The organism is Pseudomonas sp. Eth.TT006 (assembly GCF_054456575.1).
Genome location: NZ_JBTJEN010000023.1, coordinates 1 through 57,671 on the forward strand (window position 1 = coordinate 1; position 57,671 = coordinate 57,671).

The window sequence follows — 57,671 nt, forward strand, 5'->3', positions numbered from 1 at the left end:
GGATTACCGAAAGGAGTGATTCATGACTTCTGCTCAACAGTGCTTTGCCCCACCAGCGGTTTTTCTCAAGGACGCAGGCGCGGATACTTCGGCTCATTCTCACTGCAACCCTGGAGTCCTCCATGTCTGTTCCCGCTTTTGGTCTGGGTACGTTTCGCCTGCAAGGTCAGGTGGTCATCGATTCGGTAAGCACCGCGCTGGAACTCGGATACCGGGCCATCGACACCGCGCAGATCTACGAAAACGAAGCCGAGGTCGGTCAAGCCATCGCCGCCAGCGGCATCGCTCGCGACGAGCTGTTCATCACCAGCAAGATCTGGATCGCCAACTTCGCCGGTGAGCGCTTGATCGAAAGCCTCAAGGAAAGCCTGCGCAAGCTGCAAACCGATTATCTGGACCTGACGCTGATCCACTGGCCGTCACCGGACGATCAGGTGCCGGTCGCCGAATTCATGGGCGCGCTACTCGAAGCCAAACGTCTGGGCCTGACCCGGCAGATCGGTGTGTCCAACTTCACCATCGAGCTGATGCAGCAAGCAATCGCGGCGGTCGGTGCCGAGAATATCGCCACCAATCAGATCGAGCTGCACCCGTACCTGCAAAACCGCAAAGTGGTGGAGTTCGCCCAAAGCCAGGGCATTCAGATCACCTCGTACATGACCCTCGCCTACGGCGAAGTGCTCAAGGATCCGCTGATCCAGCAAATCGCCGCACGCCTGCAGGCGACCCCGGCGCAGGTCACCCTGGCCTGGGCCATGCAACTGGGCTACGCGGTGATTCCCTCGTCGACCCGACGCGCCAACCTGCAAAGCAACCTCGGCGCCACCGCGCTGACCCTGAGCGACGCCGACATGGCGCTGATTGCCACCTTGGAGCGCGGCCAGCGTCTGACCAGCCCGAAAGGCATCGCCCCGCAGTGGGATTGAGTGCTCAGGTTCGAAGGTGCTGCGCGAGGCTGAGCATGGCCGCGCGCAGTGCTTCGGCCGCGCATTCAACCGCTTGGGGCTCGGCGTCTCGACAGGCCTGTTCGAGTTCCACACAGGCCGCCACCACGCGCGCGGCGCCGACCATCTGCGCGCCGCCCTTGATGTGATGCGCCAGCGTGCGCAATTCGCTCAGCTTCGGCGGCTGGCGCACCGCGTCCAGTCGTTGCAGATCGTCCTGCAGACTGCGCAACAGCTGATCGCGCAAGCGTTGCATCACCGCGTGATCGGCACCGGCCATCTGTTCCAGCGCGCTCAGGTCGAGCTCGGGCAGTGGCAGCGGCTGGCCTGGCTCGTCTTCTTTTTCGCACGCACTGGCGCCCTGCAACGCCAACGCCAGATCCGCCAGGCGGATCGGCTTGAACAGGCAATCATCCATGCCGGCCGCCTGGCAGCGGGCCTTTTCCTCGACTTGCGCATTGGCGGTGAAGCCGACGATCAGGCTGCGCGCCCGAGCGGACAGGGCCTCTTCTGCACGGATCACGCGGGTCAGTTCATAGCCGTCGAGCCGGGGCATGTTGCAGTCGGTGATCAGCACATCGAATGCTCGCCCGCGCCACTGCTCCAGCGCTTGTCTGCCATTCTTGGCTTCAACGGTGCGGTGCCCGAGTACCCCCAGTTGCCAGCTCAGCAACAGACGGTTCACCGGATGATCGTCGGCCACCAACACGCGCAGTGAACACGTGGCTGCAGGCGCTGCTGCAGGTTCATCCGCGGTCTGCGCAAGGGGCGCGAGCAGCGGCAATTCGAGGCGGACATCGACCCGCGTACCCCGGCCCGGCGCGCTGTGCAGCTGCAACGTCCCGCCCATCATTTCGCACAGGTTGCGGCTGATCACCAGGCCCAGGCCGGAGCCGCTGCGCGGCGAATGCGGATGATTGCCGGCCTGCACGAACGGGCTGAACAAACGCTGCTGGTCTGCCGCGCTGATACCGATACCGCTGTCCTCGATCGACAGGTTCACCGCCAGCCGCTCGCTGGTCACCACACTGACCCGCAGGCGCAGAGTGACTGCGCCGGTCTCGGTGAACTTGATCGCGTTGCTCAGCAGGTTCGACAAAACCTGCTTGAAACGTGTCGGGTCGATCAGCACGTCGATCGCCGCATGGGGGTCGAGATCGATCTGCCACAGCAACGGCTTCTGCCGCGCCAGACCTTCGAACACGCGGCACACCGCGAGCACCAGATCGCGCAGATTGGCACGCTCCGGCGCCAGTGACAGATGCCCCGATTCGATCCGCGCAATGTCGAGAATATCGCCGATCAGCGCCAGCAACTGCTGCCCGGCGTCGGATGCCACCTGAATCGCCAGACGCTCGGTCACGCCTTCGTCGGCGCCCTTGAGGGCCAGTTCGAGCATGCCGATCAAGGCATTCATTGGCGTGCGGATCTCATGGCTCATGGTCGCCAGAAAGGTGGTTTTCGCCCGATTGGCAGCATCAGCCGCGTCCTTGGCTTGCTGCAATTGATGCAACCATTGTTGTCGCTGACGCAACTGCCAGCGCTGCAAACCGATCCAGACCAAGGCCAGCACCAGCAATCCCGCGGCGGCGGCGAAGCCCAGGAGAATCTCGCGGCGGTGGCGCAGCCAGTAACTCTGCTCCACCACCACATCATGACTCCAGCGCTCGACCAGTTCGTCCATCTGCTGCGGGGCAATACTCAGCAGCGCCTTGTTCAGGATCGAGTGCAATGGCGTGGCTTGTGGCGCAGTAGCCAGCGCGATGCGTGCCGGCTGATCGCCGATGGTGTTGGTGATGCGCAAGCGCTCGCGGTACTGACGGGCGATCAGAAAGCGCGCCACCAGCAGCGAACTGACCGTCGCATCGGCCTGGCCCTTGACGATCAGTTCCATGCCCTCGGCGGGGCTGCTGACGTCCACCAGTCGCACCTGCGGTACGCGTTGTTCAATGACGTTGCGCAATGGATGACCGCGATAAAGCGCCAGCCGTTTACCCGCCAGATCGTCGAGGCGGCGCGGGCTGCCGGGCGATGAGGCACTGACCAGCACAAACGGATTGCTCAGGTAGGCCCGGGTAAATTGCAGCTCGGCCTCGCGCTCGCTGCTGGGCGTCACCACCGGCAAGACGTCGAGTTCGCCGGCCTTGAGCTGTTCAATCTGGCGATCCAGCGAGTGTCCACGGATCACTTCGAACCCCAGCCCGGTGCGCTGCGCGATCAGGTTGAGCAATTGTGCCGAGAGCCCACTGAAACGCCCTTCGGCATCAAAAAAACTCAGTGGCGCAAAATCCTCGATCACCCCCACCCGCATCACCGGGTGCTGCGCCAGCCAGTCCTGTTCGCTGGCACTGAGGCGTATCCGCGACGACTGCGCGGCCATTTGTGCGCGGCCCGCGCTCCAGCGTTGCTCGATCAGTTGGCGACGCTCCATCGGTATCGCCGCCAGCGCCCTGTCGATCATGCGTTTAAGGCGAACCTCGCGGCGCAACAGGGCAAAACCGAAAGGGTTGGCGTCCAGCCCCGACGGACCGGCCAGTTGCAGGTCGTTGCGATAGTTGGTGTTGATCAGGTAACTGGCGCTGATCAGGTCCCCCAGGTACACCTCATCGAGACCAAATGCCACAGCACCCAGCGCATCCAGCGCCGAAGGATATTGCTGCACGTCGGCCAGAGGATAGAACGCCTGCACACTGGCCAGCGGCAAATAGTCTTCGACCATGGCAACGCGTCTGCCCGCCAGGTCCGCCGGCAGCGTCGTGTCGAGCCGGGTCACCAGCATGGGCTGATCGTCGGCATAGGGACGCGACAGGACAAAGTCCGCATCGGCCAGCTCAAAACTGTTGGAGGTGCCCAGCAGCTCGAGTTCACCGCGCTTGAGCGCGGCCATCACCTCGTCGCGACTGGCGTAGCGTTGCACCTCGATGCGCACCCCGAGCAGTTGCGCCAGCAAGTCGGCGTAATCGGCGGTGAGCCCTTCCAGCTCTTGCTGATTGCGGGTGATTTCGAACGGTGGGTAATCCGCACCGGAAATGCCCATGCGCAATACCGGGTGTAAACGCAGCCACTGGCGGTCACGTTTATCGAGCACGATGTGGACATTGTCCAGCCCTGCCTGGGCCAGCAGTTCGAGGCGTTGCGGCGGCTCACCCGCCCAGCAGGAGGCGGTGATAATCAACCACAACACCGATGACCAGCCACGCAGGTTCATCAATTCACTCAGAGCAGATGATTGCGCGTGGCGAACTCGCGCAAGTGCACTGTCGAGTTCATACCGAGCTTTTTCATCAGACGGGTTTTGTAAGTGCTGACGGTTTTATGGCTCAGGTGCATGTCTTGGGCGATCAATTTGTTGGGTTTGCCCTGCGCCAACTGCTCGAGGATGCTCAGCTCGCGATTGGATAGATCATCGATCAACTGTTTTTCGCTGCGGTGCAATGGCGTCGACAGATAATCCTTGTCAGACAAAGCGGCAAAATAGGAGTAGCTCGACATCACCGCATGGATCGCCTTTTGCAATTGCTCCAGCCGGTTGGTCTTGGCCACGCAACCCATGGCGCCGGCCCACAGACAGCGCCCCTGATAATAGTGCAGGTCCTGTGAGGTGAAGATCAGCACCTTGCACCCGGGGTCGCTGGCCTTGAGGCGTTCCAGTAGCTCCAGGCCACTGATCCCCGGCAACTTGAGGTCGAGCACCACCAGTGCCGGTTTGTGCTCGCGGTACAGTGCCCAGGCTTCGCTGGCGCTCGCAGCCTCGTAAATCTTCTTGAAGCGCTCGGCTTCGAGTATGAGCATCACCGCGGCGCGCACCACCGGATGATCGTCGACGACCAGCGCTGTCCTCATAACGACCCCCGCTCAACAACATGAAAAATGCGCCACTGGCGCGTGCTGCGCAGTGACTGTTACACGGGAGTCACCCGGGATCACCTGTCAGGTCTGACAGTTGTGCAAAAGGTTGATCCGTGCTTAAGCGCGACGCTGCTGCGCCGCATCCGCCATCCTGAGAGTCGCGGGGCGCTCCGCGGGCACATCCACGCGCGCCATCAGGTGTTCGATCGCTGCCAGATTGGGCAACGCGGCGTGGCTGATCTGCAGGTTTTCCTGCGCGAAGCCCGCCGGGGTCAGCACCGGAGCCGATGGCTCGTTATAAATCAGCGCATGCCGCACCTGCGGATGGCTCAGAAAAAAACCCGGCAGATGCAGAGAACCGGCCGCCAGTTCGGCATTGATGACCACCGCGTCGAACGGTTCACAGCCGTATTCCAACAGCGTCAGCAATTCCGCCAGGCTCTGCACCGGGGCCACGCGGAAGTATTCGAGGTGGTTGAACAGACGCTCGATTTTCATCCGGTGAAAGTGCTGCGAGTCGGCGATCAGGATGCGCAAGGTTTTATCGATCATTGTCGGTCTTCCGAAAGTAGCGGTTACGGAGTGCGGCTAGCCTACGCAAGACCACGGGCGCGCTCTGTAGGAACTTTCTTAAAAAACCGGTCATTCATCTGGATGCATCGCGCGGCGCAGATTTGACGAGCGCCCGGGATCAGACTGCCGGACCACTGGGTGCTATGGCTTTACTCGGTGGTACTCGGACTCCAGAACGCCTGCACCACCAGCGCCGAAGTAGAGATCCGCGCCACCAGTGCGTCGAGCTCGTCGCCGTCCACCGAGGTGGTCGCCAGCGTCGCTTCGATCTCGATTTCGTCGGCGCCAAAGGCATGCACGTCGACGTCGCTGGCCGGGTAGTTGCTGCGCTCCAGCTCGGCCTCGAGTAAAGCGAACACGGCGGTTTGCTGCGAGCGCCGGGCGATCACATAGACGATGTTGGTGACTTCCGCCGACACCACGTCCAGTGGCTGGCGGTTGATGTTGTTGACGATCGGCCGCAGCAAGGTGTTGGCGGCGAGAATGAACAGCGTGCCGAGCACCGCTTCGGCCAGCAGGTCGGCCCCGGCGCAGGCGCCGACCGCGGCTGAGGTCCACAGGGTGGCGGCGGTGTTGAGACCGCGCACATTGCCCTCTTCACGCATGATCACCCCGGCGCCGAGAAAGCCGATGCCGGAGACCACGTAGGCGACCACCCGCACCGCGCCATCGGCGCCGCCGAGGCGGTTGGCCATGTCGACAAAGATCGCCGCGCCGACCGCCACCAGCACGTTGGTACGCAGGCCGGCGGTGCGCTGGCGGTATTGCCGCTCGAAACCGATCAGGCCGCCGAGGATGAACGCCGCGCTGAGGCTGACCAGGGTGTCGAGCAGCGAGGTGAGGTTGAGGTTGTTGATGGCTTGCATGATCAAGCTCCTTGAAAAATCCACACTTCCCTTGTGGGAGCGGGCTTGCTCGCGAAGGCGGTGTGTCAGCCACTACAACTGTGACTGAACAACCGCATTCGCGAGCAAGCCCGCTCCCACAGGGGGAAACAGTGTGGTTGAACCTTTATTGCCAGCCAAACCGGCGGATGTAGAAGCCCTTCACCGCCTGGGTCAGCGCCATGTACGCCAGCAGGATCACCGGCAGGAACACGAAGTACATGGACGGCAGCGCCTGCAGTTTGAAGTAGTGCGCCAGCGGCCCCATCGGCAGGAAGATCCCGACTGCCATGATGATCCCGGTCATGACCAGCAGCGGCATGGCGGCGCGACTTTGCAGGAACGGAATTTTCGGCGTGCGGATCATGTGCACAATCAATGTCTGGGTCAGCAGCCCGACCACGAACCAGCCGGACTGGAACAGGGTCTGGTGGTCCGGGGTGTTGGCATCAAACACGTACCACATCAAGGCGAACGTCAGAATGTCGAAGATCGAACTGATCGGGCCGAAGAACAGCATGAAGCGCCCGACATCCGCCGGCTGCCAGCGTTGTGGTTTGTTCAGCATCTCCTTGTCGACGTTGTCGAACGGAATCGCGATCTGCGAAATGTCGTAGAGCAGGTTCTGCACCAGCAGGTGCATCGGCAGCATCGGCAGGAACGGAATGAACGCACTGGCCACCAGCACCGAGAACACGTTGCCGAAGTTCGAGCTGGCCGTCATCTTGATGTACTTGAGCATGTTGGCGAAGGTCCGGCGCCCTTCGAGCACGCCCTCCTCCAGCACCATCAGGCTCTTTTCCAGGAGGATGATGTCGGCGGCTTCCTTGGCGATGTCCACCGCGCTGTCCACCGAAATCCCGATGTCGGCAGTGCGCAGCGCCGGCGCATCGTTGATCCCGTCGCCCATGAAGCCGACCACATGGCCGTTGCCCTTGAGGATGCGCACGATGCGCTCCTTGTGCGACGGCGTCAGCTTGGCGAAGACGTTGGTGTTCTCCACCGCCACCGCCAGCTCGGCATCGCTCATGCGCTCTACGTCATTGCCCAGCAGCAAGCCCTGTTGCGCAAGGCCGACTTCGCGGCAGATCTTCGCGGTCACCAGCTCGTTGTCGCCGGTCAGCACTTTGACCGCCACGCCATGCTCGGCCAGGGCCTTGAGCGCCGGGGCGGTGCTTTCCTTCGGTGGATCGAGAAACGCCACGTAACCGATCAGCGTCAGTTCCTGTTCATCGGCCAGGCTGTAGGTGTCGCGACCTGCCGCCATCGAACGGGCAGCCACCGCTACCACGCGCAAACCTTCAGCGTTGAATGCTGCGGTGACCTGACGAATCCGGGTCAGCAATTCATCGCTCAAGGCTTCCTCGACCTCACCGTGTTGCACCCGGCTGCACACCGCCAGCACTTCTTCCACTGCGCCTTTGCAGATCAGCAGATGCGGTTCGCCGCGCCCTTCGACCACCACCGACATGCGCCGCCGGTTGAAGTCGAACGGGATCTCGTCGACCTTGCGAAACGCCGTGCCGACTTTCAGTTCACGGTGCACCTCCACATGTTCCAGCACCGCCACGTCGAGCAGGTTTTTCAGGCCGGTCTGGTAGTAGCTGTTGAGGTAAGCCATTTCCAGCACGTCATCGGAATCGTCGCCCCAGACATCGACGTTGCGTGCGAGGAAGATCTTGTCCTGCGTCAGGGTGCCGGTCTTGTCGGTGCACAGCACGTCCATGGCGCCGAAATTCTGAATCGCATCCAGACGCTTGACGATGACCTTCTTGCGCGACAGGAACACCGCCCCTTTGGCCAGGGTCGAGGTGACGATCATCGGCAGCATTTCCGGGGTCAGGCCCACGGCAATCGACAGCGCGAACAGCAGCGCTTCGGTCCAGTCACCCTTGGTGAAGCCGTTGATGAACAGCACCAGCGGCGCCATGACGAACATGAAGCGGATCAGCAGCCAGCTGACTTTGTTCACGCCCATCTGGAACGAGGTCACCGCGCGATCAGTCGCGCCGACGCGCTGGGCCAGGGCACCGAAATAAGTGCTGTTGCCGGTGGTGAGAATCACCGCCACCGCCGTGCCGGACACCACGTTGGTGCCCATGAACAGGATGTTGTCCAGTTCCAGCGGGTTGCGCGTGTCACGGTCGGCCTGACGCGGGAATTTTTCCACCGGCATTGATTCACCGGTCATCGCCGCCTGACTGACGAACAGGTCCTTGGCGCTGAGCACCCGGCAGTCGGCGGGAATCATGTCGCCGGCGGACAGCACGATCAGATCACCCGGCACCAGTTGCTTGATCGGCAGTTCGATACGCGGTGCATCGCGGCGCATCACCGTGGCGGTGTTGCTGACCATCGCCTTGAGCGCATCGGCGGCCTGGTTGGATTTGCTCTCCTGCCAGAAGCGCAGCAGCGTCGACAGCACCACCATGGAGAAGATCACCGTGGCGGCCTTGAGGTCTTCGGTCAGCCAGGAGATCACCGCCAGCAGGGTCAGCAGCAGGTTGAACGGGTTTTTGTAGCAGTGCCACAGGTGGGTCCACCACGGCAGCGGCTGCTCGTGTTCGACTTCGTTGAAGCCGTACTGCGCGCGCAGTGCATCGACTTCGAAGTCGGTCAGGCCGTCGGTGTGCGTGCCCAGCGCCGCCAGCAATTCGCCGCTGTCGCGCTGCGCCGCATCGACCAGCGTGTTGGCCAGGGTGGGCGGCACTTCACGGCTGACCGTGGTGTCATTGATCGATTCCAGCAACGCCAGACGGCGGAAGTGCCGGGCGATGTGGCGAGTGCGCAGGAAGCCTGCGAAAAATTCCTTGAGCGTAAGTTTCATGGCTGTTGCCCCTATGGTCAGCCGGGAAACCGTCGAGCAGGTACCGCCGCGCCTCGTGCACCGGAAAAACCGGCACGGCAAGGCCTGGCGCGCCGGTCCGGGAAGACAGGCGTGTCGATGCAGTGGCGATCACGACGTGAGGTCGGAATCACACTTTTTCAGTGTCGATGAGAAGGACGTCGAGACATGGCCTGACTGACCATGATCGGGATGCCGCTGCTCGCTTTACGGCGAGACAACGGCAGAGAAAGGCTGCGCGTTATCTTGCCGAGAATCTGCCGGTTACCGAGACCGGCCGACAACTGTCACTCGAACAAGTACCCACTGTGGGTCTCCGCTATTGATGAAAACGCGCGAAGCTTACGCCCCGGTGATTGGAGAGTAAACCGCTGTAAGGAAGTGTGTCGGGGAATTGCAGCGCGCTTCAGGATTGGTTCAGGAAGGCGTTTTTGCGGCGTTCTGGAAGGCCCCTTCGCGAGCAAGCTCGCTCCCACATTTGGCCTGCGTACACAGAACCATTGTGGGAGCGAGCTTGCTCGCGAAAGCGGTATTACGAGCAGGCTCGCTCCTACATTTGTCCTGCGTACACAGAACCATTGTGGGAGCGGGCTTGCTCGCGAAAGGGGTATTACGGGCAACCCGGAATCAGCTGGCCGTCGCCAACAACAGATCCGCCACCGACCGATGCCCACGGTGTTTTCCATGCTCATACAGCGAGCCGGCAATCTCGTCGGCACGCACCGGCAGCACCGACAGCAGCGTGTCGCTCAGACCATGGCTGGCCTGGCAGAAGCCCTGCATGTAAATGCCGGCCTTGCAGCGTTCGTCGGTGATCAGTTTGTAGTTGCGATCGACCTCGAACTCACCCAGGTATTCCTGCAGCGGCGCCAGCAGTTTGCGGTGCATCTGCCGTTCGTAACCGGTGGCCAGCACCACCGCGTCATACAGACGCACAGTGACTTCGCCGGTGGCATTGTTGCGCACCGCCAGTTCGATGCCGCGCTCGGTGGCGGTGGCGCTTTCGACGGTGGTCAGGGTGCGGAACGCGTGACGGGCAATGCCCGAGACTTTCTGCCGGTAGAAGATGCCGTAGATGCGTTCGATCAGGTCGATGTCCACCACCGAATAGTTGGTGTTGTGGTACTCGTTGACCAGCCGCTCACGCTCGGCGCTGTTTTGCTGGAACACCAGATCGGTGAATTCCGGCGAGAACACTTCGTTGACGAACGGGCTGTCGTCCGCCGGCTTCAGGGCCGAGCCGCGCAGGATCATGTCGACCTGCACCGAGGGGAACGAATCGTTCAGATCGATAAAGGCTTCCGCCGCGCTCTGCCCGCCGCCGATGATCGCGATGCTCATCGGTTGATTGTTCACACACGGCTGCTTGGCCATTTGCGACAGGTATTGCGAGTGATGGAACACGCGGCTGTCGCCCTTGAGCGCCTTGAACGCTTCAGGAATACGCGGCGTGCCACCGGCACTGACCACCACCGAGCGCGCGGTGCGCACCAACTGCTGGCCCTGGCTGTCACGAGAGATTACGCGCAGCGCTTCGACCTGATGGTTGTGCAGCACCGGTTCGATGGTCAGCACTTCTTCGCCATAGCGGCTCTGCTCGGTGAACTGCCCGGCGACCCAGCGCAGGTAATCGTTGTATTCCATGCGGCACGGATAGAAGGTGCCGAGGTTGATGAAGTCGACCAGACGGCCGTGGGCTTTCAGGTAATTGACGAACGAGTACGGGCTGGTCGGGTTGCGCAGGGTCACCAGATCCTTGAGGAAGGAAATCTGCAATTCGCTCTGGGTCGACAGGGTGTTGCCGTGCCAGCTGTAATCGGCCTGCTTGTCGAGGAACAGCACATCCAGCTCGCCGTGGGTCGGGCCGCGCTCTTGCAGAGCGATGGCCAACGCCAGGTTCGAAGGGCCGAAACCGACGCCGATCAGGTCGTGAACGATGGGCGATGCAATTGCCTGAGTCATTTCCAGTGTCCTCTGGATGAACCCCTCAACAAGGGGCAAGGAGAGCCTAAGTGACCTGACCGGCCCTTGAGCAGGACAGCAGGTCGTCTGTTGAGTAGGAACGAGGACAGTGAAATAAAATTTACCGCAGGCGGCTCAATGGGCATCCCACTGCTTGATGCGCAGGCGGCAGTGCTTCATCGCGTTGACGATGTGTTTTTCCACCAGCGCCTTGGAAATGCCCAGCTGTTCGGCGATCTGCGGGTGCGACAGGCCTTCGATCTTGCGCAGCAGAAAACTGTCGCGGCACAGCGTCGGCAACTCGGCCAATGCGCGCTGAAGCATCTGCAGGCGCTGACCATGATCGAGGCTGCCGTGGGGCGACGGGCTGAAATAGCGCTCTTCGCTGTCGAGCACTTCCAGCGGCTCGACCTGGCGCAAGGCGTTGCGCCGATGATCGTCGATCACCAGATTCAACGCCGTGCGATAAAGAAAAGCCCGGGGTTGCTCGATGGGCGTGTCGCTGGAGCGCTCCAGCACCCGCACATAAGCGTCATGCACCACATCTTCGGCGACCTGACGGTTGCCCAGCTTGGCGTTCAGGAAACACACCAGCTCGCGATAGTAGTTTTCCAACATGACTCCCGGCCGCTTCGATGCGGATTCGATCCTTGAGCACACTGATCCACGGCCCCCGAAAACGGGGTAGCGAGATAGTGGCAACTTGAGGTGCGTAATTTATAGTAATTCTCATATAGATTTAAAGTGGCGTGTGCCGTTGCCGGTCAAATAGTGCCGTTCTATACCTGTAACATCCTGTGTCTTCGCTTAAATTCCCTTCCGGTTGCATCGTTTACAGGACAGCTCCCCGTGTCTGTCGCGCCTGCGACAGCGTTCAGCGCCTGCGCACGCTTCATTAAGTGCAGCCGGACCACGGGCCGATTTCCACTGGCCGGAACCCTGCATGAAACGTCCCCGCCCCGCCCGACGCGGCCTGCTCGTTGTCCTTTGTCTGCTGCCCGTTGTGGCCTACGCCGCCTGGCAAATCATTCCGCCGGGGCGCGAGCGCTTCGCCACCGTGCAAGTCACCCGTGGCGATATTGAAAGCAGCGTCACCGCGCTCGGCACCCTGCAACCGCGGCGCTATGTGGATGTCGGCGCACAAGCCTCCGGGCAGATCCAGAAGCTCCACGTCGAAGTCGGCGATGTGGTCAAGGAAGGTCAGTTGCTGGTGGAAATCGATCCGTCGACGCAAAAGGCCAAGCTCGACGCCGGACGCTTCTCCATCGAAAACCTCAAGGCGCAACTGCAGGAGCAGCGCGCCCAGCATGAGCTGGCGCAGCAGAAGTATCAGCGTCAGCAGCATCTGGCCGCCGGCGGCGCCACCCGGGAAGAAGACGTGCAGACCGCCCGCGCCGAACTGAAAGCCACGCAGGCGCGCATCGACATGTTCCAGGCACAGATCCGCCAGGCCGAAGCCAGTCTGCGTAGCGATCAGGCCGAACTCGGCTACACCCGGATCTACGCGCCGATGGCCGGCACCGTGGTCGCTCTCGACGCCCGCGAAGGCCAGACCCTCAACGCCCAGCAGCAGACGCCGCTGATCCTGCGCATCGCCAAACTGTCACCGATGACCGTATGGGCCGAGGTTTCCGAGGCCGACATTGGCCACGTCAAACCGGGCATGACCGCGTACTTCACCACGCTCAGTGGCGGGCAGCGGCGCTGGAGCAGCCGCGTGCGGCAGATTCTGCCGGTGCCGCCCAAGCCGCTGGATCAGACCAGCCAGGGCGGCGGCGGCCCGGCCAGCACCAGCAAAAGCGGGAGCGCGCGGGTGGTGCTGTACACCGTGCTGCTCGACGTCGATAACGCCGACAACGCCCTGATGGCCGAGATGACCACCCAGGTGTTTTTCGTCGCCGACCAAGCCAAAGGCGTGCTCACCGCACCGGTCGCCGCCTTGCAGGGCAGCAGCAGCGCCAACCTGCAGACCGCACAGGTGATCGCCGCCAACGGCGACATTCAGCAACGCGAGGTGCGCACCGGCATCAGCGACCGGCTCAAGGTGCAGATTGTCGACGGCCTCAACGAGGGCGAGCACCTGCTGATCGGCCCGGCTGATGGAAACGGGGGCTGAATGCAAACGCCTCTGATCGACCTGCAGGACATCCGCAAGTCCTACGGCGGCGGCGATGCGCCCGAGGTTCACGTGCTGCGCGGCATCGACCTGGCGATCCATGCCGGCGAATTCGTGGCGATTGTCGGCGCGTCCGGCTCCGGCAAATCGACGCTGATGAACATCCTCGGCTGCCTCGACCGGCCGACGTCCGGCGAGTACCGCTTCGCCGGGGAAAACGTCGCCGGCCTCGACAGCGACGAACTGGCGTGGCTGCGCCGCGAAGCCTTCGGTTTCGTGTTTCAGGGTTATCACCTGATCCCCTCCGGCTCGGCCCAGGAAAACGTCGAGATGCCGGCGATCTATGCCGGCACCCCCGCCGCCGAACGCCACGCCCGCGCTGCCGCCCTGCTGGAGCGGCTCGGTCTGGCCTCGCGCACCGGCAATCGCCCGCATCAGTTATCGGGTGGGCAGCAGCAACGGGTGTCCATCGCCCGGGCCTTGATGAACGGCGGGCATATCATCCTCGCCGACGAACCCACCGGCGCCCTCGACAGCCACAGCGGCCAGGAAGTCATGGCGCTGCTCGACGAACTGGCGAGCCAAGGCCATGTGGTGATCCTCATTACCCACGACCGTGAAGTTGCGGCGCGCGCCAAGCGCATCATCGAAATTCGCGACGGCCTGATCATCAGCGACAGCGCCCGTGACCATCCCGCTGCGCAAACCAGCGCCAACCCCGGCGCCTTGCAAGCGGTGGATCTGCGCCAGCGCCTGGCCGAGGGCGCCGAAGCGAGCGGCGCGTGGAAAGGTGAACTGGTCGACGCCCTGCACGCCGCGTGGCGGGTGATGTGGATCAACCGTTTTCGCACCGCGCTGACGCTGCTCGGGATCATCATCGGCGTGGCCTCGGTGGTGGTGATGCTGGCGGTCGGCGAAGGCAGCAAGCGCCAGGTGATGGCGCAGATGGGCGCGTTCGGCTCGAACATCATTTACCTCAGCGGTGCCTCGCCGCATCCCCGCGCACCGCACGGCATCGTCACCCTCGACGATCTGGCAGTGCTCGCGACCCTGCCGCTGATCAAACAGATCATGCCGGTCAACGGCGCCGAAGCGGTGGTGCGTTTCGGCAACCTCGATCACAACAGTTACGTCGGCGGCAACGACACCAACTTCCCGAAAATCTTCAACTGGCCGGTGGCCGAAGGCAGCTACTTCAGCGCCGCCGATGAGGCCGCCGGCGCCGCTGTCGCGGTGATCGGACACAAGGTGCGGACCAAGCTGCTCAAGGACGTCGCCGACCCCATCGGCCAGTACATCCTGATCGAGAACGTGCCGTTTCAGGTGGTCGGCGTGCTCGCGGAAAAAGGCGCCAGCTCCGGCGACTCCGACAGTGACGACCGCATCGCCGTGCCCTACTCCGCCGCCAGCACCCGACTGTTCGGCACCTACAACCCCGAGTACGTGGCGATTGCCGCTGCCGATGCGCGCAAGGTCAAGCAGACCGAGCAGGCCATCGAACGCATGATGCTGCGCCTGCACAACGGCAAGAAGGATTTCGAACTGACCAACAACGCCGCAATGATCCAGGCCGAGGCGCGCACGCAAAACACCCTGTCGCTGATGCTCGGCTCGATTGCCGCGATTTCGTTGCTGGTCGGCGGCATTGGCGTGATGAACATCATGCTCATGACTGTGCGCGAACGCACCCGCGAGATCGGCATCCGCATGGCCACCGGCGCCCGCCAGCGCGACATCCTGCGCCAGTTCCTCACCGAAGCGGTGATGCTCTCGGTGGTCGGCGGCATCGCCGGCATCGCCCTGGCGCTGATCGTCGGCGGCGTGCTGATCCTCAGCGACATCGCGGTGGCGTTCTCGCTGTTGGCGGTGCTCGGCGCGTTCGGCTGCGCGCTGGTCACCGGTGTTGTCTTCGGCTTCATGCCGGCCCGCAAAGCTGCCCGACTCGACCCGGTCACGGCCCTTACCAGTGAATGAACGATCTATGAAACCGCGCCTCAGCCTGTTGACCCTGTGCCTGCTGCTCAGCGCCTGCGGCAGTCCCGTCCAGCGTGCGGACAGCGACGTGCAAGCCCCCGCCGCGTGGCAATCGCCCCACACCGCAAGTGCCGCGCGTATCGATCCGCAGTGGTGGACGCAATTCGGAAGTCCTGAACTTGAGCGTTTGGTCGAGCAGGCGCGTAGGGGCAGTTTCGACCTCGCTGCTGCCGTTGCTCGCGTGCGTCAGGCACAGGCGAGTACGGTGATTGCCGGCGCTTCGCAACTGCCGGAGGTCAAGGCCGGGCTCAATGCCAATCGACAAAAATTGCTGCGCGGCAATGGCTACAGCCAGCTCGACGCGGACAGCAGCAATCAGGCGGTGGACTACTTCGACACCAGCCTCAGCGCCAGCTATGAAGTGGATTTCTGGGGCGGCCAGCGCGCCGCTCGCGACAGCGCGCAATTCAGCCTGCAGGCCAGCGAATTCGATCGCGCCACCGTCGAGCTGACATTGCTCAGCGCGGTCGCCAGCACCTATGCGCAAAGCTTGTCGCTGGGTGAACAGGCGCGGATTGCCGAGCTGAATCTGGGCAATGCGCAGCGTGTCTTGAACCTGGTGCAGACCCGCTTCGATTCCGGTTCAGCCACGGCGCTGGAACTGGCCCAGCAGAAGAGTCTGGTGGCGGCGCAGCAACGGCAACTGCCGCTGGTGCAGCAACAGGCGCAGGAAGCGCTGATCAGCCTCGCCGCTTTGCTCGGTCGACCGGTGCAGCAACTGGCGGTGGGTCGGGAATCCTTTGATCGACTGCAGTGGCCGCCGATTGCCAGTGGCGTGCCCAGCGACCTGCTCAGCCGCCGCCCGGACATCGCCCGTGCCGAAGCGCAACTGGCCGCGGCCGCGGCTGACGTCAAGGTCGCTCGGGCGGCGATGCTGCCGAGCCTGACCCTGACCGCACAACTCGGCTCGGGTGCGGATCAGTTCGATCAACTGATCCGCAGCCCGTTCTATAACCTCACGGCCGGGCTGGTCGCACCAATCTTCAACAACGGCCGCCTCGGCGCCGAACGCGACAAGGCCACGGCGCGCCAGCAGGAACTGCTGGAGAACTATCGCGGGACGATCATCAACGGTTTCGCCGACGTGGAAAAAGCCCTGAACAGCATTCGTGGCCTCGACGGGCAGCGGCAATGGCAAAGCGAAGAGCTGCAGCAAGCGCAGACCGCGTTCGACATCGCCCAGCGCCGCTACCAGGCCGGCGCCGTCGATCTGCTGACCGTGCTGGAAACCCAGCGCACCTTGTATGCAGCGCAGGACCTCAACGTGCAACTGCGGCTGTCGCGGTTGCAGGCGAGCATTGCGCTGTACAAGGCGCTGGGTGGTGGGTGGCAGTCGCCGGTAGCGCGCTGAGTGGCGGTGTTGGGTCAGGCGAATTGATTTTGAATGACCTGACGCTTTCGCGAGCAAGCCCGCTCCCACAGGTTTTGCGTACCTCCCCAATTTTTGTGGTTGGCACTGAACCTTGTGGGAGCTGGCTTGCCGGCGATGAGGCCGGGTCAGGCGAATCAGCTTTTAATGACCCACCGCCTTCGCGGGCAAGCCCGCTCCCACAGGTTTTGTGTGATGCCGCGGATTTGGGGAATACACAAATCAACTGTGGGAGCGGGCTTGCTCGCGAATGAACGATGACGCGGTCTCAGGCCGGTGTCTGTCTGGCCTTCAGGTGCCGCGCATACCATGGTCGTTTCGGCACTTTGCGGAACAGCTGCGAGAGTTTTTTCTCGTCGTCGCCGAAGGTGATGCGCAGCGCCAGTTTCATGGTTTCCGGGTCCATCTCCACCGACTTGCCCACCTGCAACCCCGGCACGGTGCTGCAGCCATGGGTGATCGGGCCGAGCCACGGGTCATTGACTTCGACCCAGCGCCCTGGGGCAAACCACGGCACGCGATTGACCTGCAGCCGCGTGACCTCGCCCGGGTGAAAGCGCTGGTGGGCGCGGAACCAGTCTTCCAGACGATCATCGATCCAGCCATGAAACGCCCAGAACACCGGGTTGACGTGCGACGAAAACGGATCGCCCAGGAAGTCGTTTTCCGCGGCGTACCAGCGCGCGGAAAAATCCGCCGGGTCGCGGGCAAACGGCACTGGCTGGCCGTTGGACGGATCGCGTGGCACCGAGGCCCAGCGCATGTGCAGCCAGTCGTGCAGCCCCAGTTCGACCTCCGAACCGAACTGGCCCAGCGTCAGCTTCGCCAGGTAGCGCGGGTCACGGTAACGCGATTCCCACACCAGGAAATTACTGTGATACGTCTCGGCGGTCTTGATGTCGCTGACCCATTGCGAGTATTCGTCATCGTCCTCGGCCAGCCAGGTCGGCGGTAGCGCGGTACCGTCGTGATTGTCGAAGTAGGCGGCGAAGCCCTGGCGATCACGGATCAGTTCCGGCTGCGGCAACGGGAAATGCTGCCACGACGGCAAGTCCTGCATCGACCGCGCGGTGCCCAGCATGTGTCGGTGCATGAAGAAGAAGTCGATGCCCGAGCCGTTACGATCCTTTTTCGCGCCGCGAGCATCGCGCTCCTTGTCACGCGGGCCGGGCTGCCAGCCGATGCCGCGCAAGGCATTGCGCTTTTCCTCGGACAAGGTGTGCCACTTGTCCCGCGAGGCGTGCCAGAGCTGGTGGAACAAGCGGTGCTCGGGCGAGATCAGCCACGCCAGCAGCGTCGAGTTGAGGCCAATCCGTTCGCGGGCTTCGGGGAACACCCGCTTGACCGCGACAAAACGATTGTCCTGCGCTGGCAACATCAGCGGCCGATCCAGGTCCAGCACGCGCCCGCTGAGCGTGCCGCTGCCGGCATTGCCGAAACCGGCCCAGACCTCGTCCAGCGCCATGCTGAACTCGTAGTCCGGCGCACCGTCGGCCGCCGATGTGCTGACCAGACGCCAACTCAACTGCGAGGCGCTGACATCGGCCAGATCGGCGAGCACCCGATAGCGCGGCGGCTCGGACGCGCGCAGGCATTCAGCGGTGTCGAGGAAACCGATCACCCCGCGACCTTTGTGAGCGATGTCGAGGAACACTTCCAGACCGTCCTGCGGCAGCCCGGCAATGCCCGCGTCACGCCCCTCGAAACGGATCTGCCAGACACCCCGCAGAGCATCGGCCAGCCGCTGACCAGCGACGTCCGCGACGTCGAACGAGGCTTCGCCGGGGGTGATCGTCGGATCCGGCTTCGTCCATTCACGATGCCCAAAATACGCTGCAGGCACGGCGGCGCCGGTCAGTGCCAGGCCCGCCATGAACCATCGTCGAGAAATCGTCATTGCCCTACCTGTGTCAGCCATGAAGCAGGCTTTATCCAAGCTAGAACGTTTATTGCGCCGGCAAATTTATGCGCGCCGGAAAAGATCGCAGCCCACAGGAACGCGATGGAGCAGGCGCCGGCGATCTTTTCCCGCGCGCCTAAATTCCCCGCCCGCCCAGTCGTTCCACCCAGATAGCGAAGGCCCTCGTGCCTGCACCTCGACGGCGAACCTGACTGAGATGGCAATGACTACACCACGTTCGAAAAAGGCTCTTTACATCGGCCTGCCGCTGGCCCTGGCGATCAGCGCCGCCGCAGGTTTTGCGGTCTGGGAGCACTGGTTCAAGGACAACCCCGGCTACCCGGCAACCGTGATGAAACAGGCCGATGAGTTGCAGGAGCGGCTGCTGTCCTTCGACAGCCACATCACCGTGCCGCTGGATTTCGGCACCGCCGGCAACGAGGCCGACAAGGACGGCAGCAGCCAGTTCGATCTGGTCAAGGCTGCACGTGGCCGCCTCTCCGGCGCCGCGCTGACGATCTTCGGCTGGCCGGAAATCTGGAACGGCGCCAACGCCCCGCACCGGCCCACCGCCGGGTTTGTCGAGGAAGCACTTTTCGAACAGGAAACCCGCTACAAGATCATCACTACGCTGGTGCGCGACTTCCCCAATCAGGTGGCCATCGCCTATACCCCGGACGATTTCCGCCGCCTGCACGGCGAAGGCAAGTTCGCGATTTTCCTGAGCATGCTCAACGCCTATCCGCTGGGCAACGATCTCAACGCGCTGGACAAGTGGGCCGCGCGCGGCATGCGCATGTTCGGCTTCAGTTACGTGGGCAACAACGCCTGGGCCGACTCGTCGCGGCCGTTGCCGTTTTTCAATGACACACGCGACGCCCTCGGTGGACTATCGGAGATCGGCAAGCAGGCGGTGCACCGGCTCAACGACCTCGGGGTGATCATCGATGTGTCGCAGATGTCGACCAAGGCCCTGGAGCAAGTCGCGCAACTGAGCCGCGCGCCGATCGTCGCCTCGCACTCGGCGCCACGGGCGCTGGTGGACATTCCGCGCAACCTCAGCGATCAGGAAATGCAGCTGATCAAGAACAGCGGCGGCGTGGTGCAGATCGTCGGTTTCCCGACCTACCTGCGCCCGCTGAGCCAGCACACTCAGGACAAGCTCAATGCCCTGCGCGCGAAATTCGATTTGCAGCCGCTGCAGGGTCTGGAAATGGCGCTGATGCCCGGCGATCCGGTGATCACCGTGTGGCCCGAGCAACGCTTCGGCGAGTACGCCAGTCAGCTTTACGCAATCGTCGACGAAGAACCGAAAGCCACCCTCAAGGACTTCGGTGACGCCATTGATTACGCGGTGAAGAAAATCGGCATCGACCACGTCGGCATCAGCTCCGATTTCAACGACGGCGGCGGCATCGACGGCTGGAAGGACGTCAGCGAGGCGCGCAACGTGACCGCCGAACTGCTCTCCCGTGGCTACAGCGAAGCCGACATCGGCAAATTGTGGGGCGGCAATTTCCTGCGGGTCTGGGCGCAGGTGCAGCAATCGTCGAAACCCGTGGCCAGCCACTGACGCTCATTTGAACAAGCGAACCGACTTCATGACCAACCGTCGTTCTTTCCTCAAGCAGGCCGGGATTCTGGCCGCCGGGCTGCCGTTGGGCGCTGCCGTGAACCTGCCGTCGCGGGCCGCCAATCCACAACCGCTGGCCGCCGACAAATGGGCGCAATTGCGTCAGTTGTTCGAGCAGGATCCGGACTATCTGCACTTCGCCAATTTCCTCGTGACCTCGCACCCGAAGCCGGTGCGCGACGCCATCGAGCGCCACCGCGCCATGCTCGATCGCAACCCCGGCCGGGCGATGGACTGGGACCTGGGCGAGACTGAAAAGCGCGAACAGATCGTCCGTGAAGCGGCCGCGCGTTACCTCAAGGCCAAACCGCAACAGATCGCCCTGACCGGCAGCACCACCGAAGGCCTGTCGCTGATTTACGGCGGCATTCATGTGCGCCCGGATCAGGAAATTCTCACCAGCGAACACGAACACTACTCGACCAATTACACCCTCGGCTACCGCCAGCAGCGCGACGGGGTCAAGGTGCGCAAGCTCAAGCTGTTCGAGAACAGCGCGAGGATTTCAGTCGACGAAGTGCTGAGCGGCATCGATCGCGGCATTCGCCCCGAGACCCGCGTGCTTGGCATGACCTGGGTGCAATCCGGCAGCGGCGTGAAACTGCCGATCGGCGAGATCGGCAAACTCGTCGAGCAACACAATCGCCAGCGTGACGACCAGGAACGCATCCTCTACGTGGTCGACGGCGTGCACGGCTTTGGCGTGGAAGACCTCGACTTCCCCGACATGCACTGCGATTTCTTTATTGCCGGCACGCATAAATGGCTGTTTGGCCCGCGCGGCACCGGGATCATCTGCGCGCGCTCCAGCGAGCTCAAGGACGTCACGCCGATCATCCCGACCTTCTCCGAAGCCACCACCTTCTCGACCACCATGACCCCGGGCGGCTACCACAGTTTCGAGCACCGCTGGGCGCTGGACGAAGCGTTCAAGCTGCATCTGCAACTGGGCAAGAACGAAGTGCAGTCGCGCATCCACGAGCTCAACACCTACGCGAAAAACCGCCTGCTGGAACAGCCGTCCATCGAGCTGGTGACCCCGCGCAGCGCGGCGCTGTCGTCCGGTTTCACCTTCTTCCGGATCAAGGGCCGCGACTGCGATCAGGTCGCCGCGCAACTGATGGCCGACCGCGTGGTGTGCGATGCGGTGGACCGCGATGCCGGTCCGGTGATCCGCATCGCGCCGGGCCTGCTCAACAGTGAAAACGACATCGAGCGCTTCATGGCCGTGCTGCACAAGCAGCTGTGAAACGCACCGCATTCCTTTAAGCGAGATGACCCATGAAAGCCAATCTGTTGTGCCCCGCCACTGGCGCCGCCCTCAAGGCGCTGGCCCTCACCGGCCTGCTCGGCAGCCTGCTGCCGGCGGCTGCCCTGGCCGCCACACCGCCCGTGCCGGGCAAGGTGTTCAAGGACTGCAAGGACTGCCCGGAGCTGGTCGTGCTGCCGGCCGGCACCTTCACCATGGGCACCCCGGACGATGAAGTCGGGCGCGAACCGGATGAAGGCCCGATGCATGAAGTGACCTTCGCCAGACCGTTCGCCATGAGCCGCTTCCAGATCACCGCCGCTGAATGGGACAGCTACGTGCGCGAAAGCGGCGTGACCATCGCCAATGGCGATACCCGCCCCGGTCGCGAATGCGTTGCCAGCAAGCCGCGCTATCCGCAGGGACCACGGCAACCGGCGGTGTGCATGAACTACTACGACGTGAAGAACTACGTCGCCTGGCTGTCGCAAAAAACCGGGCAGAAATACCACATGGGCAGCGAAGCCCAGCGCGAGTATGCCGCGCGCGGCGGCAGCAAAGGCCCGTTCCCCTTCCCGTTCGACGAGGGCAAGGAGTACAGCATCGCCAAACACGCCAACACCTACGGCCCGGCGGATGGTTTCAGCTACAGCTCGCCGGTGGGCAGCTACCCGCCCAATGCCTTCGGCATGTACGACATGCACGGCAACGTCTACGAATGGGTCGAAGACTGCGAACACCCCGACTACGTCGGCGCGCCCACCGATGGCAGCGCGTGGCTGGAGGCCAATTGCGAAGCGGTGCGCATTCGCGGCAACGACTGGGGCGAAGCGCCGGTGTTCTCCCGCTCCGGCAACCGCAACAGCCAGTACCCGAACGAACGTGGCGACTGGATGGGCTTTCGCGTCGTGCGTGAACTCTGATCCCTCCAACGCCACCATCCCCTGTGGGAGCGGGCTTGCTCGCGAAAGCTGACTGTCTGCCGCCAACAATGCTGACTGACATACCGTCTTCGCGGGCAAGCCCGCTCCCACAGGTTTTGTGTGGTGCCCCAATTTTGGGGCTGGCACTGGACCTTGTGGGAGCTGGCTTGCCAGCGATTGCGGAATGTCAGGCGACTACTTTTTGAATGACCCACCGCCATCGCGAGCAGGCTCACTCCTACAGGTTTTGTGTGGTGCCCCAATTTTTTGGCTGACGCTGGACCTTGTGGGAGCTGGCTTGCCAGCGATGAGGCCGGGTCAGGCGAATCACCTTTTAATGACCCCCCGCCATCGCGGGCAAGCCCGCTCCTACAGGTTTTGTGTGGTGCCCCAATTTTGGGGCTGGCACTGGACCTTGTGGGAGCTGGCTTGCCAGCGATTGTGGAATGTCAGGCAGCTACTTTTTGAATGACCCACCGCCTTCGCGGGCAAGCCCGCTCCCACAGGTTTTGTGTGGTGCCCCAATGTTGTGGCTGGCACTGGACCTTGTGGGAGCTGGCTTGCCAGCGATGAGGCCGGGTCAGGCGAATCACCTTTTAATGACCCACCGCCTTCGCGGGCAAGCCCGCTCCCACAGTTTTTTTGCCAGGGGGCCATGGGTTTTTACCGGGCCACCGCCAGTCGCCCCCCGGCTAAATTAACCCCATCACCAGACGTTCTACTGGGTATCTGCCTTTATACCCAAGGAACTGTCTTCCATGACCCAGCCTACCCGTGGCGCCATCGGCGAACTGTTCGCCCTGTTGAAACCGTTTCGGCTCATCGTCGCCGCGTCCATTGTGCTGGGCATGGTCGGCGGCCTGAGCGTCACGGTCTTGCTGGCGACCATCAACACCGCCCTGCACTCGGAAAGCGGCCTGAGCCAGGGCGTGGTGGCGCTGTTCGCCGGCCTGTGTCTGCTGGCGCTGGCCAGCTCGATCTGCTCGGACATCGGCACCAACTATGTCGGCCAGCACATCATCGCCCGCCTGCGCAAACAGCTGGGCGAGAAAGTGCTTTCGGCGCCGATCGAACAGATCGAGCGCTACCGCAGCCATCGGCTGATCCCGGTGCTGACCCACGACGTCGACACCATCAGCGACTTCGCCTTCGCCTTCGCACCGCTGGCGATTTCCGTCACCGTGACCCTCGGCTGCATGGGCTATCTGGCGCTGCTGTCGTGGCCGATGTTCCTGATCATGCTCGCGGCGATCCTGATCGGCACGGCGATCCAGGCCTACGCGCAGAGCAGGGGCGTGCAGGGTTTCATGGCCGCGCGGGACGCCGAAGACGCACTGCAGAAGCACTACAGCGCAATTGCCGAAGGCGCCAAGGAGCTGCGCATTCACCGCCCGCGCCGGCAGCGCATGTTCGTCTCGGGGATCAAGGCCACCGCCGAATTCATCTGCAACACTCAGGTGCGCTCGATCAACACCTTCGTCATCGCCAAGACCTTCGGTTCGATGCTGTTCTTCGTGGTCATCGGCCTGGCCCTGGCGCTGCAAACCTTCTGGCCGAGCGCTGACAAAAGCGTAATGAGCGGTTTCGTCCTGGTGCTGCTGTACATGAAAGGCCCGCTGGAACACCTGATCAGCACCCTGCCGATTGTCAGCCGCGCGCAGATTGCCTTCCGCCGCATCGCCGAACTCTCCGAGCAATTCTCCACTCCCGAAGCGCATCTGCTGCTCAGCGATCAGGGCCAGAGCAACAACACCGTGCACAGCCTGGAACTGAGCGACGTGCGCTACGCCTTCCCGGCTGTCGACGGTGCTGCGCCGTTTCAACTGGGGCCGGTCAACCTGACGATCAAACAGGGCGACATCACGTTTATCGTCGGCGAAAACGGCTGCGGCAAAACCACCCTGATCAAATTGCTGCTGGGCCTGTACACCCCGCAACAGGGCGAGATCCGCGTCAACGGCGTGGGCATCGATGCGCACAACCGCGATGACTACCGCCAGTTGTTCACGACGATTTTTGCCGATTACTACCTGTTCGACGACGTGGTTCAGGGCGACATGCAGATCCCGGCCGATGCCAACAAGTACCTGCAGCGGCTGGAGATCGCGCACAAGGTCAGCGTCAAGGACGGCAATTTCACCACCACCGATCTGTCCACCGGCCAGCGCAAGCGTCTGGCGCTGGTCAATGCCTGGCTGGAGGAACGCCCGGTGCTGGTGTTCGACGAGTGGGCTGCCGATCAGGACCCGACCTTCCGCCGCATCTTCTATACCGAGCTGCTGCCGGACCTCAAGCGTCTGGGCAAGACCATCATCGTCATCTCCCACGACGACCGCTATTTCGATGTCGCCGATCAACTGGTGCGCATGGAACGTGGCCGGGTGCTCAGCGAACTGACCCCGGCCTGATCCACCGGCCTCACGCCTGCGCGGCTTTTGCCGCCGGGCGTCCTCCCACGCTTTTTGCGCACAAAATCGGTCCGGCAAAGAATATTGGCGGGTTTGTTTCCGGTTTTTTCCCGCGCCTCCGTCTTAATAATAATTCCTATTAACAAAAACTCTGCACAACACGTTCAGGAGCACAGGCAAGTCATGCACCCTCTTCCACGCCGCACACCTCTCGCGCTGGCCGTCCAGCGCCCGACCTTGCATAAAAACCTGCTGAGCAGTGTCCTGCTGACCGCCACCTTGCTGGGGAGCTCGATGGCCAATGCGGCGCCGGTCAAGGTCAATATTGCGGTGCAACCGCTGTCCAGTGCGCTGACCGAACTGGGCCTGCAGACCAACCTGCAGATCCTCTACAGCCCCGATCAAGTTGCCGGAATCAAATCCCGCGCGGTGTCCGGTTCGCTCGAGCCGTCCGAAGCCCTCGCGGCGATGCTCAAGGACAGCGGGATTTCCTTCCAGATCAATGGCAGCAACGTGACCCTGGTATCCGGCGCGGCGGACTCGACCCTGCAGCTGGGCGCGACCACCATTTCCGGTCAGGCGCTGGGGCTGGTCACCGAGGACAGCGGTTCCTACACCACCGGCGCCACCACCACCGCGACCAAGCTGCCGCTGACCATTCGCGAAACGCCGCAATCGGTGACCGTGGTCACCCGCCAGCAGATGGACGACCGTGGCGAAAAGAACATCGGTGACGTGTTGCGTAACACCCCGGGCATTTCCGTGCAGCAATATGACAGCGACCGCACCGAGTATTCGACGCGCGGTTTTGCCATCACCAACTTCCAGTACGACGGCGTCAACAACGTCTACGACGGCGTGTACGACGAAGGCGCGACCCACGTCGACATGGCCACCTACGACCGCGTCGAAATCATCAAGGGTGCCACCGGCCTGATGACCGGTTCGGGAGATCCGTCGGCCACCGTCAACCTGGTGCGCAAGAAGCCGACCAAGGAATTCAAGGCCTCCGTCACCGGCACCGCCGGCTCGTGGGACAACTACCGCACCGAAGGCGACATCTCCGGCCCGCTGAATGACAGCGGTTCGGTGCGCGGGCGCTTCGTCGGCGCCTATCAGGACAAGAACTCGTACATCGATCACTACACGCAGAGAAAGGATGTGTTTTACGGCATCCTCGAAGCCGACCTCAGCGAAGACACGCTGCTGACCTTCGGCATCGACAAGCAAAGCGTGACCCCGCGCGGTTCGTCGTGGACCGGCAACCCGGTGTACTTCGCCGACGGTGGCCGCACCGACTTCCCGCGCAGCTTCAACCCGGGCGCCGACTGGAGCCGTCGCGATTTCGACTCGGTGACCTACTTCACCTCGCTGGAGCAGGCGCTGGCGAACGACTGGAAACTCAAGGTCAGCCTCAACGAGAAAGTCAGCGACCACGACACCCGACTGGCCTCGGCCAGCGGCGGCAACCCGGATCGCGCCACCGGCGAAGGCATGTTCCTTTACTGGGGCCGCTGGGAAGGTCACCGCGTGCAGGATTCGGCCGACGTCAACCTCTCTGGCCCGTTCACCCTCGGCGGTCGCGAGCATGAACTGGTGGCCGGTTTCATGGCTTCGCACTCGCGCCAGACCGGTGCCACGTTCGACACCAGCGCCTCCGGCCTGGTACCGGGCAGCATCTACGACTGGAACGGCGACCTGCCGAAACAGGACTTCCCGAAAAACGGCAAATACGAGCGCACCCAGAGCCAGAACGGCATCTACCTGGCCACGCGCCTGCGCCCGACCGACGACCTCTCGGTGATCCTCGGCAGCCGTCTGAGCACCTTCAAGTACAACGAGGACTATTCCTATAACGCCGGCACCGGCATGTCCGACACCCATGCCAGCTACAAGGAACACGGCGTGGTCACGCCGTATGCCGGGGTGGTCTACGACCTCAACGACACCTACTCGCTGTACGGCAGCTACACCAACATCTACCAGCCGCAGATCTACAAGGACGCCGACGGCAAGACCCTCGCCCCGGTCGAAGGCAATGCCTACGAAACCGGTCTGAAGGCCGCCTACCTCGACGGCCGCCTCAACGCCAGCCTGGCGTTCTTCCGCATCGAGCAGGACAACTTCGCCGAGTCGGTCGGCACCAACCCGGTGACCAACGAAGGCATCTACAAAGCCATCGACGGCGCCACCACCAACGGTGTCGAGCTGGAACTGGCCGGTGAACTGCAGGAAGGCTGGAACCTCTCGGCCGGCTACACCTACGCCCGCACCCGTGACCAGGACGAGCAGCGGATCTACGGTTACCCGCTGTCCACCACCAAACCCGAGCACGTGTTCCGCACCTTCACCACTTACCGCTTGCCGGGTGCGCTGAACAAGGTCACCGTCGGTGGCGGCGTGAGCTGGCAGAGCGCGTTCTACGGCAAGATCTACAGCGCACCGGCCGGCGATTACACGCGCATCAAGCAAGGCGGCTACTCGCTGGTGGACCTGATGACCAAGTACGAATACGACGAGCACCTGAGCTTCACCGTCAACGCCAACAACGTCTTCGACAAGAAGTACCTGACGGGCCTCGGCAACTTCGACACCACGTTCTACGGCGAACCGCGCAACCTGCAACTGACCGCCAAATACAACTTCTGATTCAGCGCGCAAACCCCGATGCCCGCCTCGCAAGAGGCGGGTATTTTTTTGCCTTGTGATAAGGCCTGCCAGCTTTCTGCGGGGAAAAAAACCGCCATTGCCGCAATGCTGTTCACTTAAGTTTTACAGAACCTTGTGGCGAGGGGATTTATCCCCGATCGGCTGCGAAGCAGTCGTCGCTTTTGACGGATTTAGGGCCGCTTCGCAGCCCATCGGGGCGGTGCGACGGTTCGCTAAATCCCCTCGCCACAGAGTTAAGTGAACAGCACTACGCCATTGCCGGTCGGCATGGCGGTTCTCAAAGCACATCAGATCACAGCTGTGAGCGTACCCACTGCGCCACCTCGGCATGGATCACTTCGACCTCACTGAGCAACCCGGCCATGCGCAGGAAGTCGTGGGTCATGCCCGGCTGTTCGAGCAGGGTCAATTGATTGCCCGCCGCGCGCAGGCGCTCGGCATAGGCGCGGCCTTCGTCATACAACGGGTCATGCCCGGCGAGGTACACCAGCGCCGGCGCCAGACCCGACAGATCCTCGGCCAGCAACGGCGAGCAGCGCCAGTCGGCGAGATCGCCCGGGGTGCGCGCGTAATGCGCGTAGAACCAGTCCAGCGTCGGGGTTTCCAGCAGATAGCCTTCGGCAAAATCGCGATGCGAAGCGCGATGAGTGCTGGCGTCCGTCACCGGGTACGCCAGCACCTGCGCCTTGGGCCGCAATTGCAGCTCCTCCGGTTGGCGCAGCGCAAGCGACGCCAACACCGTGGCCAGTGTCGCACCGACGCTGTCACCGGCCAGCACCGTACGCGTCGCGTCCAGACCGCGACTGGCACCTTCGCGCACCAGCCAGTTGCCGGCATCGCAGGCATCTTCGACCGGGGTCGGAAAACGCCACTCCGGCGCCAGGCGATAGTCCACTGTCAACAGCGCAAAACCACCCTGCGCCGCCAGCCGCCGACATAGCGCGTCGTGGGAATCGAGGCTGCCGACCACGTAGCCGCCACCGTGAAAGTACAACATCACCGGTTGCAAACCGTCAGGCGCTGGCCCGGCGCGGTACAGGCGCGCCGCCAGGCTGTGGCCATCGCGTGCGGCGATGGTGAAATCGTCGCAGGCCACGTGATCCAGCGGCACATCGAGAAAGCCCGACGCCGCTTCGAAATCGAGGCGTGCCTGTTGCGGGGTCTGCTCATGCATCGCGCGGCTTTTACCGGTCAGTCGGCCGAACTCGGCGAGTTCGAGAAATGCTTGCAGTTCTGGCAATACGGCCATCGTTCACATCCTTCCAAAAACAGGTCAATGACCGGGCAGCGACGGCTGCCCGGTGGTGATCAAGCCAGTGTGGTGCGCCGTTCGAGCAGCGCTTGCAACTGATCGAGCAACGCGTCGCTGCGCAGCAGTTCGTAATGCCCGCCGGCCAGCACGCGGTCGACGCCATGCCGGCCGACCTGAGCCGCGAACACCTCGCGCTCGGCCTCGCGCCCGGCCACCCACCAGCGGTGCGCCGCCAGCTGAATCTTCGGCAATTGCCGCTGGGCCAGCGCCAGTTGCTTGAGCGCCGAACCGGTGGCGAAGATCCGCGTGAACTCGTCGGCGCCCAGCGCCGCTTCACTGCTGGAACCGTGCAGCGCGGCTTCGATCACTGCCGCAGCGGCGCTCTGTTCATCAAGACCCACAGCTTTTTCCGCGATCAACGCCTGAGCCTCGGCAAGCGACAGACCGAGGACAAACCTGAGGAAATCCGCCAGATCTTCACGCCAGTCACCCGCCTCGGCCGTGCCGGCCACGTAGCTGTCGACCAGCCCGGCGAATGCCACGCTTTCGCCCTGGCTTTCCAGTTCGCGGGCCACCAGTTGCACCAGTGCCCCACCGAGCGACCAGCCGAGCAGGTAATACGGGCCTTCAGGTTGCTGCGAGCGAATGCGCTGGGCATAGGCCTGGGCCATCGCCAGCAGCGACGTGTCCTGCCAATGCGGGTCGAGCAGCATCCGGCATTGCACGCCGTAGACCGTGCGCCGTCCTTCCAGACGGCGGGCCAGCGGCTCGTAATCGAACACCGTGCCGAACCCGGCGTGCAGGCAGAACAGCGCCGGCACCTGGGCTACGCGGCTGTTGAGCGCGAGCAGCGGATCCGGCGTGGTGGCCGTGTCCTGCACCTGATAACCGCTGAGTTCAGCAATGCACGGCTTCTGCATCAGGTCGCGCAGCTTCAATTCGAAACCGAGCTGCGGTTGACTGCGCACCCGCGAAATCACCTTGAGCACCTGCAAGGAATCGCCACCCAGCTCAAAGAAGTTATCGTCGATGCCGATTTGCGGCACGCCGAGCACTTCCTGCCAAATCGTCGCCAGGGCCTGCTCCAGCGCATTGCGCGGGGCGCGATAACCACCCAGCGCCCATTCCGGTTGCGGCAGCGCGCGACGGTCAAGCTTGCCGTTGACCGACAGCGGGAAGCGTTCCAGCAGCATGATCCGCGCCGGCACCATGTAGTCCGGCAGTTGCGCCTGCAGCTCGGCCTTGATCCGCCGATCGACACCGGGCGCACCAACGGCGACCACATAGCCCACCAACTGCTTGCCGGTCGGCGTGTCGTGCACCACCACCGCGGCATCCTGCACCCCGGCGCATTCGCGCAGACGCGCTTCGATTTCGCCGAGTTCGATGCGGAACCCGCGAATCTTCACTTGCTGGTCGAGCCGCCCGAGGTAGTCGATCAGGCCGCATGCACGCTGGCGCACCAGGTCGCCGGTGCGATACATGCGCCCGCCCGCTTCGAACGGATCGGGAATAAAGCGCTCGGCGCTCATGCCCGGACGCTGGTGATAACCGCGCGCCAGGCATTCGCCGCCCAGGTACAACTCGCCACTGACCCCGGCCGGCAACGGATTGAGGTCGGCGTCAAGCACGTACAGACCGCGCCCGGCCACGCCACGGCCAATCGGCGCGTAAGCGGCTTCGCAACGTTCGCTGACTTCGGCACGCCACAGCAGCGGCGTGACCACGGTTTCGGTCGGGCCATAACCATTGACCAGACGCTGTGGGCGCAGCGCGCGTTTGACCTGTTCGAAACTGGCCTCCGGCACCGCATCGCCGCCAAAGCAATACACCTGCACCGCCGGCGCATGCCCCAGACGTTCCGCTACTTCGGCCATCTGTTGCAGGTAGGCCGGCGGGAAGCAGGCGACGCTGACCTGATGCCGTTCCAGCACTTGCAGGGTCTGTTCCGGCGTCCACAGATTGTCCTCGCGCACCACCAGACTGCCACCGGCCAGCAACACGCTCAGCCAACGCTCCTGAGCGCCGTCGAAGGCGAACGACATGAAGTGCAATTCGCAGCTGTCCGGGGCTAACTCGTACAGGTCAATAATGCCACGGCAATGCCGGGCAATCGGCCCGCGCGCCACCGCCACACCTTTCGGCTGGCCGGTGGAACCGGAGGTGTAGATCAGGTACGCAAGATGTCCGGCCAGCGACTGAATCAACGGGCATTGCGCATTGCCGTCGTGCGGCAGTTGATCGAGTAACAGCCGCGGCACGTTGTCGGCCAGGGTCAGGCGTTCATCCAGATCGCTGTCGCAAAGCAACAGGCTGGCCGCCGAATCGTCGAGCATGTAGGCCAGACGCTCCAGCGGATACGCCAGGTCCAGCGGCAGGTACGCCGCGCCAGCCTTGAGCACCGCGAGAAAGGCAATGATCGTGCGCTCCGAGCGCGGCAAGGCCACGGCGACCAGACTTTCCGCGCCGATACCACGCTCGATCAGTTGCCCGGCCAGATGGTTGGCCCGGGCTTCAAGCTCGGCATAACTGACTTCGCGATCTTCACAGAACAGCGCGATTTTCTGCGGCTGGTTGCGCACGTGCTCGTTGAAGCTGCGCAACAGGTCGCTGTCGTCCAGCGCGGCTTGTGGCAACTGCAGATGCGCGCCCGGCAAACCGAGATTGCCGATCAGGCAGTGCTCATCCTGTGGCAGCGCGCGCAGCAGACCTTCAAGTTGCGCGCGGATCTGCTCGACCTCGGCGTCACTGAAGCGCTCGCGCAGGTACAGGTATTCGACTTCCAGGCCGTCTTCGTTGGCGCTGACCATCAAGTCCATCGGCACGTTGGTGACCCCGGCGCTGCCGACTTCGGCAAAGCGCAACTCGCCCTCCTCGCCACCGCGCAAGGCACGGTCGACCGGATGGTTTTCGAAGACGATGATGCTGTCGAACAGGCCCTGGCCACCGAGGCCGGCCCAACGCTGGATGTCCGACAGTGGCGTGTGTTCATAGTCACGCACCGTCAGGTTGTAGTCCTGCAATTCACGCAACCATTCGCCCAACGGTTGTTGCGGGTCGAGGGTCTGGATCACCGGCAAGGTGTTGATGAACAGCCCGAGCATTTCCTGTGCTCCCGGCAGGCCAGTCGGCCGCCCCGCCACCGTGGCGCCGAAGGCCACGCTGCGCTGGCCGCTGTGACGCTGCAACAACAGCAGCCAGGCGCCCTGCACCAGGGTGTTGAGGGTCACGCGCTGACGCTTGGCAAATGCATGCAGTTTGCGCGTCGCCTCGGCGTCGAGATCGGTGTACATCACGCCATGCCCGGAACCGTCGGCACCGCTGGCCTTGGCCAGAATCGTCGGTGCTTCGAGCAACGCCAGACGCTCGCGCCAGAAGCCTTCGGCCTGAGCACTGTCCTGACGCTGCAGCCAGCCGATGTAATCGGCGTAACGGCCATTGAGCGGCGGCAGGCTGGCGTGGTGATACAGGCGCAGCATCTCGCCGAGCAGCCGCGACGCGCTCCAGCCGTCGAGCAGCAGGTGATGGTAGACCCAGATCATCTGATAGCGCTCGGCATCCAGACGCACCAGCACGAAACGCATCAGCGGCGGGCAGCTCAGGTCGAAACCCTTGGCCTGCTCGGCAGCGGCCAGGTCGCGCAGGGCCTGTTCGCTGTCGCTGCGTTCGCGCCAGTCGAGTTCTTCGATCGGCAACTCGACTTCGGCGAACACCGCCTGCAGCGGATCGGCCAGACCATCGCGCCAGCGGAACGCGGCGCGCAGCACCTCATGGCGTGCGATCAGGGTTTGCCACGCCGCGCGGAAACGCGGCACCTGCAAGCCCTCCACCGCCACGCTCAACTGGTTGACGTAGGGGTTCAGCTCCGGTGAATCGAGGCAGTGGAACAGCATGCCCTGCTGCATCGGCGACAGCGGATAGAGGTCCTGCAAACCGTCACGCGCGGCCACGTCGAGATGCGACATCAGGGCGAAGGCGGCGACGCTCGGCGCCTCGCTCAAATTCGCTTCGCGGCTGACGGCCACGGCGGCCAGGGCGCGGATGGTCTGCTGTTCGAACAGCTGCTTCGGACTGAACACCAACCCGCGCTGCCCGGCGCGGCTGACCGCTTGCAGGGAGATGATCGAATCGCCGCCCAGCTCGAAGAAGTTCTCGGTGACGCCCAGCGTGTCGAGGCCCAGCAGTTCCTGCCAGATCTCCACCAACAGCGCTTCGGCCGGGGTCGCGGGCGGCACCAGGTCCTGACTCTGGCGCGCCACGTCCGGCGCCGGCAGGCCCTTGCGGTCGAGCTTGCCATTGGGTGTCAGCGGCAACGCCGCCAGACACATCAGATGCGCCGGCAACAGGTGCGCCGGCAGGCGGCTGCGCAGGTGCGCGGTCAATGCAGCGTGCAGATCCTGCTCGTTGGCCAGCGGATCGCGCGGCACGATGTAGCCGACCAGTTGACGGCTGACCGGTCCGTCGCGATCGATCACCAGCGCTTCGCGCACACCTTCGTGCTCAAGCAGGCAGGCTTCGATTTCCCCCAGTTCGATGCGGAAACCGCGAATCTTCACCTGCTGGTCGATGCGGCCCAGATATTCCACCACGCCATCGGCGCGGAAGCGCGCCAGATCACCGCTGCGATACAGCCGCGCCCCCGGCACGAACGGATCCGGCACGAAACGCTCGGCGGTCAAATCCGGACGCTGGTGATAACCACGGGCGACGCCCTCGCCGCCCAGATACAACTCGCCAGCGACGCCCACCGGCAGCGGCTGCAGGCCACCGTCGAGAATGTACGCCGTGCGGTTGCCCACCGGACGGCCGATCGGCATGTAGGCCGAATCGAATTCAGTGTCCGGGTAGGCCAGCCAGATCAGCGGGGTGATCACTGTTTCAGTCGGGCCGTAACCGTTGATCAGGCGCTGCGGTTGCAACACCTGCTGCACTTCATCAAACGCGTGCTTGGGCATGCCCTCGGCGCACGGCGTGTAGGAGCGGATCGGCAATTCACGCCCGGCTTCACCCACGAAATCGGCGATCTGCAATAGATAGCTCGGGGTAAAGCAGGCGATGGTGATGCCGTGCTGCCGGATTTCCGCGCAGGTGCGCTCGACGCTCCACAACTCGTCGTCACGCGGCATCACCGCCGAACCGAACAGCAGCGGAGTCAGCCAGCGCTCATGGGCGCCGTCGAAGCTGATCGAGGCAAACTGCAGCTCGCGATCCTCCGGGGTCATGCCGTACAACTCGCCGATCGCCAGGCAATGCATCGCCAGCGGACCGTGGGCCACGCTGACGCCTTTCGGCCGCCCGGTGGAGCCCGAGGTGTAAATCAGGTAGGCGAGGTTTTCGCCGTAGGTCAGGTTGACCGGGTTGCTGTCGGCCATCGTCTCCAGCGGCTCGCGGTCGATCTCCAGCACCGGCAATTCGGCCGGCAGCGCCAGCGTGGCGCGCAGCCACGACTGGCTGAGCATCAGCACAATGCCGCTGTCCTGCATCAGGTATTGCAGACGCTCGGCCGGGTACGCCGGGTCCAGCGGCACGTAGGCACCGCCGGCCTTGAGGATCGCCAGCAGGCCGACGATCATTTCCGGCGAACGCTGCATCGCCAGACCGACCCGTACTTCCGGCCCCACGCCGAGGTTGCGCAAGCAATGGGCCAGGCGATTGGCGCGGCGGTTGAGTTCGGCATAGGTCAGCTGCACTTCGCCAAAAATCAGCGCGGTGGCCTGCGGGCGGATCTCGGCCTGGGCTTCGATCAGTTGATGCACGCACAGCGGATTTTCGGCTGCGGCGAACGCCGGGTTCCAGGTTTGCAACTGTTGCCTGCGCTCATCGGCGGTGAGCAGGTCCAGTTCGCTCAGCGCGCCCTCGGGGGCATCGACCATCGCGTTCAGCAACGCCGCCAAATGCTCGCTCATGCGGGCGATGGCTGCGGCGCTGAAGTGGCTGCACTGGTAGCTCCAGTTCAGGCTCAGGGTATTTTCCGCAGTCGCGGCCAAAGTCAGCGGGAAATTGGTGCGCTCATGGTTGTGCGGGATCGAGAAGCTCAGGCCGGCCGGCGCGCCTTGTTGCAAGGCCTCGGCCACCGGGAAGTTTTCGAACACCAGCAGGCTGTCGAACAACGGCTCGCCGGCACGTCCAGCCCAGCGCTGAATGTCGCCTAGCGCAGTGAACTCATGCTCACGCAACTCAAGGTTCTGCGCCTGCAAACGGCTCAGCCACTGGCTGACCGTTTCCACCGCGTCCGGGCAACTGATCACCGGCAAGGTGTTGATGAACAGACCCAACTGGCTCTCCGCGCCCGGCAGGTCCACCGGACGCCCGGCAACCGTCGCGCCGAACGCCACGCAGCGCTGGCCACTGTAGCGTTGCAGCAACAGCGCCCACGCGCCTTGCAGCAAGGTGTTGAGGGTGATTTTCTGCTGCCGGGCAAACTCGCTCAGACGGCGGGTCGCGGCGACGTCGAAGCGTTGCAGATGATCGGCAAACGCCTGACTGTGCGCCTGTTGCAGGTCGCCATGGGCCAGGCTCTGGGCCAACAGGGTCGGGTTGTCCAGCGGTGCCAGTTGCTCCAGCCAGAAGCGTTCGTCGGCCTGCGCATCCTGGCGTTGCAGCCAGCCGATGTAGTCGGCAAACCGTCCGCTCGGCGCCGCCACCGCCTGCCCGGCGTAACGCTGCAGCACTTCACTGAGCAGCAGCGAATTGCTCCAGCCATCGAGCAGCAAATGGTGGTGGGTGTAAATCAGTTGCTGCCGCTCGTCGTCCAGCCGCACCAGAGTCAAACGCATCAGCGGCGCCTGCGCCGGGTCGAGTTGCAGACGCTCGCTGTCGATCAGTCGCGCCAGTGCTTCGGCCTGATCGGTCCGGCCACGCCAGTCCAGGCAATCGAACGGCAGTTGCAACTGCCGGTGCACCAGTTGCACCGGCGCCTCGAAGCCCTGCGGGAAGTGGAAACTGCTGCGCAGAATCGGATGCGCATCGATCACCGCTTGCCAGGCCTGGCGCAGACGCTCGGCGTCCAGCCCCCGGGCCTCGACACTCAGTTGGTTGACGTAAGCGCCGGACGCCGACTCGAACAGGCTGTGAAACAGCAGGCCGGCCTGCATTGGCGACAGCGGGTACAGGTCCTCGATCTGCGTCGCCGCCACCGGCAAGCCGTCGAGTTGTGCCTGACTTAAAGCCGCCAGCGGGAAATCCGCCGGGGTCACGCCACCGGCCGCGTCGCTCAGGCAATGCTCGATCAGCGCCAGCAGTTCCTGGCGGTAGTCGGCGGCCAGTTGTTCGATGTCCGCGCGGTCGAAACAGTCGCGGCTGAAGGTCCAGTCCAGTTTCAGCTCACCGCCATACACCTGACCGTCCACCGACAGCCAGTTCGGCAACGGTGCATCGGCCGCTTGCGCGGCGCCGCTGGCTTCGCTGGCGGGAATGAACAGTGCGTCCTCGGCAAAGCTCTGGTCGAACTGACCGAGGTAGTTGAACGTCACCCGCGCCTGCGGCAAAGCCTTCAGCGCCGCCTGGCTCGCAGCATCGCCCATGTAACGCAGCAACCCGTAACCCAGGCCTTTGCCGGGGATTTCGCGCAACTGCTGTTTGATCGCCTTGATCGAACCGCCAAGCTCGGCGGTCGGCGTCAGGCACACCGGGAACAGACTGGAGAACCAGCCGACCGTGCGGGTCAGGTCGAGGTCGTCGAACAGGTCCTCGCGGCCATGGCCTTCGAGCTGGATCAGCGCCGAGGCGTGCCCGCTCCAGCTACTCAAGGTACGCGCCAGCGCAGTCAGCAGCAGGTCATTGACCTGGGTGCGATAGGCCGCCGGTGCCTGTTGCAACAGACGCCGGGTCTGCTCGCGGTCCAGCGCAATGCTCACACCCTGGCGCAAATGCCCGGCCTGACTGGCCTCGGCATTGGCCGCCGGCAAATGCTCGCTGGCCTGAGCCAGGTGCGCCTGCCACCACCCCAGCTCGGCGAGCGCGGTCTCGCTGCGCGCATAGTCTTGCAGCTTCAGCGCCCAGGCCTGGAATGCGCTGGTCTTGGCCGGCAACTCCTGCTCCTGATAAGCCGCCTGCAAGTCTTCCAGCAACACCCGCCACGACACCCCGTCCACCGCCAGATGGTGGATCACCAGCAACAGCCGCTGGCTGCCGTCGGCCTGGGCGATCAAGGCGCAGCGCAGCAACGGCCCGTCTTGCAGGCTCAGGCTGCGCTGGGCTTCTTCGCACACTGCTTCCAGCGACGCATCACTGGCGACCCGGGCCGTCCAGAGCATGTCGATGACGTCGGCACTGTCAGCGCCGACATAGCGCGCCGACCACTGGCCGTCGACCTGACTGAAGCGCAGGCGCAAGGCGTCGTGCTGCTTGAGCAGGCGTTGCAATGCTGCCTGCAGACGCGGTAATTCCAGCGGTTGCCGTGGCACCAGCAACACCGCCTGGTTCCAGTGCTGACGCTGCGGGATCGGTTCGTCGAAGAACCAGCGTTGAATCGGCGTCAGCACCTGCGCGCCGTCCACTGCGCCCTGCGGCGCCAGCGGTGCGGCTTGAACCTTGACCACCGCCGCCAGCGCCTGCAGCGTCTGCTGCTGGAACAGGTCACGCGGTTGCAGGCTCAGGCCGGCGCGACGGGCGCGGCTGACCACCTGAATCGAAATGATCGAGTCGCCGCCCAGCTCGAAGAAGTTGTCCTGACGCCCGACCTGCTCGACCCCGAGCACGTCCTGCCAGATCTGCGCCAGCGCCTGTTCATGCGCGGTGCGCGGCGCCTCGAAGGCGCGCTGGCTGACCTGCAGAGTCGGCGCCGGCAGGCGTTTGCGCTCAAGTTTGCCATTGGGGCTGAGCGGCATCTGCGCGATCAGCACGGTCTGCGCCGGCACCATGTAGTCCGGCAGGCTGCCGAGCAGGTGCGCTTTCAGGATTTCGCGGAAAGCGTTCTGGCGAGCGCCATCGGCCTCAGCCAACGAACGATCCTGCGGCACCACGTAGGCCACCAGTTGCTTGCCGCTCGGCCCGTCCAGCGCCAGCAGCACCGCCTCCTGCACCTCGGCATGCTCTTGCAGGCGCGCTTCGATTTCACCAAGTTCGATACGCAACCCGCGAATCTTCACCTGATGGTCGATACGCCCGCAGTACTCGATGGCGCCATCGGCGCGGTAACGCGCCAGGTCACCGGTGCGGTACAGGCGCTCGCCGCTGCCGAACGGATCAACGACAAACCGCTCGGCGGTCAACGCGCCGCGGCGGTGGTAACCACGGGCCAGACCGATGCCGCCCAGGTACAACTCGCCGACCGCGCCCAGCGGCAACGGTTGCAATTCGCTGTCGAGGATCAAGGTGCGCAGGTTGGCGATCGGCCGGCCGATCGGCACGCTGTCGCGGCCCTCCTCCACACAGGTCCAGTGGGTCACGTCGATGGCCGCTTCGGTCGGGCCATAGAGGTTATACAGATGGGCTTGCGGCAGGTTGCGCAAGGTCTGGCGCTGCAACTCCATCGGTAACGCTTCGCCGCTGCAGATGATCCGCGTCAGCGAGGTGCAGGCCAGCGCTTCGTCAGCGCTGATGAAGGCGGAGAGCATCGACGGCACGAAATGCAGGGTGGTGATCGACTGCTCGACGATCAGTGCAGCGAGGCGCTGCGGATCGCGATGTTCGCCGGGGGCGGCAATCACCAACGTCGCACCTTTGATCAGCGGCCAGAAAAACTCCCAGACCGACACGTCGAAACTGAACGGCGTCTTTTGCAGCACCCGGTCGTTCGGTTGCAGGTTGTAGGCCTGCTGCATCCACTCCAGGCGGTTGTGCAGCGCCACGTGGCGGTTGCCGGCACCCTTGGGTTTACCGGTGGAACCGGAGGTGTAAATCACATAGGCAAGGTTTTCCGCCAGCGCCACGTTGGGCAGGTCGCTGTCCGGGCAATCGCTGAGCCAGTCGGCATCCGCTTGCAGGCACAGGGTGCGCAGCGCATCCGGCGTCGGCAGTTGCGCCAGCAAATGCTCCTGAGTCAGCAGCAAGCCAATGCCGCTGTCGTCGATCATGTAGCTCAGGCGCTCCGGCGGGTATTCCGGGTCCAGCGGCACATAGGCACCACCGGCCTTGAGAATCGCCAGCAGGCCGACGACCATTTCCAGCGACCGCTCGCAGGCGATGCCGACCAGCACTTCGGCGCCGACGCCCTGCGCGCGTAAATGATGGGCCAGACGGTTGGCGCGGCGGTTGAGTTCGGCGTAACTGAGGCTCTGGCCCTGGAACACCAGCGCCGTCGCCTCAGGCTGCTGCGCGGCACGTGCTTCGAAGTGGCGCTGCACGCAGACTTCGCCGGGGTATGTCTGTGCAGTGTCATTCAGTTCATCGAGCAGATGCCGACGCTCGGCGGCGTCCAGCAGCGGCAGCTCGGCCAGCGGGCATTGCGGGTTGGCCAGCGCGCCGGCCAGCAGATTGCGCCAATGCCGCGCCAGATGCTCGATGCGCTCGGCATCGAACAGATCGGTGGCGTAGGTCAGGCTGGCGAACAATTGCTCGCCGATTTCCTGAGTATCCAGTTGCAGGTCGAACTGGGTGGTCGGCGTCGTCGCATTCAGCGCCTCGACGCGCAGCCCGGCGAGCATGCCATCGAGCGCCGCCGGTTTGCTTTGTTGATGGTTGAACATCACCTGGAACAACGGACTGTGACTGAGGCTGCGATCACCTTGCAACGCCTGCACCAGGCGCTCGAACGGCAGGTCCTGATAATCCTGCGCGTCCAGCGCCGCGCTGCGGGTCTGCGCCAGCAACTGGCTGAAACTCTGGCGCCCGTCGACTTCAACGCGCAGCACCTGCGTGTTGACGAAGAAGCCGATCAGGCCACGGGTTTCGGCGCGGTTGCGGTTGCCGATCGGCACGCCGATGCGCAGGTCCGACTGGCCGCTGTAGCGGTAGAGCAAGGCCTGGAAACTGGCCAACAGCAACATGAACGGGGTGACTGCGGACTGCTTCGCCAGCGCCATCAGGCCGGCGGCCAGTTCGGCCTCCAGGGCAAACTCCAGACGCGCACCGCGCTGGCTCGGCTGCGCCGGACGCGGGCGGTCGGTGGGCAGTTCCAGCAGCGGTTGCTCGCTGCCCAAGGTGTCGCGCCGCCAGTTCAACTGGCGCTCAAGCTCGCCCGCTTCCATCCAGCGCCGTTGCCAGGCCGCGTAGTCGGAATACTCGATCGGCAGCGGCTCCAGCTGCGCATCCTGGCCCTGACAGTGCGCTGCATACAGGCGCGAGAATTCCTCGACCAGCACGGCCATCGACCAACCGTCGGTGACGATGTGGTGCAGGGTCAGCACCAGCACGTGGTCTTCAGCGTCGAGCTGCAACAGGCTGACCCGCAACAGCGGACCGTGCTGCAAATCGAACGGCCGGGCAATTTCCGCCTGCACCTGGCGCATGGCCTCGGCCAGACGTTCGGCCTGCGGCTGCGCGCGCAGGTCATGCTGTTCGATGGGCAGCGTGGTCAGCGCCGCGAGGGTTTGCCGAACCTGACCGTCGTCCTCGACGAAACGACTGCGCAAACTCTGATGCCGCGCCAGCAGCACGTCGAAACTGTGTTGCAGCGCCGCGATATTCAACGGCCCGTGCAGACGCAGCACCGCAGGAATGTTGTAGGCCGCACTCTGCGGGTCGAGCTGCCAGAGAAACCACTGGCGTTGCTGGGCGTAGGACAGTTCAAAGCTGGTTTGCGGTTCGGCGGCGGGCGGGATCGGCAACTGGCCGAAACTCACGCCCTGCTCTTGCATGCGTTGCAGAAATTCGCGGCGCTTGTCGGCCGGCAACGCGGCAAAACGGTTCGCGATGCGCCAGGCGGTGGTGTGTTCCATCAGTTGATCTCCATCTCGTCGAGAAGCGACTCAAGCGCATCCAGACGTGCATCGTTGTCAGTCGGGGCGAGTTCCCCGGCCATGGCGGCATAAGCCTGCAGGTCGCTGGATTCGAACAGCGCACGCAGCGCCAGCTCGATGCCCAGTTCCAGCTCCACGCGGGCGCTGGCCTGGGCGGCGAGCAGCGAGTGCCCGCCCAGTTCAAAGAAGTTGTCGCGCCGCCCGACCCGCGCCACGCCCAGCACGTCGGCCCAGATCGCCGCCAGTTGCCGTTCGAGTTCGCCTTCGGGGGCTTCATAAGGGCGTTGCAATGCCTGCGCATCGGGCAGCGGCAAGGCCTTGCGGTCGAGCTTGCCGTTGCTGGTCAGCGGCAAGGCGTCGAGCAACAGCCAGTGACTCGGCACCATGTAATCCGGCAAATCGACCTTGAGCGCTGCGCGCAGCGTGTCGCGCCAGGCCAGCGGATCAGTCGGGGTTTGCTCGGCGACCACGTAGGCGCACAACTGCGGCCCGCCCTCGTCGGCGTGCACGCTCAATACCGCGTGGCGCACGCCGGGTTGCGCGAGCAGCGCCGCCTCGATTTCCCCCAGTTCGATGCGGAAGCCACGGATCTTCACTTGCTGGTCGATCCGTCCCAGATAATCGATGCTGCCGTCGTGGCGCTGGCGCGCCAGATCGCCGCTGCGATACAGGCGCTGGGAGGCATCGAACGGGCTCGGCACGAAACGCTCGGCGGTCAGCTCGAAGCGCCCGTGATAACCGCGCGCCAGCCCGGCGCCGGCGATGTACAACTCGCCCGCCACGCCGACCGGCACCGGTTGCAACTGGCTGTCGAGCAAGTACCAGCGCAGGTCGCGCAGCGGCAGGCCGATCGGACTCTGCGCCTGGCCGTCGAGGTCGGCGCGGCGGATCGCGCGGTAGGTCACGTGCACCGTGGTTTCGGTGATGCCGTACATGTTCACCAGCGTCGGCTGTTGATCGCCGAAGCGTTCGAACCATGGACGCAGGCTTGCCACTTCCAGCGCTTCGCCGCCGAAAATCACCTGGCGCAGCGCCAGCTGATGCGGGCTGGCGCAGGCAATCGGCAGCAACTGGCGGAACGCGGTCGGGGTCTGGTTCAACACGGTCACGCCTTCGTCGCACAGCAGGCGATGGAACTCCTGCGGCTCGCGGCTGATGTAATACGGCACGATCACCAGACGCCCGCCGGTGCACAGCGCGCCGAACAGCTCCCATACCGAGAAATCGAAAGCGTAGGAATGGAACAGGGTCCAGACATCGTCCGGGCCGAAGTTGAATTCGCTGGCAGTCGCGCTCAACAGACGCCCAACGTTGGCATGGCTGAGCAGCGCGCCTTTCGGCCGGCCGGTGGAGCCAGAGGTGTAGATCACGTACGCGAGATTGTCCGGGTTGCTCTGGCTCGGCAGGTCGTCCGCGCTGTAAGCGTCGAGTACCAGCGTGTCGAGGCACAGCACCTGCACCTCGGCGCGCGCCGGCAACCCTGCGAGCAGGTGTTGCTGAGTCAGCAGCAAGGCGATGCCGCTGTCTTCGATCATGTAGCTCAAACGTTCCGCCGGGTATTGCGGATCGAGCGGCACGTAGGCGCCGCCGGCCTTGAGAATCGCCAGCACACCGACCACCAGCGGCAATGCCCGCTCGGTGGCGATGCCCACGCGCACTTCCGGACCGACGCCCTGCTCGCGCAGCTTGCGCGCCAGACGGTTGGCCTGGGCATTCAGCGCGGCATAGCTCAGGCGCTCGCCCTCGTAGACCAGAGCAATCGCCTGCGGATCCCGCGCGACCTGGGCTTCAAACAATTGCGGCAAGGTCGGCGACGGCGGCTGTTGTTCGAACAGCGGGTTCCACTGCGTGATCAAGGCCTGACGCTCGGCGCTGGCCAGCAACGGCAGCTCGGCCACCCGCTGCTGCGGATCCGCCGCCACCGCGCGCAGCAGGTTCAGCCACTGCGCGGCGAAGCGCTGCATCGAGGCCGGGTCATACACATCGGTAGCGTAAGTCAGGCTGGCATCCAGCGTCTCGCCCTGCTCCTGGGTGTCGAGCACCAGATCGAATTGCGTGGTGGTCTGCTGCCAGTGCAGGCGCTCGACCTGTAGCTCGCCGACCCGGCGCTCGACACTCGCGCCCAGTTGCGGCTGATGGTTGAACAGCACCTGGAACAGCGGGCTGTGATTGAGGCTGCGCTGCGGCTGCAAGGCATCGACCAGTTGTTCGAACGGCAGGTCCTGATGGGCCTGCGCCTGCAACGCCACATGTTTGATCTGTTGCAGCAGGCTGCTGAAGGATTGCTGGCCATCGATCTCGGCGCGCAGCACCTGGGTGTTGATGAAGAAGCCGATCAGGCCTTCGGTTTCCACCGGCGAACGGCCCGCGCTCGGCACGCCGACATTGATCGAGGCCTGCCCGCTCTGACGGTGCAACAAGGTCTGCAGGCTCGCCAGCAACAGCATGAACAAGGTCACTTGCTGTGCCTGCGCGCAGTCACGCAGCGCCGCCAGCAATGGCGCGTCGACATTGAGCAACAGGCTCGCGCCTCGCTCGCTGCGACGTGCCGGGCGGCTCAGTTCACTCGGCAGTTCCAGCGGTGCCTGATTGCCGGCCAGGCGCTCGCGCCAGTGAGCCAGTTGACGTTCGCCCTCGCCCGCTTCCAGCCAGTCGCGCTGCCAGCGTGCGTAATCGCTGTAGCTCACCGGCAACGGCTCGAGTTCGGCGGCGCGCCCTTCGACCGCCGCCTGATACAACGCGCTGAACTCATCGACCATGATCTGCATTGACCAGCCATCGGCAGCAATGTGATGCACGGTCAGCACCAGTACATGCTCCTCGGCACCCAGTTGCAGCAGCAACAGGCGCCAGACAGGGCCGTTGCGCAGGTCGAACGGACGGGCGATCTGTGCGGCGATGGCAGCATCGAGGGACGCCGCATCGATCTGCCGCTGCTCGAACTGCAGCGGCAACTGCGCATGGACGCAGGGTCGTGCCTGCTGGCCGTCCTGGTCGAAGGTGGTGCGCAGGGTGGCGTGACGTGCTTGCAACTGTTCGAACGCCAGGCCCAGCGCCGCTTGATTCAGCGATCCCTTGAGGCGCAGCGCCGCGGGAATGTTGTACGCCGGGCTTTGCGGATCGAGCTGCCAGACAATCCACTGGCGCTGCTGGGCGTAGGACATCACGGCCGGCTGCTCGCTGGTCGCGGCCTGCAACGGTGGTTGCACGCTGCTGCTGGCCGACGCGGTGCGCTCGGCAAACTCAGCCAGCGTGGCCGCCGAAAACAGGCTGCTGACCGGCAACTCCAGACTCAACTGCTGACGCACCCGCGAGATCACTTGCAGCACCAGCAGCGAATGGCCGCCGAGGGCAAAGAAATTGTCCTCGCGCCCGACGCGCTCGACCTGCAGCACCTCCTGCCAGAGCTGCGCCAATTGCGTTTCCAACCCAGGAGCCGGAGCGACGAACTCGCGCTGAGCGGCGCCAGCGGCCACCCGTGGCAAGGCGCGGCGATCGAGTTTGCCGTTGTTGTTCAGCGGCAACGCGTCCAGCAGCAGCAGATGATTCGGCACCATGTAATCCGGCAACGCCTGACGCATGGCGGCGTCGAGGGCTTGGCGCAATTGCGCTTGGTCGGTTGGCGCGCCGTTGGCCACGACATACGCCACCAGCAGTGCGCCGTCCTGCGCGATCACTGCGGCCTCGCGTACTTCGGCATGCGCTTGCAGGCAGGCCTCGATCTCGCCCATTTCGATGCGCAGTCCGCGAATCTTCACTTGATGGTCGATGCGCCCGACGTACTCCAGCTCGGCGTTGGCGTTGTAGCGCGCGAGGTCGCCGCTGCGGTACAGACGCGCGCCCGGTTCAGCGGCAAACGGGTCCGGCAGGAAGCGTTCGGCGGTCAGCGCCGGACGCTCGAAATAGCTTTGTGCCAGGCAGGTCGCTGCACCGATGCACAGCTCGCCGATGCCACCGGGTGGCAATAACTGACCGGCGCTGTCCAGCACATACAGCGCGCGTCCGGGAATCGCGCGACCGATCGGCACGCCGTAGCTGTCGCTGGCATCGTCGAGTCGGCAATCGTGCACGCTGGAGACCACGCTGGCTTCGGTCGGGCCGTAGGTGTTGAGCAAGCGCACATGGCCCAAGCCAGCCTGATGCCAGAGGCGCAGGCCTTCGACGGACATCGCCTCACCACCGACATGCACCTGACGCAACGCGCCCAGCGTGTTGATCGCGCCGCTCGCGCATTCGCGGGCCAGCAGGAACCAGTAGGCGGCCGGCAAGTCAGCCACGGTCACGCCATGGCGCACGATGTGCTCGGCCAACTGCCCGGCGTCCCACAGCTCGTCGCCGCGCATGATCAGCGCCGCGCCAATGCACAACGCCGGGAAGCACTGCTCGACGAAACCATCGAAACTGAAGGTGGCGAATTGCAGCACACGGTCCGCCGCCGACAGTCGCGAATACTCGGTCGCGGTCTGGCAGAACTCGCGCAACGCGGCATGGGCAAGCGCCACGCCTTTCGGCTGACCGGTGGAGCCGGAGGTGTAAATCACATAGGCCAGATCCTGCGCGTCGGGCTGCGTGAGCGGGTCGTTCTCGGCAAACCCGGCGCTGTCATCCAGTTCGAGGCGCACCACCGCCGGCAAGGCCAGATCCGCGAGCAGATCAGCCTCGCACAGCAACACATCGAGACGGCTGTCGTCGATCATGTAGCGCAAACGCTCGGCCGGGTATTTCGGGTCCAGCGGCACATAGGCCGCGCCGCTCTTGAGCACCGCCAGCAGACTGACGATCAACTGCGGGCCACGCTGCAGCGCCAGGCCTACCCGCGTGCCGGGGCCGGCGCCGTGGGCGATCAAGCGATGCGCCAGACGATTGGCCTGGGTGTTGAGCTGGCGGTAGCTCAGGTTCTGACCGTCGACCAGCAGTGCCAGTGCATCAGGCGTTGCGGCTGCGCGAGCGGCGATCTGTTGGTGCGCCAGACGCGAATCTTGCAGCACCGCCGGGGTACGGCTGACCGCGAGCATTGGCGCCTGGCCTTCGGCGTCGAGCAGTTCCAGCGAACCCAACGCGGCATCGGCATTGGCCACCAGTTGCGTCAGCAGGTGCTGCAGGTTGGCCGACAACGTCGCCACTTGGTCGGCGCTGAAACGCGCGCAGTCGTAGCTGAAGTCCAGCGTCAGGCTGGCGCCGAGTTCCACGCCCAGGGTCAACGGGTAATGGGTGCGTTCATGGTTGTGCAGGTTGCTGAACGCCAGCCCCGCCGGTGCGCCCTGTTTCAGCGCTTCGGCCACCGGGAAGTTTTCGAACACCAGCAGGCTGTCGAACAGCGCGCCGCCCTGCTGCCCGGCCCAGCCTTGAATGTCATACAACGGCACATGCTCGAAATCGCGCATCGCCAGATTCTGTTCCTGCAAGGCGCCGAGCCATTGGCTGACGGTGTGTTGCGGGTTCGGCGCGCAAACCAGTGGCAGGGTGTTGATGAACAGTCCGAGCTGTTCTTCGATCCCCGCCAGCGGTGCCGAACGCCCGGCGACGGTGGCGCCGAACGCCACGCACTCCTGGCCGGTGTAGCGTTGCAGCAACAGGCCCCAGGCACCTTGCAGCACGGTGTTGAGGGTGACTTTCTGCTGGCGGGCAAATTCGCCAACGCGCTGGGTCGCGCGGTCGTCGAGGACCACCCGCAGCTCGGCACTGCCCTCGCCCGCCAGCGGTGGACGCAAGGCGTCGGCCAGCAGCGTCGGCGCTTGCAGCGGTGCCAGTGCGGCTTTCCAGAACTGCTCGCCGGCACTCGCCGATTGCGCCTGCAACCACGCCAGATAATCGCGGTACTGCCCGACCGGTGCCGGCAGTGGCTGGCCGGCGCTGTAGTGTTCGATCACTTCAGCGAGCAACTGCGCGTTGCTCCAGCCATCCATCAGAATGTGGTGGCTGGTGTAGATCAGGTGCCAGTCTTCGGCGCCGCTGCGCACCAGCTTCAGACGCAACAGCGGCGCGCAGTCCAGGACGAAACCCTGCGCCCGTTCGGCGTCGGCCAGGGCGTCGCAATCGGTCGACTCCAGCACTTCCAGTGGCAACGTTACGTCACGCAGGATCGCCTGATGCGCCGCGTCGAGACCGTGCCAGTGGAAGCTGCTGCGCAGGATCTGATGCCGCGCCAGCGCCGCCTGCCAGGACTGGGCAAAACGCTGCGGATCAAGGCCATGAATATCCAGGCGCAACTGGCTGATGTAGGCGCCGACTTGCGGCTCGTACAGGGTGTGAAACAGCATGCCCTGCTGCATCGGCGACAGCGGATAGAGGTCTTCGAGCTGCCCGGCCGCAACCGGCAATGCTTCGAGTTGTGCTTGCGTGACCCGTGCCAGCGGGAAGTCCGAAGGTGTCGCCTGCGGCGTGTCGATGGCACAGCAGTGTTCGATCAGCGCATTCAGTTCAACGGCGTATTCATCGGCCAGGCGCTGCACCGTGGCGCGGTCGAACATCTGGCTGCTGAAGCCCCAGCTCATCGACAGCGCGCCGCCATACACCTGACCTTCAACGGTCAGCCAGTTGGCCAGCGGCGCGGCCGGATCCTGAGCGACCCCGCCGCCTTCACTGGACGGCACGAACAGCGCGGCCTCGTCGAACTGGCGGTCGAACTGCCCGAGGTAGTTGAAGGTGATGCGCGGCTTGACCTGCGCGGCCAGCGTCGCCGCCGTCGACTCATCGCCCAGATAACGCAGCGCGCCGTAGCTCAGGCCCTTGTCCGGCACCGCGCGCAGTTGCTCCTTGATGCATTTGATCGAGGCGCCGAGGCTCGGCGCCGGCAGCAGATGCACCGGGAACAGACTGGTGAACCAGCCGACGCTGCGGGTCAGATCGATGTCGTCGAACAGGTCTTCGCGGCCATGGCCTTCCAGTTGAATCAGGCTGCCGGGCTGACCGCTCCAGCGGCAGATCACCCGCGCCAGTGCGGTCAGCAGCAGATCGTTGACCTGGGTGCGATAAGCCGCCGGCGCCTGTTGCAGCAGCTTGCGGGTCTGCTCGGCGCTGAAGGTCAGTTCAACTTTCTGCTCGTAACGGTTTTCCAGCGATCCCTGAGGGCGCTCGCACGGCAGATCATCCTGCGGCGCTTCACGCAATTGCGTCTGCCAGTAATCGAGGCTCTGCGCGAAGCTCGGCAGATGACCTTGCAGGCGCGCGACCCACTGTTGATAAGCGCTGGTCTTGCCCGGCAAGGCGATGGCGCTGCCGTTGAGCGCCTGCGCGTAGGCCTGCTGCAAATCTTCCAGCAGCACCCGCCACGAAACGCCGTCGATCACCAGATGGTGGGCGACCAGTAGCAAGCGCTGGCTGCCATCGGCGAGGTCGACCAACAAGGCGCGCATTAACGGACCGTTACTCAGATCGAGGCTGCGCTGGGCTTCATCGCACAGCGCCTTGAGGTCTGCGCTCGCGGCGGCGTTACGCTGCCACAACACTGACGTCTCGGACGGCGCGGCGTAGGTCTGCCGCCAACCGTCGGCATTCAGGGTGTAGCGCAGGCGCAGGCTGTCGTGATGATTGATCAAGTGCTTGAGCGCACCTTCCAGCGCCTCGGCCTGCAGCCGCTGTTGCGGCACCAGCAGCAGCGACTGGTTCCAGTGCTGACGCTCGCTGATGTCCTGCTCGAAGAACCAGCGCTGCACCGGTGCCAAGGCCACTGCGCCCGTAGCAGAGCCCTGATCGATCAGGGTCTGCGCACCTTGCCGCGCGACTTGCGCGAGGCTGCGCAAGGTCTGGTACTGAAACAGATCCTTGGGGCTGAGGACGATCCCGACCTGCCGCGCGCGGCTGACCACTTGCATCGAGACGATCGAATCGCCGCCCAGCTCGAAGAAGTTGTCTTCCACACCGACGTTGTCCAGCGCCAGCACCTCCTGCCAGATCGCCGCCAGCGCCTGTTCCATGCTGCTGCGCGGCGCCACGTGCTGGCGCTGCTGCTGACGCCCGTCAACCGCCGGCAAAGCCTTGCGGTCGAGCTTGCCGTTGGGGGTCAGCGGCAATTGCGCGAGGAACAGCAGGTACGCCGGCACCATGTAATCCGGCAGGTGCTGACGCAGTGCCGCTTTCAAGGTTTCGCGCAGGCGCGCTTGAGTATCGGCGTCGGCCGCCAGCACCGCAGCGTCGCTCGGTACGATGTAGGCGACCAGTTGCTGACCGCTGGCGCCTTCCTGCGCCAGTACCGCCAGTTCGCGCACCGCATCCTGCTGGAGCAGCCGCGCTTCGATTTCGCCCAGCTCGATGCGAAAACCGCGCACCTTGACCTGATGGTCGATACGCCCGACGTATTGCAGCGCGCCGTCGGCCTGGTAACGGGTCAGGTCACCCGTGCGGTACAGGCGCTCGCCGGTAGTGGAAAACGGATTGGGCACATACTTTTCCGCGGTCATCGCCGCGCGGCCCAGATAGCCGCGCGTGAGGCCGGCGCCGGCAAGATACAGTTCAGCGGCGACACCTTGCGGTACCACTTGCAGATCGGCATCCAGCAGGTAGCTGGTGGTGCCGCTCAACGGGCGACCGATGCTCGCGCTACCGCCCGCCTCGCGGCGCGTCCAGGTCGAGTAAGTGGTGTCTTCCGACGGCCCGTACAGATCGAACACCTGCTCCACCGCCGTCTGCTGGTACAGCGCCTCGACCAGACTCTGCTTCAACGGCTCGCCCGCGAGGTTGATGATGCGCACGCTTGCCGGGATCGCGCCGTCGCGCAGCAAGGCGTTGATCGCCGACGGCACCGTGTTGATCAGGCGCACGTCATCGCGCGCCGGCAGGTGCGCCAGCTCCAGGGCGTTGCGCGCGATGATCAGCGAGCCGCCGTTGGCCAGGGTGACAAACAGCTCCCACACCGACAGGTCGAAACACACTGACGTGGAGGCCAATACCCTTTGAATGTCGTCGTCGCGGTAGACGCTGCGCGACCAGTCGATCAGCGCCTGCACGTTGCGGTGCGCGATGGCCACGCCTTTCGGCTTGCCGGTGGAACCGGAGGTGTAGATCACATACGCCAGATTGTCCGGGGTCACCGCGGTGAGCGGCGCATGACTTGGGTAACCGGCCAGTTCGCCAGCGAGCTGATCGAGCAGCAACACCTGCGTCTCGGCGCCCACCGCGAGGGTCTGCGCGATGGCCTGCTCGGTCAGCAGTACCCGTGCGCGGCTGTCTTCGAGCATGTAGGCCACGCGGTCGGGCGGATAGTCCGGATCCAGCGGCACGTAGGCGCCGCCGGCCTTGAGCACCGCGAGCAAGGCCACCAGTAGCGTGTCGGAACGTTGCAGGGCGACACCCACCCGCACCTCCGGGCCGACGCCGCACGCGATCAGTTTGTGCGCCAGGCGATTGGCCCGTGCGTCGATCTCGGCGTAGCTGAAACTCTGCTCGCCGAAGGTCGCTGCCGGTGCCTGTGGCTGGCGACCGACCTGGCGCTCGATCAGTTGATGAATGCACGCAGCGTCAGTGGCGGACGCCTCGATGCGATTCCAGTCGTGGACGATGGTTTGATATTCGGCGGATTCCAGCAGCGGCAGATCGCTGATGCGCTGACGGCTGTCTGCGACCATGCCGCGCAACAGGTTCAGCCAGTGCTGCGCCATGCGCTTGATGGTCTGCGGCTCGAACAGATCGTTGGCGTAGGTCAGTGCGGCGTGCAGCTTGCCGGCCTTTTCCCAGGTGTCGAGGGTCAGGTCGAACTGGGTGGTGCGCCCCTGCCACTCGATCACGCCCAGTTCCAGCCCGGACGCTGTGCTGACGCTGCCGATGTCGGCGACCTGCGGCTGATGGTTGTACATCACCTGGAACAGCGGCGTGTGGCTGAGGCTGCGCTCCAGTTTCAGCGCTTCGACCAGACGCTCGAACGGCAGATCCTGATGAGCCTGAGCGCCGAGCGCGGTTTCCTTGATCGCACGCAGCAGATCATCAACGCGGGTCTGGCCGTCAAGCTCGCTGCGCAGTACCTGGGTGTTGACGAAGAAGCCGATCAGGCCTTCGATTTCACTGCGGTTACGGTTGGCAATCGGCACGCCGACGCGAATATCGCCCTGCCCGGTGTAGCGATGCAGCAGCACGTTGAACGCGCCAAGCAGCAACATGAACAACGTGATGCCGTGCTGCTGGGCAGCGCTGCGCAGTTGTTCGGCCAAGGCGCCATCGACAGCGAATTCGTAGCGGGTGCCGCGATAGCTCGGCATCGCCGGGCGCGGGTGATCCGTGGGCAATTCCAGCACCGGGTGCTCAGCCCCCAGTTGCGCCTGCCAATAGTCGAGTTGCCGCGCCTGCTCGCCGGCTTCCAGCCAGCGGCGCTGCCACAGGGCGTAATCGCTGTACTGAATCGGCAGCGCCGCCAGTTGCGGCGGCTGTCCGGCATCGAACGCGTCGTAGCAACGGATGAATTCGTCGATCAGCACGTTCATCGACCAGCCATCGGAGACGATGTGGTGCAGGGTCAGCAGCAGCACGTGCTCCTGCGTGTCGAGCTTGAGCAACTTGATCCGCAGCAACGGGCCTGTGCCGAGATCGAACGGCAGCAGCGACTGTTGCTGCGCGGCTTCGGCGACCGCGCGTTCACGTTCGGCCGGGGCCAGGCCAGTGAAATCCACCTGTTCGATCAGCAACGGCGCGGTCGCCGGCACCTGCAACAGGCTGTCATCGGCCTGACGCTGGAACAGCGTGCGCAGGGTCTCGTGACGCGCCACCACATGAGCAAAAGCCTGCTCCAGCGCGGCCAGATTCAACTGCCCGCTCAGACGCACTGCGCCCGGCAGGTTGTAGGCGCCGCTGTGCGGATCGAGTTGCCAGAGAAACCACATGCGTTGCTGCGCATAGGACAGCGCCTGGCGGTCATCGGCCTCGACGCCCTGCGGGATCGGAAACCGGGCGAAATCCACGCCCTCCTTGTGCAAGGCCGCGAGGAACATCTGGCGCTTTTCCAGGGGCAACCCGATAAACCGGCGAGCAAGTTTCAAGGAGTCTTCAGCATTCATTTCTCAGCATCCGGAACAGTAGGCAGGAAGCACAAAGGCACGTCGTCCCTATAAAACGAATGCAGACCGGAAAAATTAGCGAATGAGAACAACTATCAGGAGGGAGGTAAAACGGGGACTTCAGGCGCACTACAGATCAAATGTGGGAGCGGGCTTGCTCCGGGCGGCGATCCGACGAAAGCGGCGTGTCAGTCCTTAAGATGTCGACTGACACGCCGCTTTCGCGAGCAAGCCCGCTCCCACAAGGATTCGGCGATCAGGCGGTTGCAGCCATGGCATGCCGGCGATGATGCACATCCAGTTGATCCTTGATCAGCTTCAGCACCCGCGCTTCATGCTCATGCAGGAAAAAATGCCCGCCGGCGAACATGTCCACGGAGAAGCTGCCGAGGGTTTCCTGGCTCCAGCCGATCAGTTGTTCGGTGGTGGCGCGGTCGGTGGTGCCGCCCAGTACGTGGATCGGGCATTTGAGCAGCGCACGCTGAATCGGGCGGAACGTGCCGCACAACAGAAAATCGGCGCGCAGGATCGGCAAGGTCAGGCTCATCAGCTCGGCACTGGCCAGCACCTCTTCACTGGTGCCGTTGAGGGTGCGCAGCTGCTCGATCAGTTCGGCGTCGGTTTTCGGCTCGGCGAAACCGCGGTCGTAGTCGCTGCGCATGGTCGGCGCGGCAGTGCCCGAGGCGAACAGCGCCACCGGCTCCGGCAGGCCCAGCGCGCGCAAGGCATGCGCCAGTTCGCAGGCGAGCAAGGCGCCGAGGCTATGGCCGAAAATCGCGTACGGCGCGCGCAACGTCGGTTGCAGCTCGGCGGCCAGTTGCCGGGCCAGCGTGCGCATGTCGGTTTGCAGCGGTTCGCCAAAGCGCGCGCCGCGTCCCGGCAGCTCCAGCGGTTGCAGCGTCAGCCACTGCGGCAGTTTGCGCCGCCAGCGGCTGTAGACCATGGCGCTGGCGCCCGAATAAGGAAGGCACAGCAAGGTCAGCTGAGTCACCGGGGGTCACCTCGAAAAGTTGTCTGTCTAAATGAACGAAGACCCCCTCGCACAAATTAGCCCGGCAACCCGGCAACACTTATTTCAGATAGCGGAAACTCTGTACTGCCGAACCGAGCACCACCGCCCCGGCGACAATCGCCAGCCAGAAACCGCTGCGCGCGCCGAAGGCATCCACCAGTGCGCCGGAGCCCGCCGCCCCCAGCGCCACACCGATGCTCAGGCCGGTCACCAGCCAGGTCAGGCCTTCAGTGAGTTTCGCCGGCGGGACGATGCGCTCGACCAGCGCCATGGCCACGATCAGCGTCGGCGAGAAGAACAGCCCGGCGACGAACACCGCCAGCGACAGTCCGAAAATATTGCTCGCCAGCAACAGCGGCAGGGTGGTCACAGCGGTGGCGATGCCGCCGTACAGAAACAGCCGCGGCAACGGCAGTTTCGAGCGCATCGCACCGAAGGCGATCCCGGCCAGACAGGAACCGATGGCGTACACCGACAGCACGATGCTCGCCGCTGCCGGCTGGCCCTGTTGCTGGGCGAACGCGACGCTGACCACATCGACTACACCAACGATCACGCCCATGGCGAGCATCAACGCCAGCAACCATTGAACATCGGTCGAACCAATGATCGAACCCTGGTGCTGCGATTCCTGCGCATGCACCGGCGGCTCGGTGCTGCGCTGCGCGACAAACGCCGTCACGCCGAGCGCTAGCGCCAGCAGCGCCGCCAACGGCCCGGCCTCGGGAAACGCCACCACGCACAAGCCCACCGACAGCGGCGGACCGACGATGAAACAGACTTCATCGAGCACCGACTCCAGCGCGTACGCGGTCTGCAATTGCGGCTGACCACGATAGATTTCGGTCCAACGCGCCCGCACCATCGCCGACATGCTCGGCATGCAACCGGCCAGTGCGGCGAAGATGAACAGGGTCCAGGTCGGCGCCTGCAAGCGCGTGCACACCAGCAACAGCAACAACCCGCCGCCACCAAGCAACGCCGACAGCGGCAGCACCCTGCCCTGACCGAAACGATCGACCAGCCGCGACACCTGCGGCGCACAAAACGCCGTGGCCAGAGCGAACGTCGCCGCCACCGCACCGGCCAGCGCGTAACCGCCCTTGAGTTGCGAGAGCATGGTGATCAGGCCGATGCCGGTCATGGAAATCGGCATGCGCGCGAGCATCCCGGCGAGCACAAAATTTCGCGCACCGGGGGCGTTGAACAATTCGCGGTAGGGGTTTGCCATGGGTTGCCGCCTCATCAGGGGCCGCCAAGTTGCCATAGGGTCGGGTGGCGGGGAAGCGAGGAATTGTTGCAGGAATGTGAAAGCGTTGAGGATCAAAAGATCGCAGCCTGCGGCAGCTCCTACAGGTAATGCGATCTTTTGCTCTTCGCCACTGAACTCTCATATGGCACGACCAGTCAGCTGATCAGGCCCTCACTCAAGGCACGATTCGCATGCAGATTTCCCTCGCCAGACAAGTAGCCCTGATCACCGGCGCCAGCTCCGGCATCGGTTACGCCGCCGCCAAAGCGCTGGCCGCTGCCGGTGCGGCGGTGGTGATTCATTACAACCGCCAGGCCGAGCCTGCCGAAGCCCTGGCGCGACAGATCATCGCCGACGGTGGCCAGGCCATCGCGATTGGCGCCGATGTGTCGAAGGAGGATGAGGTCGAACGGCTGTTCGCCGAAGCCCTTGATGCCTTTGGTTCGCTGGACATTCTGGTGGCCAATTCCGGCCTGCAGAAGGATGCGCCGGCGGTGGACATGACGCTGGAGGACTGGAACACCGTGATCGGCGTCAACCTCACCGGCCAGTTCCTCTGCGCCCGCGCCGCATTGCGGATTTTCAATCGCCAGGGCGTGCGCGAAGGTGTCTCGCGCGCGGCCGGCAAGATCATTCACATGAGCTCGGTGCACCAGCGCATTCCGTGGGCCGGGCATGTCAATTACGCGGCGTCCAAGGGCGGAGTGGATCTGCTGATGCAGAGTCTGGCGCAGGAAGTCAGCGAGCAGAAAATCCGGATCAACAGCATTGCCCCGGGGGCGATTCGCACGCCAATCAACGCTGAGGCCACCGAGGGTGAAGCCGGGCAAAAGCTGCTGGAGTTGATCCCCTATGGGCGCATCGGCGATGTCGAGGACGTGGCCAACGCGGTGGTGTTCCTCGCCTCCGATCTGGCTGATTACATCGTCGGCACCACCCTGTTCATCGACGGCGGCATGAGTCTTTATCCGGAGTTCCGTGGCAATGGCTGAGCATCACGACGAACGACAAAGCCCGATCGGCGCCCACGGCATCATCGGCGATCTGCGCAGTGCGGCGCTGGTCAACGACAAGGGCAGCGTGGATTTTTTCTGCTGGCCGGAATTCGACAGTCCGTCGATCTTCTGTTCGCTGCTGGACAGCCCCGACGCCGGGATTTTCCAACTGGCCCCGGACCTGCCCGATGCCCGTCGCGAGCAGATCTACCTGCCGGACACCAACGTCCTGCAAACCCGCTGGCTTAGTGACAATGCCGTGGTGGAAATTACCGACCTGCTGCCGATCGGCGACAACGACGATGCCCTGCCGCTGCTGATGCGACGGGTGCGGGTGGTCAGCGGTCGGGCCTCGTTCCATATGCGCTGCGCGGTGCGTCACGATTACGCCCGTGCCAACACGCAGGCGCAGATGGATCAGCAGGAGGTGGTGTTCAGCGCCGACGGTCAGCCTGCGCTGCGCCTGGCGTCGGATCAGCCCTTGAGCGTGGAGGCGCAGGTCGCCGTCGCGCACTTCACGCTTGAACACAACGAAACCGCCGCCTTCATGCTCGGCGCCAGCGACGATCCGCGTTTTGCCAAAGGCGCCGGGGAGTTGTGCATGGAACGCACGCTGAAGTTCTGGCGCGACTGGATCCGCCAGTCCAACTATCGCGGACGCTGGCGCGAGATGGTCAATCGCTCGGCGCTGGCGCTGAAGCTGCTGACCTCGCGCAAACACGGCGCGATCCTCGCGGCCGCGACGTTCGGTCTGCCGGAAACGCCCGGCGGCGAGCGCAACTGGGATTACCGCTACACCTGGATCCGCGACGCTTCGTTCACCGTCTACGCGTTCATGCGCCTGGGCTTCGTCAGCGAGGCCAACGCCTACATGAGCTGGCTGCGCGGGCGGGTCAGCGATTGCTGCGGTCAGCCAACCAAACTCAACATTCTGTATGCCATCGATGGCCGTCAGGAATTGCCGGAAACCGAGCTTACCCACTTGGCCGGTCACGGCGGCGCGCAACCGGTGCGCATCGGCAACGGCGCCTATGACCAGATCCAGCTGGATATTTTCGGCGAGCTGATGGACGCGGTGTATCTGGTCAACAAATACGGCGACGCGATTTCCCACGAAGGCTGGAAACACGTGCGCGAAGTGGTCGATCAGGTATGTGAGACCTGGCAGACCAAGGATGTGGGAATCTGGGAAATGCGCGGCGAGCAGCACCACTTTCTGCACTCGCGACTGATGTGCTGGGTGGCGCTGGACCGGGCGATTCGCCTCGCCTCGAAACGTTCGCTGCCGGCGCCGTTCGCCCAGTGGGATCAGACCCGTCAGGCGATCTATGCGGACATCTGGGACAACTTCTGGGATGAGGAACGCGGGCATTTCGTCCAGTACAAGGGCGGCACCGCGCTCGACGGCTCGATGCTGCTGATGCCGCTGGTGCGTTTCGTCAGCGCCAAGGACCCGCGCTGGCTGTCGACCCTGGAAGCCATCGAAAAGACGCTGGTGCGCGACGGCATGGTCTATCGCTATCGCAACGAAGACAGCAACATCGATGGCCTGACCGGCACCGAAGGCGCGTTTGCCGCCTGCTCGTTCTGGTACGTCGAATGCCTGGCCCGCGCCGGTCAGGTGGAAAAGGCCCATCTGGAGTTCGAACAGCTGCTGCGCTATGCCAACCCGCTGGGCCTGTACGCCGAAGAGTTCGACAGCCATGGCCGGCATCTGGGCAATACCCCACAGGCGCTGACCCATTTGGCGCTGATCAGTGCGGCGAGCTTTCTTGATCGGCGGTTGAGTGGGGAGAAGAGTGAGTGGCAGCCGTAAGTTCGTCAGAGTGCGTAGGAAATCTACGGTTTTCTCGCACCTGGCGGCGCTAACGCCTACACAGAAATAAACAGCTGTGGTGAGGGGATTTATCCCCGATGGGCTGCGCAGCAGCCCCGCTTCTGGCTCTGTAACTGACCCGGCAAATCCCGTGCTGCCTGACTTTGCGCCTGCTGCGCAGGCGATCGGGGATAAATCCCCTCACCACAGATGGTGTCCTTCAGTGGCTGTTTACTTTAAACAACCGCTCGCTGATCCCTCCCCCGCAACTCGCACTTACACCCTGAAATACCCTGTTGCCAGCTGTTACATCCCCACCTACCATCCATCGCAACGGGCACAGCGGAGCTGTCCAATAAAACCCGAATTCAAGGAACCAGAATGACCCTGCACGTCCACCGCCTCATCGCCACGCCCCTGCGCACCGGCCTGACCCGCACCCAGCTCTGGGACGCCGCCGACAAGGGCCTAATCAAATGCTGGGAAATCGGCCGCCAGCGCGCCGCCCGCTTCCCCGCCCTCGCCCAACAATGCCTCGCCGGCGAACTGCCGGTACTTGGCTGGAAAGGTGGCGTCAGTCGCAGCCTGAAGAAAAACGAGAAATACGGCTCGCTGAAATATCTGGCGCAGTGGCAAGGCTTGCGTGGAGAGGATCTGGATATCGATCTGGGTGAGGAACGGGCGCTGACCTGTTCGCGGACGAAGATGCGGGTGACTTTTACGCCGGATCGGGCCAAGTATTTCAATGAGATGGCGCAAGCCGAGGCTTGAGAAGCAACGCTGGATCAGGATCAAAAACGCCGATTGCGATCATCGGCGAAGATCATTGGCAGAAGGTGCTGTTCGGTTAACCAGAACCGGACGCGACCAGTGGCGCTTCCCCTGTGGCGAGGGAGTTTGCTCCCGCTGGGTTGCGAAGCGACCCCATACCTCAATGGCTTGCTGCGCAGGCCTGCAGGGGTAAGTTTCCTCACCACAAAAGAATGGTCTAGTGTTGCCTGACGCCCTTAGCTGTGGAGTCTGCCGTGTCTGACATTCAACGTGTAGCGACAGCCAACTTGAGTATTGCCTTTGAACAGCACGGCCCGTCCAACGGCGACGCGGTCATATTGCTGCATGGCTTTCCCTACTCGCCTCGGGCGTACGACGAAATCGCCCCCGCC

General features: G+C 63.9%; 26 protein-coding genes and 2 pseudogenes (1 of these 28 running past the window's edge). 13 read left to right on the forward strand and 15 right to left on the reverse strand.

Annotated elements, in window-relative coordinates; all coding sequences use genetic code 11:
- Positions 1–122 precede the first annotated feature (122 nt).
- On the forward strand, positions 123–926 hold the full coding sequence (dkgB, locus tag ACXR0M_RS25340) for a 2,5-didehydrogluconate reductase DkgB (RefSeq protein WP_458834363.1): 804 nt from the start codon (positions 123–125) through the stop codon (positions 924–926).
- 4 nt (positions 927–930) lie between these two features.
- On the opposite strand, the gene ACXR0M_RS25345 is transcribed toward dkgB, so the two are convergent.
- The 7 genes from ACXR0M_RS25345 to ACXR0M_RS25375 form a co-directional block, all read right to left on the reverse strand.
- Positions 931–4,152: a transporter substrate-binding domain-containing protein gene (locus ACXR0M_RS25345; RefSeq protein ID WP_458834364.1), complete on the reverse strand. Its 3,222-nt coding sequence runs from the start codon at positions 4,150–4,152 to the stop codon at positions 931–933.
- Between the two features lie 8 nt (positions 4,153–4,160).
- Positions 4,161–4,787 (reverse strand): response regulator, encoded by a 627-nt coding sequence (locus ACXR0M_RS25350; protein WP_458834365.1) that lies wholly within the window; start codon positions 4,785–4,787, stop codon positions 4,161–4,163.
- A gap of 123 nt (positions 4,788–4,910) precedes the next feature.
- Positions 4,911–5,345 carry a chemotaxis protein CheY gene (locus tag ACXR0M_RS25355; RefSeq protein WP_458834366.1) on the reverse strand — a complete coding sequence of 145 codons (435 nt, stop codon included), beginning with the start codon at positions 5,343–5,345 and terminating at the stop codon, positions 4,911–4,913.
- A 170-nt stretch (positions 5,346–5,515) separates the two neighbouring features.
- The gene (locus ACXR0M_RS25360; protein ID WP_458834367.1) at positions 5,516–6,232 is read right to left on the reverse strand and encodes an MgtC/SapB family protein; all 717 of its coding nucleotides are present in this window, start codon (positions 6,230–6,232) and stop codon (positions 5,516–5,518) included.
- Positions 6,233–6,377: 145 nt separating this feature from the next.
- On the reverse strand, positions 6,378–9,077 hold the full coding sequence (gene mgtA, locus ACXR0M_RS25365; protein ID WP_458834368.1) for a magnesium-translocating P-type ATPase: 2,700 nt from the start codon (positions 9,075–9,077) through the stop codon (positions 6,378–6,380).
- A 645-nt stretch (positions 9,078–9,722) separates the two neighbouring features.
- Positions 9,723–11,057, reverse strand: coding sequence for a lysine N(6)-hydroxylase/L-ornithine N(5)-oxygenase family protein (locus ACXR0M_RS25370; protein ID WP_458834369.1), 1,335 nt, complete (start codon positions 11,055–11,057; stop codon positions 9,723–9,725).
- A 135-nt stretch (positions 11,058–11,192) separates the two neighbouring features.
- Positions 11,193–11,675: a sigma-70 family RNA polymerase sigma factor gene (locus ACXR0M_RS25375; protein WP_458834370.1), complete on the reverse strand. Its 483-nt coding sequence runs from the start codon at positions 11,673–11,675 to the stop codon at positions 11,193–11,195.
- Between the two features lie 325 nt (positions 11,676–12,000).
- On the opposite strand from ACXR0M_RS25375, the gene ACXR0M_RS25380 reads away from it, so the two are divergent.
- From ACXR0M_RS25380 to ACXR0M_RS25390, 3 genes are read left to right on the forward strand one after another with little or no spacing between them, the layout of a single operon-like run.
- Complete coding sequence (locus ACXR0M_RS25380) at positions 12,001–13,173, forward strand: efflux RND transporter periplasmic adaptor subunit (RefSeq protein WP_458834371.1); 1,173 nt, start codon at positions 12,001–12,003, stop codon at positions 13,171–13,173.
- On the forward strand, positions 13,174–15,147 hold the full coding sequence (locus tag ACXR0M_RS25385) for a MacB family efflux pump subunit (RefSeq protein ID WP_458834372.1): 1,974 nt from the start codon (positions 13,174–13,176) through the stop codon (positions 15,145–15,147).
- A 7-nt stretch (positions 15,148–15,154) separates the two neighbouring features.
- On the forward strand, positions 15,155–16,558 hold the full coding sequence (locus ACXR0M_RS25390) for an efflux transporter outer membrane subunit (protein WP_458834373.1): 1,404 nt from the start codon (positions 15,155–15,157) through the stop codon (positions 16,556–16,558).
- 286 nt (positions 16,559–16,844) lie between these two features.
- Here ACXR0M_RS25390 and pvdP read toward each other — a convergent pair whose 3' ends face one another.
- The gene (gene pvdP, locus ACXR0M_RS25395) at positions 16,845–18,473 is read right to left on the reverse strand and encodes a pyoverdine maturation tyrosinase PvdP (protein WP_458834374.1); all 1,629 of its coding nucleotides are present in this window, start codon (positions 18,471–18,473) and stop codon (positions 16,845–16,847) included.
- A gap of 226 nt (positions 18,474–18,699) precedes the next feature.
- Here pvdP and pvdM point away from each other — a divergent pair, with 226 nt between their 5' ends.
- From pvdM to ACXR0M_RS25420, 5 genes are all read left to right on the forward strand, one after another.
- Positions 18,700–20,049: a pyoverdine-tailoring dipeptidase-like protein PvdM gene (pvdM, locus tag ACXR0M_RS25400; protein WP_458834375.1), complete on the forward strand. Its 1,350-nt coding sequence runs from the start codon at positions 18,700–18,702 to the stop codon at positions 20,047–20,049.
- A 28-nt stretch (positions 20,050–20,077) separates the two neighbouring features.
- Positions 20,078–21,358 (forward strand): pyoverdine-tailoring periplasmic protein PvdN, encoded by a 1,281-nt coding sequence (gene pvdN / locus ACXR0M_RS25405; protein WP_458834376.1) that lies wholly within the window; start codon positions 20,078–20,080, stop codon positions 21,356–21,358.
- A 32-nt stretch (positions 21,359–21,390) separates the two neighbouring features.
- Positions 21,391–22,281: a dihydropyoverdine dehydrogenase gene (gene pvdO, locus ACXR0M_RS25410; RefSeq protein ID WP_458834377.1), complete on the forward strand. Its 891-nt coding sequence runs from the start codon at positions 21,391–21,393 to the stop codon at positions 22,279–22,281.
- Positions 22,282–23,039: 758 nt separating this feature from the next.
- On the forward strand, positions 23,040–24,689 hold the full coding sequence (locus ACXR0M_RS25415) for a cyclic peptide export ABC transporter (protein ID WP_458834378.1): 1,650 nt from the start codon (positions 23,040–23,042) through the stop codon (positions 24,687–24,689).
- A 183-nt stretch (positions 24,690–24,872) separates the two neighbouring features.
- A complete protein-coding gene (locus ACXR0M_RS25420) occupies positions 24,873–27,338 on the forward strand; it encodes a TonB-dependent siderophore receptor (protein ID WP_458834379.1) in 2,466 nt (821 codons plus the stop codon).
- Between the two features lie 313 nt (positions 27,339–27,651).
- On the opposite strand, the gene ACXR0M_RS25425 is transcribed toward ACXR0M_RS25420, so the two are convergent.
- The 7 genes and pseudogenes from ACXR0M_RS25425 to ACXR0M_RS25455 all read right to left on the reverse strand — a co-directional run bounded on the left by ACXR0M_RS25425 (position 27,652) and on the right by ACXR0M_RS25455 (position 53,676).
- Complete coding sequence (locus tag ACXR0M_RS25425) at positions 27,652–28,608, reverse strand: alpha/beta hydrolase (protein ID WP_458834380.1); 957 nt, start codon at positions 28,606–28,608, stop codon at positions 27,652–27,654.
- A gap of 59 nt (positions 28,609–28,667) precedes the next feature.
- Positions 28,668–40,430 carry a non-ribosomal peptide synthase/polyketide synthase gene (locus ACXR0M_RS25430; protein ID WP_458834381.1) on the reverse strand — a complete coding sequence of 3,921 codons (11,763 nt, stop codon included), beginning with the start codon at positions 40,428–40,430 and terminating at the stop codon, positions 28,668–28,670.
- Positions 40,430–40,837 carry a phosphopantetheine-binding protein gene (locus ACXR0M_RS25435; RefSeq protein ID WP_458834394.1) on the reverse strand — a complete coding sequence of 136 codons (408 nt, stop codon included), beginning with the start codon at positions 40,835–40,837 and terminating at the stop codon, positions 40,430–40,432. The genes ACXR0M_RS25430 and ACXR0M_RS25435 overlap by 1 nt, the downstream gene beginning before the upstream one ends.
- Positions 40,823–42,373, reverse strand: a pseudogene (locus tag ACXR0M_RS25440) (amino acid adenylation domain-containing protein); the annotation flags it as partial. The pseudogene ACXR0M_RS25440 and the gene ACXR0M_RS25435, both read right to left, overlap by 15 nt.
- Positions 42,365–51,433 (reverse strand): annotated as a pseudogene (locus ACXR0M_RS25445) (amino acid adenylation domain-containing protein); the annotation flags it as partial. The pseudogenes ACXR0M_RS25440 and ACXR0M_RS25445, both read right to left, overlap by 9 nt.
- Before the next feature lie 256 nt (positions 51,434–51,689).
- Positions 51,690–52,424 (reverse strand): thioesterase II family protein, encoded by a 735-nt coding sequence (locus ACXR0M_RS25450; protein ID WP_458834382.1) that lies wholly within the window; start codon positions 52,422–52,424, stop codon positions 51,690–51,692.
- A 79-nt stretch (positions 52,425–52,503) separates the two neighbouring features.
- Entirely contained in the window at positions 52,504–53,676 is a 1,173-nt protein-coding gene (locus ACXR0M_RS25455) for an MFS transporter (RefSeq protein ID WP_458834383.1), read from the reverse strand.
- Positions 53,677–53,888: 212 nt separating this feature from the next.
- Here ACXR0M_RS25455 and fabG point away from each other — a divergent pair, with 212 nt between their 5' ends.
- The 4 genes from fabG to ACXR0M_RS25475 form a co-directional block, all read left to right on the forward strand.
- Entirely contained in the window at positions 53,889–54,689 is an 801-nt protein-coding gene (gene fabG, locus ACXR0M_RS25460; RefSeq protein ID WP_458834384.1) for a 3-oxoacyl-ACP reductase FabG, read from the forward strand.
- Entirely contained in the window at positions 54,682–56,508 is a 1,827-nt protein-coding gene (locus tag ACXR0M_RS25465; protein WP_458834385.1) for a glycoside hydrolase family 15 protein, read from the forward strand. The genes fabG and ACXR0M_RS25465 overlap by 8 nt, the downstream gene beginning before the upstream one ends.
- Positions 56,509–56,889: 381 nt before the next feature.
- Positions 56,890–57,279 (forward strand): hypothetical protein, encoded by a 390-nt coding sequence (locus ACXR0M_RS25470; protein WP_458834386.1) that lies wholly within the window; start codon positions 56,890–56,892, stop codon positions 57,277–57,279.
- 254 nt (positions 57,280–57,533) lie between these two features.
- A protein-coding gene (locus ACXR0M_RS25475; protein WP_458834387.1) for an alpha/beta fold hydrolase crosses the window boundary here: on the forward strand, positions 57,534–57,671 show its start. 756 nt of this gene lie beyond the right edge of the window; the window shows 138 of its 894 coding nt (coding positions 1–138); it begins with the start codon at positions 57,534–57,536; its stop codon lies beyond the right edge, outside the window.

Bases quoted from the DNA above. Each gene is read 5' to 3' on its own strand.
- ACXR0M_RS25435 (WP_458834394.1), bottom strand. From the start codon at position 40,837: ATGGTGCCGAGTCACTGGCTGTTGCTCGACGCCTTGCCGCTGACCAGC.
- pvdM (WP_458834375.1), top strand. From the start codon at position 18,700: ATGACTACACCACGTTCGAAAAAGGCTCTTTACATCGGCCTGCCGCTG.
- ACXR0M_RS25415 (WP_458834378.1), top strand. From the start codon at position 23,040: ATGACCCAGCCTACCCGTGGCGCCATCGGCGAACTGTTCGCCCTGTTG.
- ACXR0M_RS25430 (WP_458834381.1), bottom strand. From the start codon at position 40,430: ATGGAACACACCACCGCCTGGCGCATCGCGAACCGTTTTGCCGCGTTG.
- ACXR0M_RS25390 (WP_458834373.1), top strand. From the start codon at position 15,155: ATGAAACCGCGCCTCAGCCTGTTGACCCTGTGCCTGCTGCTCAGCGCC.
- ACXR0M_RS25420 (WP_458834379.1), top strand. From the start codon at position 24,873: ATGCACCCTCTTCCACGCCGCACACCTCTCGCGCTGGCCGTCCAGCGC.
- pvdP (WP_458834374.1), bottom strand. From the start codon at position 18,473: ATGACGATTTCTCGACGATGGTTCATGGCGGGCCTGGCACTGACCGGC.
- ACXR0M_RS25375 (WP_458834370.1), bottom strand. From the start codon at position 11,675: ATGTTGGAAAACTACTATCGCGAGCTGGTGTGTTTCCTGAACGCCAAG.
- ACXR0M_RS25355 (WP_458834366.1), bottom strand. From the start codon at position 5,345: ATGATCGATAAAACCTTGCGCATCCTGATCGCCGACTCGCAGCACTTT.
- pvdO (WP_458834377.1), top strand. From the start codon at position 21,391: ATGAAAGCCAATCTGTTGTGCCCCGCCACTGGCGCCGCCCTCAAGGCG.
- ACXR0M_RS25455 (WP_458834383.1), bottom strand. From the start codon at position 53,676: ATGGCAAACCCCTACCGCGAATTGTTCAACGCCCCCGGTGCGCGAAAT.
- ACXR0M_RS25425 (WP_458834380.1), bottom strand. From the start codon at position 28,608: ATGGCCGTATTGCCAGAACTGCAAGCATTTCTCGAACTCGCCGAGTTC.
- ACXR0M_RS25465 (WP_458834385.1), top strand. From the start codon at position 54,682: ATGGCTGAGCATCACGACGAACGACAAAGCCCGATCGGCGCCCACGGC.
- ACXR0M_RS25470 (WP_458834386.1), top strand. From the start codon at position 56,890: ATGACCCTGCACGTCCACCGCCTCATCGCCACGCCCCTGCGCACCGGC.
- dkgB (WP_458834363.1), top strand. From the start codon at position 123: ATGTCTGTTCCCGCTTTTGGTCTGGGTACGTTTCGCCTGCAAGGTCAG.
- ACXR0M_RS25380 (WP_458834371.1), top strand. From the start codon at position 12,001: ATGAAACGTCCCCGCCCCGCCCGACGCGGCCTGCTCGTTGTCCTTTGT.
- fabG (WP_458834384.1), top strand. From the start codon at position 53,889: ATGCAGATTTCCCTCGCCAGACAAGTAGCCCTGATCACCGGCGCCAGC.
- pvdN (WP_458834376.1), top strand. From the start codon at position 20,078: ATGACCAACCGTCGTTCTTTCCTCAAGCAGGCCGGGATTCTGGCCGCC.
- mgtA (WP_458834368.1), bottom strand. From the start codon at position 9,077: ATGAAACTTACGCTCAAGGAATTTTTCGCAGGCTTCCTGCGCACTCGC.
- ACXR0M_RS25350 (WP_458834365.1), bottom strand. From the start codon at position 4,787: ATGAGGACAGCGCTGGTCGTCGACGATCATCCGGTGGTGCGCGCCGCG.
- ACXR0M_RS25370 (WP_458834369.1), bottom strand. From the start codon at position 11,057: ATGACTCAGGCAATTGCATCGCCCATCGTTCACGACCTGATCGGCGTC.
- ACXR0M_RS25360 (WP_458834367.1), bottom strand. From the start codon at position 6,232: ATGCAAGCCATCAACAACCTCAACCTCACCTCGCTGCTCGACACCCTG.
- ACXR0M_RS25345 (WP_458834364.1), bottom strand. From the start codon at position 4,152: ATGAACCTGCGTGGCTGGTCATCGGTGTTGTGGTTGATTATCACCGCC.
- ACXR0M_RS25385 (WP_458834372.1), top strand. From the start codon at position 13,174: ATGCAAACGCCTCTGATCGACCTGCAGGACATCCGCAAGTCCTACGGC.